The sequence below is a fragment of the Serratia sp. NA_112.1 genome (assembly GCF_052691715.1).
In genome coordinates this window covers 1-57,671 of the sequence record NZ_JBQZFO010000015.1, presented here as the reverse complement: position 1 = coordinate 57,671, position 57,671 = coordinate 1, and the positions used below count along the sequence as shown (strand labels likewise).

The following is a 57,671-nucleotide window of genomic DNA, read 5'->3' as shown; positions in this document are numbered from 1 at the left end:
ACGAAGATTTGATCCCACAGGCAGACCTGGTGGTTAACCTGACGCCGGACAAGCAGCATACCTCGGTCGTTCGCGCCGTACAGCCGCTGATGAAAGACGGTGCTGCGCTGGGCTACTCCCACGGTTTCAACATCGTAGAAGTGGGCGAGCAAGTACGTAAAGACATCACCGTAGTGATGGTTGCGCCAAAATGTCCGGGCACCGAAGTGCGTGAAGAATACAAACGTGGTTTCGGCGTACCGACTCTGATTGCGGTTCACCCGGAAAACGATCCGAAAGGCGAAGGCATGGCGATTGCCAAGGCCTGGGCAGCAGCGACCGGCGGCCACCGTGCGGGCGTACTGGAATCTTCCTTCGTTGCCGAAGTGAAATCTGACCTGATGGGCGAGCAAACCATTCTGTGTGGCATGTTGCAGGCGGGTTCGCTGCTGTGCTTTGACAAGCTGGTTGCTGAAGGCACTGACCCGGCTTATGCAGAAAAACTGATCCAGTTCGGCTGGGAAACCATCACCGAAGCGCTGAAGCAGGGCGGCATCACCCTGATGATGGATCGCCTGTCCAATCCGGCCAAACTGCGTGCTTATGCACTGTCTGAGCAGTTGAAAGAGATCATGGCACCGCTGTTCCAGAAACATATGGATGACATCATCTCCGGCGCTTTCTCCGGCGGCATGATGGCTGACTGGGCAGAAGACGACGTGAAATTGCTGAACTGGCGTGAAGAGACCGGCAAATCGGCGTTCGAGAATGCGCCACAGTTCGAAGGTAAAATCAGCGAGCAGGAATACTTTGACCATGGCGTGTTGATGGTTGCCATGGTGAAAGCCGGTGTTGAGCTGGCATTCGAAACCATGGTTGATGCGGGCATCATCGAAGAATCCGCTTACTACGAATCACTGCACGAGTTGCCGCTGATCGCCAATACCATTGCGCGTAAGCGTCTGTACGAAATGAACGTGGTTATCTCTGATACCGCAGAATACGGCAACTACCTGTTTGCCAACGCGGCAGTGCCGCTGCTGAAAGAGTTCATGACCACACTGCAGGCGGGTGACCTGGGCAAATCTGTAGCCGGTACCTCGGTAGACAACGCGCAACTGCGTGACGTGAACGAAGCGGTACGTAATCACCCGATCGAATCCGTTGGCCGTAAGCTGCGCGGGTATATGACCGATATGAAACGTATCGCGGTGGCAGGTTAAATACCCGTCATACTTGAAGCTGCATCTGTGTTGGCTGCACCCGCGCACCCCAGTCACTTAGTTGACTAAACTCCTGGGGATTTACGGGCTTGCCGTCTTGATGCAACTCCAATTATTTAGGGTATAAAATTGTAGCTTTTAACATTAAGCCAAATAAAAAGGCCAACGTTGTTGCTGGCCTTTCGCATTTCTACGAAGCCGGAATCATTGCGGCATAGCCGCGAGTGGGATAATGGCGCCACGATGCTGGATTACCGTGCTGGCGGTCAGATGACCGCGCTGCGCCGCCTGCACGGCATCACCGCCGGTTAAGCGCACTGCCAAGTAACCGGCGCTGAAGGAGTCGCCCGCGGCGGTGGTATCCACCACCTTTTCTTTTGGCAGGCGCACTGCCGGGATCTCAAATTCGCTGCCTTCGGCGCTGAACACCAGGCAGCTATCTGCGCCGCGTTTAATCACTATCTCCGTCACGCCCAGCAGTTGGGTGCGCTGTACCACCTGTTCCAGCGGCAGTTTGCCCCACAGCAGGTCTTCATCATCCAGGGTCAGGAAGGCAATGTCGGTGCAGGCCAGCACTTCGCGGTAAACCTGCTGCGTTTCTTCCTTGCTTTGCCACAGGCGTGGCCGATAGTTGTTATCGAAAATCACCTTGCCGCCGTTGGCGCGACACTGCCTTAGCAATGCCAGCAGCTTGCTGCGGCTGGCCGTATCGAGGATCGCCACGCTGATGCCGCTGAGGTACAGATAATCGAATTGGGCCAGTTGCTCGCACAGGCTCTCCGCCTGCGGGCCAGCCAGCCAGTAGCGAGCGGCAGCGTCGTTGCGCCAGTAATAGAAGGTGCGTTCGCCGGTGGCATCGGTTTCAATCACGTATAGCCCAGGTAGCTTGTTCTCCAGCCGTTGTATCAGACTGGTGTTGACCTTTTCCTGCTGCCACGCCTGCAGCATTTCCTGGCTGAAACTGTCGGTGCCGAGTGCGGTCACGTAATGCACCTGCAGCGCGCTTTCTGCCACCTGGCGGGCAATGTAGACGGCGGTGTTTAACGTATCGCCGCCAAAACCGCGGCTCAGATCCGCGTCTTTCTGCGACAGTTCAATCATGCACTCGCCAATCACGGCAAGATTTTGGGTGGTCATAGTCAACGAGCCCTGGCTGAAAGAAGAAGATGAATTGATGCGAAATACAACCAGTCTCAATGCAAGGGGTGGGGGAGTCAATCAAAATAAAACAACGTTTTAATTTATTTATGACCGCGATCGGGAAACTAAAAAGTTTCCCGATGCGTAGCCAACATCCGGCCGTTATTTGGCGGCGGTGCGCAGATCGGTGACGCTTTGGCCACTGATCCCCCAGTTGTCGGTTTCTACTTCGTCAATGACCACCACGGTAGTGGCTGGGTTCTTGCCCAGCGTATCCACCAGCAGCTGGGTCACCCCGGCGATCAACTGTTTCTTTTGCTCCGGCGTCGCGCCTTCGCGGGTAATTTTAATATTCACGTAGGGCATGTTTTTTCCTTGGATTTTGATACCGCTATTCAATGTAGAAGGCTTTCGCCGCCGCTTAAAGTTTTATTGTCTGCTGCCGATAAACCCTGGGAGCCAATAGCGCAGCCAGAGCGTTTTCATTTCCCTTCAATGGCGACAGTACCAATGATAACCAAGATGAGCACGGGCCTGCTGGCGCCACTCCTCGCCGTATGCACGCAGATCAAGGCACAGCATTATTGGCGGCAATGCCGACGGCAATACACCTTCCAGCCGATCTATCGCACCTGTGGCACTTTAATGGCGCTCGAACTGCTGACGGCGGTCTATCACCCGGCCGCACCGGAAAAACCCCTGTCGCCGGAGCATTATTTCGCTGCTCTCGACGTCCGCAAACGTCTACAGATCATTCAGGAACAGCTTGAACTGCTGCAGTACTGGCAACCGCTGCTGATCCGCCAAGGGTTGATGGTATCGGTCAATATCGACGGTATTGCCCTGCAGGCGTTACAGCAGCATGGCGCGTTGCAACGTCAGATTGCCGCCATGCCCTATCTGCGTTTTGAGCTGGTGGAGCACGCCGGGATGGCATTAAACAGCCCGTTGCAGCAGATTGCCGGTGCAGAACGGCTGTGGCTGGATGACTTCGGTAGCGGTCTGGCAAATTTCTCTGCCGTCAGTATCTGGCGATATCAATATATCAAGGTTGCGCGAGAGTTATTCACCTTGCTCAAGCAAACGGAAGATGGCGTCCAGTTACTTGTCACTCTGATCAAAATGATGAACCAGCACAGCGAAGGGGTGATCGTCGAAGGGGTGGAAACCGAGCAGGAATGGTTGCTGGTACAGCGCTCTGGCGCCCTGGCTGCCCAGGGTTATTTTCTTTCTCGCCCGGCTCATTTCGACACTCTGCAAACCCTGCCTACGCGATTTTCCCTGCCTGCCGCCTGAACCCCATCGCCCTCTAAAGCGTGAACTCTTGCCTATCCTCGGCTAGGCTTGGTAGAGCCATATGGGTAAGTTATCGCGTTCAGGGAGCCGTTATGACAAGAACAGGAAAAGCGTTCACTTGGGTTGGCGGCATTGTGCTGCTGATCATCGCCGCGCTGGTGGTCTTTGTGCTGACCTTCGACTGGAACCGCCTCAAACCGACCATCAATGATAAGGTGTCGGCCGAGTTGCATCGTCCGTTCGCCATCCGTGGCGATTTGGGAGTGGACTGGTCACGCGATGATAAAGATATAGGTGGTTGGCGCGCCTGGGTGCCGTGGCCGCGAATTCATGCTGAAGATGTGGTACTGGGCAACCCGAAAAATATCCCTGGCGACAGCATGGTGCAGTTGCAGCGCGTCGAAGCCAGCATTTCGCCGCTGGCACTGTTGGGCAAGCAACTGTTGATCCCGCGTATCTGGCTGAAACAGCCAAACGCCAGCTTGCGGCGGCTGGCCAACGGTGAGAATAACTGGACGTTCAACCTGGCCGGTGACCCTAACCAGCCGCCGTCTGCCTGGTCTGTGAACATTCATGACATCGTCTTCGATCGCGGCCAGATTGCTTTTAAGGATGCCACGCTGAAGGCCGATTTTCGCGCAGAGATTGATCCACTCGGCAAGCCTTTGCCATTTAGTGAAGTAACCGGCAAAAAAGACGCCGGTACGGCGATTGCGCAAGACTATATCTTCGGCTGGAAGGTGAAAGGCAAATACAACGGCGAGCCGTTATCGGGCAGTGGCAAGATTGGCGGCATGCTGTCGTTGCAGAATGCCGAGGTGCCATTCCCGCTGCAGGCCGACGTACGCTCCGGTTCCACACGGGTGGTGGTGGCGGGGACGTTGTCCGACCCGATGAACCTTGGCGGGTTGGATCTGCGGCTTAAATTTTCCGGCGACAGCCTGGGTAACCTGTATGCCCTCACCGGCGTGTTGTTGCCCAATACCCCGCCATACTCCACCGATGGTCACCTGACTGCCCGGCTGCACGAGAAAGGCGGCGCGGTGTTCCAGTACCAGAAATTTGACGGCAAAATTGGTGACAGTGATATCCACGGCGATTTGAAATATGTCGCCGGTAAACCCCGGCCAACACTGAGCGGCGAAGTGTTGTCGAAACAGCTGCGTTTTGCCGATCTGGCGCCGCTGATTGGTGCCGACTCCAACACGGAAAAAGCCGGTCGCGGTGAGAAGAGTCGCCAGCCTGCGGGCAAAGTGCTGCCGGTAGAGAAATTTGATACCAAAAGCTGGAAGGTGATGAATGCGGACGTCAAATTCACCGCCAAACGCATTGAACACGGCAGTTCGTTGCCGTTGAGCGATCTCTATACCCATCTGAAATTGGATAACGGCGTCATTGTGATGGAGCCGCTGCGGTTCGGCGTGGCGGGCGGTAACCTCAATTCGATCGTTCGTCTCGATGGCAGCAAAAATCCGATGCAGGGGCGGGCTGATTTGCATGCGCGTAAATTCCAGCTCAAGCAGTTGCTGCCGGACGTAGGAGCGATGAAACGCAGCCTGGGGCAATTGAACGGCGATGCTAAACTGACCGGCAGCGGCAATTCGGTGGCCGATTTGCTGGCGACCAGCAGCGGCGATTTGCGCATGGTGATTAACAACGGGGTGATTAGCCGTGGCCTGATGGAAATTCTCGGGTTGAACGTCGGCAACTATCTGGTGGCACAGCTATTTGGTGATGACGTCGTGGGGATAAACTGCGCGGCGGCAGACGTCGGTATCCGTGACGGCCTGGCGACACCACGGCTGTTTGTGTTCGACACCGAGAATGCGATTATCAACATCAGCGGCAATACCAACTTTGCCACCGAGCGGCTGGATCTGTCCATCGATCCGGAAAGCAAAGGCATGCGGGTGCTGACATTGCGTTCGCCACTGTACGTGAAAGGCACTTTCGCGCACCCCGATGCCGGTGTGAAGGCCGGTCCGCTGATTGCACGCGGTGCGGCGGCGGTGGCACTGGGCGTGGTGCTGACGCCGGCAGCGGCCCTGTTGGCACTGGTTTCCCCCAGCGAAGGCGGTGAAGAAAACCAGTGCGGTGCCATCCTTCAGCAGATGAAGCAGAAGAAATAATCGTAAGGGCCCGCGGATTCTCCTGCGGGCTGTTTTACTTCAATACCCGGCAGTCATGATCCTGGATCTCTTCTGACGAAGCCAGAGTAAACGGCAGCAGGCTACGCTCGGTGGCCAGCAACAGAAAATCGCCGCCCGGCAATGCCGTCATCGCCAGGCCAAAGCTCCCCATGCGGCCCTTTGAGCGTGCTACCTCATCTGCCAGCAGGCGGAAAGCGCCCTGTTTGTGCAACTCTTCAGGCGTCACCCGGCGCACCAGATAATCATGGCCCAGCAGGCCGCCAGGCATCGGCTCCCACCGCTCGCTGTAATCTGCTGCATACTGCGCCAGCTGCGTTTTTACCGAAGGCAGCAGGCAGGAGATATGAATGTGCAGCTGGTTCTGAGTGCGGCCATAGGCTGAATTAATCGCCAGCGAAACATCGGCGTCGTCGATCGCCTTGCCATACTTATCGGCCATAAAGTGCCGTGCCTGCCAGGCCTGCTCAAAGAAGTTCGGGGTGGAGGCTGCCAGCACCGCAGGGCTTTCAATGCCGGTGATTTTAACGCTTGGCATCAACAGATATTGCAACGGGCCGTTACGGTCTTTGAACACCACAAAACCGGCCTGTGGGTCCACCTGCGCGCAGGGAGCCGGATTGTCATGCGTCTGCTGGTTGGGCAGACACTGTTGGCTGACTATACGCCACAGCGCGCTTGATTGGGGTGGCTTCACCCATATCCAGAGCGTACCAGCAATGACAATGGCGGCCATTAGCAACGGCGCAACGTACAAAAACAGTCTGCGGCGCAAAGACATGATTGATTTCCATTTCCGTAAAAGGAGAAGCGTTGAGCATAGTCTGATTTTATGACAGGAGACAGCGCGGGAAGTGCGGCCCGCAGGCAGGGGCCGCATAAACAGGGTTACAGCGACTGGTCGCGAGTTTCTTTCATCAGCAGCAGGGCGATCAGCGTGAGACAGGCCATGGATGCCAGGTACAGCCCGACGTAGAACAGGCCGTAGTGAGTTGCCAGCCAGGTAGCGATATAAGGTGCCACTGCCGCCCCGAGGATCGACGCCACGTTGTACGAAAACGAAGCCCCGGTATAACGCACCTCGGTTGGGAACAGCTCTGGCAGCAGCGCGCCCATCGGGCCGAAGGTCAGGCCCATGATGCTCAGACCACACAGCAGGAAGCCCATCACCAGCGCCTGGTTACCGGAGCCCAGCATGCTTGGGAACAGGAAGGCGAAAGCTATCATCAGCAGAGTGATGACGATCATGGTCTTGCGGCGACCAAAAGCATCGGCCAGCAGGCCGGCAATCGGCACCATCACGCCAAAACCAATCACCGCCACCATCAGCATCCACAGGAAGCTGTTGCGTGAGTAGCCCAGCCCCAGCGGCTGCGCCGTGGTGCCGTAGGTCATTGAGTAAACCGTCATCAGGTAGAACAGGGTATAGGTCGCCAGCATGATAAAGGTGCCGAGGATGGTCGCCTTCAGATGCTTGCTCAGCAGCGTGCCGAGCGGGATTTTCACCTGTTTGCCGGCTTTGGCCACCTTGGCGAACACCGGGGTTTCATGCAGCGATACGCGCACGTAAAGGCCGATCAGCACCAGAGCGGCGGACAGGATAAACGGCACGCGCCAGCCCCATTCCATAAACTGTTGGTCAGTCAGCAGCCAGGAGAGCAGCAGGAAGGTCCCGTTAGCGAAGAAGAAACCGATAGGCGCGCCCAGCTGTGGGAACGAGCCGTACAGCGCCCGCTTTTTGGCTGGGGCGTTCTCGGTCGCCAGCAAGGCGGCTCCGCCCCATTCACCACCCAGCCCCAGGCCCTGACCGAATCGCGCCAGCGCCAGCAGGATAGGGGCGAAGATACCGATGGTTTCGTAGCTTGGCAGCAAGCCGATCAGCACGGTGGAAATCCCCATGGTGAGCAGTGAGGCGACCAGCGTCACCTTGCGCCCCACGCGATCGCCAAAGTGGCCGAACAGGGCTGAGCCAATCGGACGTGCCACAAAGGCGACGGCAAAGGTGGCCAGCGACTGTAGCGTCGCGGTAGTGGGATCGCCCTGCGGGAAGAAGATATGCGGGAATACGATCACCGCCGCGGTGGCATAAATATAGAAATCGAAAAACTCGATGGCGGTCCCGACCAGCGAGGCGACAATCACTTTTCCGCGTGAGTTGACTGGTGTTGGCGCGTCGTCGGCGTCCAGAGTTGGTGCGATGGAGGCTTGCATAATTTTTCTTATATTTTGGATTGGTAAAAATCCATCTTAGTCATAGCAAAATGCCTTTTCAATGGTGAAACTTTGTACAATGCCGCGATTAACCGGTTAAAAAGCTTAATATTTCATTGCTGTGTTTCTGCGTGGTTTTTAACGTCGCCAAATGAATGATTTGCAGACTGAACATCTGTAAAAGCCGCAAAGAAAAGTTATCGGGTAGTTTGTTATGCTGGATTTGGCCGGTGAGGTAGTTATTTTTTGGTTTAATATACTGGGTTATGGGCTTAAGGTTGGAATAAAACACCAGCCACCAGATGGTGGCCGGTATGATTGCATTGCTTTAGGGGGCGGATTGCTCGGAGGCTGGCAGGGTTTTGTCTTCTTTATACTGCGCAGTGGCGATCCAGGCGGCGCAGAAAAGCGTCAATCGGGCAAAGAAATAGAAAAACGCCATCAGCCCGATGACCGAACCAAAGGCGGCACCGGAAGGGGATTTAGCCACCTGTGGCAGCGTCATGGTCATCACAAACTTAATCACTTCGAAACCGATGGCGGCAAGCAGCGTGCCGCGCAGCAGCGCTTTTTTCTTCGGCTTATGTCGCGGCAGCATCCAGAAGATCCACAGGAACAGCAGATAGTTGGCGAAGATGGAGATCGACAGCGCAATCAGCGTCATCGCCGGCCGCAGCCACTCGATACCCTCCAGGCCCAGCGCACGGACAATTGCCGCCTGTGCCGAACCGGCGATGGAGGTCAGCGTCAGGGTGATAATCAGCGCTACCACCAAGCCACTCAGCGAAATAAAGTCGCGGGTGTATTTGAAGTAGATTTTTTCCTGATCCTGCGGGTTACGTTCCCATACGTCACGCGACTGCGCACGGATCGCCTCACGCAGGTTGCCCATCCAGCTAATCCCCGAATACAGCGCCAGTGCCAGACCGGTCAGCCCCACGGTGGTGCGCTGTTGAATCGCCGTATTGACGGTATTTTTCAGCGTGCTGGCCAGTGTAGGGTCACTGATGCTACCAACAATCTTATTAATTATCCCGGTTAACAGGTCAGGGTTGGATGCCAGCACAAAGCCGACGGCGGCAAATGACACCATCAAAATCGGGATCAGCGAAAGAAACGAGAAATAGGTGATAGCGGCACCGAACTGGCTGCCCAGACGATCGTTAAAGCGCTCGGCGGCGCGCAGCAGGTGAGCGATGCTTGGCCAGGCCTTGATGCGTTCGATCAGGCGTGAAAAACCGGAGATGCGCCGGTCAATAGTCTGGTGGCCGGTTTTGATGGCGAGCAGCGGCTTTTGCGGCGCTTCACTGTTGGGCTGTCGGGGGTCTTTATCTGATCCTGTAGGCATTACGTCACGATTTCCTTAACGATAAATAGGCTCTCTCAGCCTTGATTATAGCCAAAAGGCGTGCCGATTTGGCCGCCGGGTGGGGCAACCGACTAATTTGTGAGCTTAACGCGTTCGTTCACCGGGTGAAATGCTACTGCCTGCCGATAGGTAAAATTCTTATTCCGGCCCCGTGCCAGTGCGGTTTTTTTCGTTCACCGACCTCCAATTTTTATCTGTTTCATCACCAAGAAAGCGTTTACTCATGATGTGGCGCTGCGGTTTACCAGCCGCCGCGTGACTGCAGCCGTAGGGGCTGGAACGGTTTCACCTGTTATCACTGGATAAAATGGAAGGCCATATGAAATTACTTAATCACCCCACCTGTCGTCCGTTTACCGAAGCGGGCAATTTGACACAGATTTCCGCCTACTATGAAGAAGAGCGGCACATCATGTGGATGCTGTTGCGCGCTGAGCCTCGCCCTTGTTTTAATCAGGCGTTAATAGAAGACATCATGACGCTGGCACAGGCCGCAAAAGAGTCATCATTGCAGTTTGATTTTTGGGTCACTGGCTCGCTGGTGCCCAATATGTTCAACGTGGGAGGCGATTTGCAGTTCTTCGCCGAAGCGATTAAAAATCGCAAGCGTGAGGCGATGATGGCTTACGCACGGGCCTGCATTGATTGCGTGCATGCGGCAGCTCGCGGATTTGATACCGGAGCGGTTAGCATCGCGATGGTGGAGGGCAGTGCGCTGGGGGGCGGCTTTGAGGCGGCGCTGGCGCACCATTTCGTTCTGGCGCAGAACAATGCGCGCATGGGCTTCCCGGAAATTGCGTTTAATCTGTTCCCCGGCATGGGCGGCTATTCGCTGGTGGCGCGTAAAGCAAACATGCGCCTGGCGGAAGAGCTGATTTGGGGAGGCGAGTCGCATACCGCAGAATGGTTTGAAAGCCGCGGCCTGGTCGATCAGTTATTTCAGCCCGGCGACGCTTATATAGCTACCCGTACCTTTATCGATACCATTCGGCCCAAACTGAACGGCATGCGTGCCATGCTACGCGCTCGTCAGCGGGTGCTGCAGCTGACGCGTTCGGAACTGATGGACATTACCGAAGACTGGGTGCATTCGGCCTTCACCATTGAGGGGAAAGATCGCGCCTATATCGAACGTCTGGTGATGTTGCAGGATCGTCACACCCTGAACCTGCGTCGTGCCGGCTAATGATGCCCTGCCCGCCTCACGCTGAGGAGGATGGCGGGCGATAAGACTGCAGCCAATGCTCCAGCTGTTCCGGGAGCATTGGCCGCGCAAACAGGAACCCCTGTTTTTCATCCACGCCGATTTCATCGAGGAACCGGTTTTCGCTTTCTGTTTCCACGCCTTCGGCGATCACCCGGAATTTAAGCGCTTCGGCCGCCGCGACGATGGCACGCACCAGCGATTGTGAAACCGGATTATCATTCACCCCACGCACAAAGCTTTTATCCAGTTTTATCGCATCCAGCGGAATACGTGCCAGCTGTGCCAGCGAAGAGTAACCGGTGCCAAAATCATCAAGATGGACCTGTGCACCCATTTGGCATAACCGGGTGATCACTTCGCGCGCGCGTTTTTCATCCTCAATCAGGCTGCTTTCCGTAAGTTCGAAATCCAGCAGGCAGGGGGTCAACTGATTGTGCTGCAACACCTGCGCCAGATCTTCAACGATAGAGTCATCCACCAACTGGCGGGCGGAAAGATTGACCGCAACCCGCAGTGGTAATCCTTGCCGTTGCCACTGAGCGGCCTGTTTGGCGGCGGTTTGTAGCACCCAACGGCCAAGCGGACCGATCAGACCTGACTCTTCCGCGTAGGAGATAAACTGCAGCGGTGGGATCAGGCCGCGCTCGGGGGAATCCCAGCGCACCAGCGCTTCCACGCTACATACCCTGCCGCTGAGGGTCTCTATTTTGGGCTGGTAATACACCACCAATTGATTTTGTTCCAATCCCTTACGCAGGTTGGTGTCCAGCCACATGTATTCCGCGACGCGTTTATTCATTTCCGGCGAGAACACGGTATAGGTCCGTTTGCCGTGCTCTTTGGCGACATACATGGCGGTATCGGCACTGCGGATCAGGCTGTCGAGGTCGTTGCCGTGTTCGGGACACAGGGCGATGCCAATTGAACAGCCGGTATAAACTTCGATAAGCCCTATGCGGAACGGCGTTTTCAGCCGGTCGATAATGTGCTGGGCCAGGCGTTGCAGCATTTCGCGGTCGGCCTGCTGGGCCAGCACCAAGAATTCATCGCCGCCCAACCGGGCCAGAGTTTGGTCGTTATCCAGACAGCCGAGCACCGCCAGCGACACCTCTACCAATAAACGGTCGCCGAACATATGGCCGTAGGCGTCGTTAACCTTTTTAAAGTTGTCGAGATCGAGATACACCAGCCCAACACTGTGGCCATCGCGAGTGGCGATCGACTGGGTGATTTTGTCCTGAATGGCGTTGCGATTGGGCAGGCCGGTAATGATGTCGGTATTGGCCAGCACCCGCAGACGTTCCTGGGCACGGCGTTCTTCGGTGATATCGGTACCGGAGCAAATCAAGAAAACTTCATTCTTGCCGCTGCCGCTGTGGACGAACTTGTTGCGGAACAAAAACAGCCGCTCGCCTTTAACCGTTTTAATCCAGCGTTCCACCTCATAGGAGGAACCATTACGGAAAAAACCGGCGATGTTGCGCCGTGATGCCGAGGCTTCCTCCGGGCTCATAAATAATTGAAAGACGTTTTTACCAATAACATCATGTTCGTGCAGGCCGGTGTACTCTTCGCTCAGGCGGTTGAAGCGCTGAATGCGGCCGTGTTGATCGACAATCACAATCACGGAGTTGGCTTCGGACACTACCTGCTCGGCAAAGGAAAGGCCGTGTACCAAATCACGGGCGACCGATTGGGTATCGCTAAAGGCGGAGGCGGTGCCTGCCCATTCCAGATTGTTGACTCGCCGCCCAACCAGATGCAGATGTATTGGTTCGCCGCCGAGCGTGATGGTGATATCAAGGCTGGCGGTAATGCCGCTCAGGCGACGAATTTTAGCTGCCTGCATGGCGCTGAGCGCCACGGCCACATGAGTTTTGCCTTTGACTGCCGACAACGCCAACGCATTGCTGTCAAACGTCAACCGCCAATAAGGGCTGTTGGTGCCGAAGTGGGCGTTAAGAAGCATAGGGCCTTGGTCTGCGAACATGATGATTCCTCAAAAGGGCACGACAGCCAGGCCTGTGCGATGAGCGCAGCCGCAGGTTTCTGGCCCGGGGAGTGGCCGTAGTGCGCGTATCTCCATCATATAACACGTTTTTCACCGGCGGGGGATGAAACTATTATATAAGCAATAATTAGTTTTGCCCTGTAATCGTCAGATTGCCGCACGCTTTAAAGTGTAAGTGAGAACCTGAGATTTCGAGAGGTTGGGGCGATTTTAGCGTGTCGGCACCGCGATCATTTTGTTGCAGGGCGGTTGTAGCAGAAGGGGCTTAATTATAATAAAGTGGGCCGCCGGCAGGAATAATCCTATAGAAACAGACGCCATGTTGTGGTGATTTTTCTCGCTGAGAAACCAAAATTTCCAAATAATACGCATTATCTTCATAATTCATTCACTATTGATGAATAAAAGTGTTTCGGGCTTTAATAAATTTACATTCCATCGCATTACTATATATTTATCGGCCTATTATTATCTCCGACGAAAGATGAGCCTGTTCACGTACAGCTCTCCTGATGAAGAATAATTTTTAAGGAAATGATTATGCGTAAACTGACCGCTTTATTTGTCGCCTCTACTCTGGCACTGGGTTCTGCTTCCATAGCGTTTGCTGCAGATACCACGGCAGCACCGACCACGACTGAAGCCACCCCGATGAACATGAAAATGATGCATCACAAAGGTGAAGGCAAAGGTGGGCCGTTTGCCGGCCTGAACCTGACCGAGCAGCAGCGCCAGCAAATGCGCGATATTATGAAAGAATCGCACCAGAAACGCGGCGAAGGGACCAAAGAGGAACGCCAAGCATTGCATAGCATAGTCGCTTCCGACAGCTTCGATGAGGCCAAAGCGAAAACCCAAATTGATGCCATCAGCAAAGCACAGTCCGAACATATGCTGGAGCGCGCCAAAGCTGAAAATAAAATGTATAACCTGCTGACCCCTGAGCAGAAAAAACAATACAATGAGAATTATCAGAAACGCGAACAGAAAATGATGGAACACATGAATAATATGAAGTCGAAAATGACGACTGCACAGTAATAATTCCATGCGGTAAATAAAAAGGGCCAGAATAATTTCTGGCCCTTTTGCTTATCTCACTGCTACTTCACTTCCCGTTAAACAACGGGTTTCCCCTGGTGTTGTGCGCGAGTAAGCTATTTTCCAATCAATCTCTGTTAATTTTTTTAAATTGGCGCGTGGTTTCAGTTAACGCCAGTTCCGTAGGTAAGCGTTCCATCGAACTGGCGCCGTAGAAACCATCGACTAACGGACAGTGCTGCATGATATACGCAGCATCCTCAGGCGTGGCTATGGGGCCACCGTGACACAAGACGATCACGTCTTCGCGAACCTGTTTGGCGGCCTGGGCCCATTCGTTAATCAGAGGGATGCAATCTGCCAGTGTCAGCGAAGTTTCTGCGCCAATGCTGCCGCCGGTTGTCAGCCCCATGTGTGGGACGATGATATCTGCCCCTGCTTCGGTCATCGCGATTGCGTCTTGCGCATTAAAAACGTAAGGGGTGGTCAGCAGATCTTTCTCATGAGCCAGCCGAATCATATCCACCTCTAACGCATAACCCATCCCGGTTTCTTCTAGGTTGGCGCGGAAATTGCCATCAATCAGGCCGACCGTTGGGAAGTTTTGTACGCCAGCGAAACCCGTGTTCTTAATCTCATCGAGAAATTTATCAAAGTGGCAAAAAGGATCCGTACCGTTGACCCCAGCCAGAACCGGGGTCTGCTTGACCACCGGCAGGACTTCTTTGGCCATGTCCATCACGATTTCGTTGGCGTTGCCATACGCCAGCAGGCCGGCCAGGGAACCTCGGCCCGCCATGCGGTAGCGACCCGAGTTGTAAATGACGATCAGATCGATACCGCCGGCCTCTTCACACTTGGCCGAGAGCCCGGTGCCGGCACCGCCACCGATGATAGGTTCGCGGCGAGCAATCATTTCCCTAAATTTGGTCAGTAATGCCTGTCGAGTGTGTTTGGCCATGTGTAACTCCAATCAATAAGAATGAGAGATCTCCCGGAACTGTTGCACGGCAGCGTCGGCAAAGCGGGGATCATTGATGTTGTAAGGGATCTTGATCAGGCGCTGTTTTCCTTTGGGTTGCCACGTCGCTTCCAGCGCATTGACGAAAGCGGCCAACGCCTCAGGATCCCAAAATGCCTGCCCGGGTGAATCAAGTGCTGAAACACCTCCTTCAGGGATCAGGAAGCGAATTTCCCCTGCGCATGCGTTCAACTTTTTACCGATCCAGTGACCCATTTGGGTATTTTCTTCTGGTGTAGTCCGCATCAGCGTCACTTGGGCATTATGGTTATAAAACTGGCGTTCGGCGTAGCGAGCAGGGATGGTACCGGGATGACCAAAGTTGATCATATCCAGCGCACCGCAGGACATGATGCAGGGAATGCCGGTACGGGCTATCGCGTCGAAGCGATCTTCAGTACAGGCCAACACGCCACCAAACAGATGGTCACAGACTTCGGTGGTGGTTAAATCGAATACCCCGTTCAGCAGATGGTTGTCGACCAGTTTTTCCATTGCCTGACCACCGCTGCCTGTCGCATGAAATACCAGGCAATCCCACCCATTCTCAATTGCTGCAGTTACTGCCTGAATGCAGGGAGTCGTGACGCCGAACATGGTAAGCCCAACGGCAGGTTTACTGTCTGTATCAATCGGTGTGGCAAAGCGAACGGCGCCGGCAATTTGGTGTGCGGCATTGCCCAAAACGAGGCGGGAAATACGATTCAGCCCGGCGACGTCGGTAACCGAGTACAACATGCCAATATCGCTGGCACCGACATAACCGGAAGTGTCACCGGAAGCCATGGTCGACACCATCAGCTTTGGCAGGCCAATGGGTAATTGTTGCATAGCAGGTGTAATCAATGCGGTGCCGCCGGAACCGCCCAGGCCAAGCAGGGCTGCAACATCCTGGCGTGAGAGCATGAATCGCTCGAAAGCAATGGCCATGGCGGCAATGGCTTTACCACGGTCGTCACAAAATACGGCCTTCTCGCCTTCAGGATGATAGCTGGCGACGGTGGCGGCGGAAACATCGGCAGGGTAGCTGGCCGGGATATGATGAGTAGATAAATCGACGGTGAGCGTGGGTAATCCGGTTTCGGCGATCAGGCTGCGAACATAAGCCAGTTCTCGTCCTTTAGTATCCGCCGTTGTCGCAATATAGATGATTGCCTGATTATTGTTCATTAGCCTGTTCCTGAATTGTAGGTTCGGATGGCCGCCACGCTGTTTTATAATTTTATTATAATTTAATTGGTTAACTAAATTGAATCCCTGGTGCTGACTAAGGTTGCTGAGCGTAGTCGGTGAATTCATCATCATAATGAGACTGTAGTATCATTTAAGCAAGTGGGTTTGATGGGAAAATGAGATTAATGTCTCATTAGATGAGTGAAAGGGCGGAATAGCCTCTTCTCTTGGATAGCGCAGAGTCAGGCAAGTTTGTTACAGTGGCCCATATTTGCCTGAGCTCTTGTTCTGGCCTGCGTTAGATTGGTGAGAAAGGGGTCGTCGTGCCATTAAATCTACCCGAAAATTTGACTCATACACGAGCCAGAACCCGCAAGCTGTTGCTCGCCAGCGCGATGGTATTGTTCGATGGTGGGGCCTTTCCCTCCATTACTGAATTGGCCCAGCACGCGCAGGTTTCCCGCGCGACGGCCTATCGTTACTTTCCTACTCAGAGTGCATTGATCACGGCGGTGGTTGCAGAGAGTTTGGGACCTATTCTTGAATGGCAGCCGATAGACAATGATGCTGGGGCGCGGATCCAACAATTACTGAGTTTTGCTTATCCACAAATGGAGCAACATGAGGGCGCTTTGCGCGCGGCATTGCTATTGTCCCTCCAGCAATGGGCCGAGGCACAATCCAGCACCGTTAAACCTGTGGAAAAGTTCGTCCGTGGCAACCGCAAACGCCTGCTGAACCTGGCGGTAGAGCCACTGCAGGATAAACTGCCGCCGGAGGCATTACAGCGGGTGATTCATTCTTTTTCGCTGATCTATGGCTCAGAAGTTTTCCTGGTACTGAAAGATATTTGGGGTCTGGATCTCGGTGGCATTCAGGATGTGACGCAATGGATGGCGAAAGCCATTATTCGCCAGGCCGAAGAAGATGCGATGAACAGCAGAAAACCGCTAGCATGATAGTTCAATTTTTATGGTTATTCTCGGCGAAAACCAGCACATTTCACTGAGTGAGTCTTGGCAATAGTTATAATTAAAACTGATAAAAAGAGCGTCTTAAGCATTTTTTAACCGGTCGCCTGGAGATGTCTATGTGGCTTTTTTTTTATATTATCCATATTTTTCATTGAATTAAATTTCATCCACAGCGCGATAAATTCACGTTTCTCGCTGATGATATTCATCGAAGATCCTTATGTCTTTCCCCCTTTTTACTCGATCCTCAGGTTTGCCGTTTAGATCATCCAGCGCCTTGACCCATTAGGCGCGCTTGAGATTGTTGTGCTTTATTTATTTGGTGTTACGAAACTGTTACACAAAAAATCAATAAGACATTTGCAAACAATAGCGGACGGTATCTGGGATGGAAAATAGACGTAGAGGAGTCAAGCCTGTTCAGGCGGCCTTCGGCTGGCCTGAAATTGGTGTTAATCGCGCACGGCGGAGTGCTGTGCTTTTTTGTCTGGCGGCGATCGGTGGAGCGCAGGCTGCACCTTATGTAGAGAGCGGTAAGCCGGGCGATCCTGCCAGTTGGCGCAGTAATGAATTCAACGCCGAATGGGGCCTGGGGGCGATCCACGCCGATCAGGCTTACGCCGCCGGTTATAGCGGGAAAGGCGTAAAACTCGGTATTTTCGATCAGCCGGTGTATGCCAAACATCCGGAGTTTGCCAGCCAGGGCAAAGTGATCAATCTGGTGACGACCGGCATCCGCGAATACACCGACCCCTACATTCCGGTGAAAAAAGGCGACGTATTCCGCTATGACGGCACGCCGAGCGTGGATTCCGACGGCACACTGGGTTCACACGGCACTCATGTGGGCGGCATCGCTGCCGGCAATCGCGATGGTGGTGAGATGCACGGCGTGGCGTTCAACGCGCAAATCATTAGCGCGGAAAACGGCGATCCCGGCCCGGAAGACGGCATTATTCTCGGTAACGATGGGGTGGTGTACCAGGCCGGCTGGGATGTATTGATTGCCAGCGGCGCGCGCATTATCAACAACAGTTGGGGCATTGGCATCACTGAGAAGTTTGATCAGGGTGGCAAGGATCCGGCCTATCCTCACTTCACGCTCGCCGACGCGCAAAAGCAATTCGATCAAATCAAACAGATCCTCGGCACAAAAGCCGGTGGCGCTTATCAGGGCGCGATCGATGCGGCACGCAGCGGCATCGTTACCATTTTTGCCGCCGGTAACGACTCCAACCTCAACAATCCGGACGCCATGGCGGGTCTGGCCTATTTTGTGCCGGAGATAGCCCCCAACTGGCTGTCGGTCGCCAGTCTGCAGGATCCGAACAACACCGGCGATTACAGCATCAGCACCTTCTCCTCCCGCTGTGGCTATACCGCCAGCTTCTGCGTTGCCGCGCCGGGTAGCAAGGTATACAGCTCAATCATCGAAGGCAACAGCGTCGATAACCTGACCACCGGTTACGCCAAATACAGCGGGACCTCAATGGCGGCGCCACACGTGGCCGGCAGTATTGCGGTGCTGATGGAGCGTTTCCCGTACATGACCGGCGCGCAGGTTGCCTCGGTGCTGAAGACCACCACCACCGATATGGGGGCGCCGGGTATTGATGCACTGTACGGTTGGGGGATGATCGATCTGGGCAAGGCGATTAACGGCCCAGGCATGTTTGTTACCGAGCAGGATATTCCTGAAGAGTTTCGGGTTAGCGGCGCTTACGGCCCGGAACAGTTCGTGGTGAATTTGCCGGGCGTTGGTGGGGTGCTGGACAAGGGCAAACCGACCGAACGTGTGTGTGACGATACTCATTGCGGGTTGGATGTCTGGAGCAACAACATTTTCGGTCACGGTGGCCTGACCAAACAGGGTATCGGCACCCTGGTGCTGACCGGCAACAACAGCTACGCGGGGCCGACGCTGATCAATCAGGGCCTGCTGGCGGTTAACGGTTCGGTGACGTCGGACGTCACAGTGCAAAACGCTGGCGTGCTGGGCGGCTCCGGCACTGTGGGGTCACTGACCGCCCGCAGCGGCGGTACCGTGGCGCCGGGCAACTCGATCGGTACGCTGAACGTGGCGCGCAACGTCAGCTTCGAGCCGGGTTCCCGCTATGCGGTGGAAGTGGCGCCCAATGGCCAGAGCGATCGGATCCAAAGCAGTGGATCGGCAACGATCGGCGGCGGTGAAGTGGCCGTCTCGCTGGAGAACAGCACCAATCTGCTGTCGCAAAGCGAAGTTCGCAGCCTGCTGGGCCAGCAGTACAACATTCTGACCGCCCAGCAGGGCATCAGCGGGCGGTTTGATTCGGTAGCACTGAACTACCTGTTCCTCGATACCGGGCTGACCTATCAACCCAATCAGGTGACGCTGAACGTGGGCCGTAACGACACCTCCTTTGCCAGCGTGGCAGTCACCCAAAACGAACGTGCGGTGGCGGCAGCGGCGGATGCCCTGGCGGCGGGAAACCCGGTGTACGAGAGCATCCTCAACGCCGGTTCGGCAGGAGAAGCGCGTCAGGCGTTCCGTCAGCTGTCCGGGCAGATCCACGCGGATATCGCCTCGGCACAGGTTAACGACAGCCGTTACCTGCGTGATGCGTTGAACGGTCGCCTGCGGCAGGCGGAAGGGTTGGCGACCTCGCCGGATATCAAGGCTGACGACGAGGGCGGTGCCTGGGCGCAGTTACTGGGGGCCTGGGACCATGCGTCGGGCGATGCTAATGCCACCGGCTATCAGGCCTCGACCTACGGCGTGCTGGTGGGGATGGACTCGGCGTTGGCGGATGACTGGCGCTTGGGCGTGGCGACCGGTTACACCCGGACCTCGCTGGACGGTGGCTACGGCTCGAATGCTGACAGCGACAACTACCACCTGGCGGTGTACGGCGGCAAACAGTTCGGTGAACTGGCGCTGCGTGCCGGCGGTGGCTACACCTGGCACCGCTTCGATACCTCGCGCTCGGTTAATTACGGCATGCAGTCAGATCGCGAAACCGCGAAGTACAGCGCCCGTACCGAGCAGGTGTTTGCCGAGGCGGGTTACAGCGTGAAGGCCGACTGGGTGAACCTGGAGCCGTTCGCCAACCTGGCGTACATCAACTTCCAAAACAATGGTATCTCGGAGGACGGCGGGGCGGCGGCGTTGCACGGCGACAAACAGCACACCGATGCTACGGTATCGACGCTGGGTCTGCGTGCGGATACCGAGTGGCAGGCGAGCAAAACCACCAGCGTGGCGCTGCGCAGCGAACTGGGTTGGCAGCATCAGTACGGCGATTTGGATCGCGCTACCGGGCTGCGCTTCAACGGCGGCAACTCGCCGTTCGTGGTGAACAGCGTGTCGGCCTCACGTGATGGTGCGGTGCTGAAAGCCAGTGCGGAAGTGGCGGTGAACAACAACGCCACGCTGTCGTTGGGCTACGGCGGGCTGCTGTCGCAAAACTACCAGGACAACAGCGTCAACGCTGGCTTCACCTGGAAGTTCTGAGCTACCCATCTTAATCCTGTTACCGAAACACTGGGGCCAGCTTGCTGGCCCTATTTTTTGCGTTTTTAACGGCAGGGATCACCTATGATGCAGCACGCGGTGGGGGTTAAAGCGGCAATAAAAAAACCGGGACCCTTGCGGCTCCCGGTTCAAAGTGGGGTAAAACATATTAGCGCTACGGCCCAAATTACGACGAGGATCTAGTGCATACATTCTCTTACGTCGTAACTGAAACGAGCTTTCCCTGGTGTCATTATGATTATTGGTGATGCGATCTTACTATTGTTATATTTTTATTGTGGTGTTGCTGTGTGTCTCTTCTGATACCATGTTTGACTATATGATGTGGTATGTCAAGCAATGTTTAGGTTATACATTGTACCATATACCAGTTTTGGAGCGCTTTTTTGCACGGCAAGTATGAAAACGACTGAAAAAACAGCAAAAAAAATCGAAGGAAAAAATGGATAACAATCACCAGAAATTCGATTCACAGTCGATAGCAAACCGGGTCAGGGAACTGTTTGTACAATATGGGATTGGTAAGCGTCAGCATGCCAAAGAGCTCAGCCGCATTCTGGATCTGAGTTTTTCGCATGCGCATCGTAAGCTAAAGGGGCAAAGTCCCTGGACTCTGGAGCAAATTAACAACGTTGCTGCGGCATTGGGGGAAACGCCTGCCGCGATCGTGGACACCGGCACTGAAAATGACATATCTGCGCAAACTATGGTGCGAGATGCCATCTTTTACGTGGGTGGCGTGGAGCTGGCCTGTGTGGCTTATATCGGTCATGAGCTGGTTGGCGGACGTTCGTCGGAATATGTCGCGTTGCAGCAGGCGGGGCAATGGTGTGTTTATCGCGCGGATGATGCGCCGCAGGGGCAGCGTTTTTGCGTGGAGTTGATAGAGCTTCGCTCAGCTGCCGTCGAGGATGAGCGCCTGAGCATTGCGGTACTCGATGATTCACACCAGGCGGCCGATGAGCTGACCAAATACCTGAACAGCCGCGGTTTTCATGCGGTGGCATTTTATGATGTCAGCAGTTTTAACCTGGCGTTGCAGCAGAGCCTGTTCGATGGTTATGTGGTCGACTGGTTGATTGGTCAGGAAACGGCAGACCAATGTATTGCAGCCATCCGTGCCTCGGATAACCCGGATGCGCCGGTTTTGGTTCTCACCGGCCAGTTAGGGACCGATCAGCGCGAATCTGAAATCGCCAGAGCGATGCGTGACTATGACGTACTGGGCCCTTATGAAAAGCCAGTGCGGCTCCATGTGATTGAAGCCGCACTGTTGCGCTGTTTTAATCTCTAGCGGCCAGCAGTGAAGCCAGAGCGGAAGACAACGCGTCCAGCCTGACCGGCTTCATCAAGTAATTGTCGAACAGCGCCCGCTGTTCGGCAGACAGTTGTTCCGGGGTATAAGCGCTGATGCCCACGATAGGAATACCGCGATTGGGACCACGTTGGCTGCGTAATTGTTTAGCCAGCGCGGCACCATCAATGCCGGGCATTTGCAGATCCAGCAGTAACGCGTCATAAGGCCGCCTGAGCAGCTTTTGCAGCGCCCGTTCTGACGAATTGCACAGTTCATGTTGATAGCCGAGCTTGTCCAGCAGCGCCGCAAAGGCATCACTTACCGATTTGTTGTCATCAACTACCAAAATATGTTGCTGTTTTTGCAGCAGGCTCTGGTGGTGGTGAGGTCTTTCGTCCCGCTGTTCTTGATTGCTGACTTCAACCGGAATACTGACGATAAAGGTGCTGCCTTTTTTGGGCTCACTGTAGACGGTAATGCTGCCGTCGAGCAGCGTGACCAGCCCGTGGACAATCGCCAGTCCCATACCGACGCCGCCATACTGCCGGGTATGCGACTGATCAAGCTGGGTGAAGGGCTGGAATATCTGGTCGATCATTTCCTTTTCGATGCCAATGCCGGTATCAGTGACCTCAATAATCAGTGAATTGCCGCTAGGCTGGTGCCGTAGGCTGCTATACAGCGTGATGGTACCGCTTTCGGTATATTTGAATGCGTTGGTCAGCAGGTTGACGATAATCTGTCTGATGCGCAGTGGGTCGGAATGTATCTGCAGATGGCCGCACTCCACTTCGCACAACAGCGTCACCTGTTCTTTCTGACTCAGCGTATTGATTTCATTCGCCGTTTCCTCGATCAGTCGCTGAACCTCGAAGGGAGCGATGCGCAGCTCCATCATTCCGCTGTCCAGATGGGCATAATCGGTCAGATCTTTCATCTGGCTTTCAATTTGCTGCGCGGCGATTTCCAGTCGTTGGAAGGTGTCCGCATGTTCGGCCGACACCTTGGTATTCACCAGCACATCAATGGCAGACATAATGCTCTGCAGCGAGGTGCGCAGTTCGTGACCAATGGCCCCCAGGAAGGCATTTTTGGTGCGAGTGGCTTTCTCTGCCTCAATCGCTTTGGCTTGCTGCCGGATGGTCAGGCGCTGCTGGCGCAGCACAATCAGGGTGATGGCGATCAGCGCGATCACCGAGAACATCACGATCACCAGACCATAAAAAATGATGTGTCGTTTTTCGATATAGTCTTCGTAGGCAGCGGTGCGCTGCTTCACTTCTGCGTGATCGGTCAGGTTGGCCATCTCAATCGCATAGGGCTTGATTTGCCTCATGGCCTGCGAAATAAGCGAGAAATCAATCTTTGGGCTGCTGAGCAAATGATCTATCTGATCCATTTTCTCGCGCATGTGCGTCACCACCTCGGGATAACCCGGTTCGGCGTACAGTGGCTGGGTGGATTCGGACACCGTTTCCAGCACATAAAAGCGAGAATAAAGGATTTCAAATTTAAGCCGCAGATCTTCGCTATCCACCTTCGGTGCGTTTTTCTGCTGTTCGACCAGCGTCTCAAACTCAGCCAGCTTGATGGAGAACTTGGCGATCGACCAGGAGTAATTCTCTTGGGTACCGGCGATAGCATACAGCCCCTTCTTTGACAGGGTTGCGCTGTAGTAATACAGCGTCACCGCAGAGGCAACCAAAAACAGTGCGGCAAAAATAGCCGGGATCGCCAGCCTGCTGTTGCTTTTAAACCCTGTGAGCTTCATTTGATCACTATCCTGTCCACTTGCCAGATAAAGCGTGAGTTGTAGAGCGGGGAATTCAACTCAGGCCCTGCGGCATCCCTGGGATAAACCAAAAACAGCGGGCCGAAGTTTCGGATCTTCAGCATTTCGCCATCCATCTTGTAGGCCAAAATCATATTGTATTTCTTGACGTCGGACAGCGGCACGTCGATGTAGTAATCATTCAGTGCATAAAATGTAAGCGTGCTGCCTTTGGCTCCGACACGCGCCAGAATGTCCGCCACGGCAACCCCTTCGAACTTTCTTTGCGGCGTCCAGGAGGTCGAGGTGGTGATGCTGCTCACCGGTATCGCCAGCAGTTGTTTATCGGTAAACAGATAGCTTTTCTTTACTGGGTCGGTGGTGTTTTGGATGTTGCCCGAAACTTCCAGAGTAAAACTCAGCGCGCTGGATTGGACGACCATCAAAGCAAAAAATGCCAACGTGATGTTTTTAAATAGCTTGAACAGCATCGGGGTTCTCCAGTGTCGCGGATGCTTACATGAGCTCCGCCTATTGATCAGGCAAAATAATGGCAGAAAATAACAGTTTGTGTTGAAGGGAATGGTAAAGAGCACGAAAAGAAAAGGCTAGGGGTACCCTGGCCTTAGACTGATGACAAACTTCATTCCTGCCCAGAGCGAGTAGAGGCCGATAAATAAAAATCAGGAAAATCAATTTATTGATTTTCGGCTGCTCACCACAAAGCAGGAAAACCACAATTTTTCCTGCTTTGTCAGCAACTTAAGGCCAGGGTTACCCTGGCCTTGGTTTGTTCTGATTTTTGCGCTTAGCGCATGGTGACAAATTCTTCCGCGGCGGTCGGGTGGATCGCGACGGTGTTGTCGAAGTCTTTCTTGGTGGCGCCCATCTTAATTGCCACAGCGAAGCCCTGTAGGATTTCGTCCATGCCGAAGCCGATACCGTGCAGGCCAACAATCTTCTCTTCCTGACCCACGCACACTAGCTTCATGCGGCACGGCTGACGGTGCTGCGTCACGGCGCTGTACATGGCGGTGAAGGAAGATTTATACACTTTCACGCTGTCCGCACCGAATTTCTCGATAGCTTCCGGCTCGGTCAGGCCGATAGTGCCGATTGGCGGGTGGCTGAATACCACGGTAGCGATGTTGCTGTAATCCAGGTGTTCTTCCGGCTTGTTGTTGAACAGGCGTTCGGACAGGCGGCGACCGGCAGCCACGGCAACCGGGGTCAGTTCAACGGCACCGGTGTTGTCACCTACGGCATAAATGCCCGCTACGTTGGTGTTCTGGTATTTATCGACGTCGATATAGCCATTTTCGTTGGTTTTCACCCCGGTAACGGCCAGGTTCAGGTTATCGGTCGCCGGTTCACGGCCGATCGCCCACACTAGGCTGTCGACGGTGAATTCCTTGCCGTTTTCCAACTGCAGTGTCAGGCTGCCGTCGGCGTTTTTAACGATGGCCTTTGGCACCGACTCGGTGTGCAGGCTTGGCCCTTCGGTGTTCATCACTTCGACCAGGGTTTCGACAATCATCGGATCGAAGCTGCGCAGCGGCGCGTGTTTACGCACGAACAGGTGCGTTTCGGCACCCAGCGCGTTCAGCACACCGGCGATTTCCACCGCGATATAACCCGCGCCCACAATGGCAACGCGTTTTGGCATCGCGTCCAAATCGAAAAAGCCGTCTGAGTCGATGCCATATTCTGCGCCCGGAATGTCCGGATGGCTTGGGCGCCCGCCGGTGGCGATCAGAATATGGTCGGCGGTGATTTTCTCACCGTTTACTTCAACCGTGTGGGCGTCGATAAAGCGCGCAAAGCCTTTGATCACGTCAACTTTGTTTTTGCCCAGCACGTTGTCGTAGGAATTATGGATGCGGTCGATATAAGCGGTGCGGTTAGCCACCAGCTTTTTCCAGTCAAAGGCGTTAACGGTGGTATCGAAACCGTAATCCGGGCCATACATGTGAATAGCCTCGGCGATTTGCGCCGCATGCCACATCACTTTTTTCGGTACACAACCCACGTTAACGCAGGTGCCGCCCAGTTCCTTGGCTTCAATCAGCGCGCATTTCTGGCCGTACATGGCTGCCCGGTTGACTGATGCGATGCCGCCGCTGCCGCCGCCAATTGCTAGATAATCGTAATGTTTGGTCATCTGGGATTTCCATGAATTGTGTGAATCGAAGAACGTAAGAGTTTAACGCCTGATGCAGGTTTGTCGCAAAGATTGCGCCGATAGTTGTGATAGATAACGGGTATAAAGGCGCGGCAGGCCGCGCCCCGGAAGCTTATTCCGGCACCACCCAGTTCACCAAATGGTGACCATGGCCCGACGGCACCAATATTTTGTGCAGCCATGGCAGCACGTTTTTCATCTGTTGTTCCAGCTTCCACGGCGGATTAATCACGATCATGCCGGAGGCCGTCATGCCGCGTTGGTCGCTGTCGGGTTTTACCGCCAGTTCGATCTGCAGAATATTGCGGATGCCGGTGGCTTCCAGCTCTTTCAGCATACGTTTGATCTGCTGGCGCATGACCACCGGATACCACAGCGCGTAAGTGCCGGTGGCAAAGCGCTTGTAGCCTTCTTGCAGGCCTTTGATCACGTCCTGGTAATCGGTTTTCATCTCGTACGGCGGGTCCATCAGGATCAGCCCACGGCGTGACAGTGGTGGCAACTGGGATTTCAACTGCTGGTAGCCATCGGCGCGTTGCACTTTGGCGCGATCGTCCTTCTGGAACTCGCTGCGCAGCAGTGGGAAGTCGCTCGGGTGCAGTTCGGTCAGGTGGATTTTATCCTGCGGGCGCAGCAGCTGGCGGGCAATCAGCGGTGAGCCGGGGTAGTAGCGCAGCTTTTCGGTGCGGTTAAAGTGGTGCACTACATTCATGTAGGCCGCCAGTTCTTCTGGCAGATCGTCACGTTGCCACAGCAGGCCTATGCCTTCCAGGTACTCCCCGGTGCGTTCGGCGTGTTCACCGCTCAGCTGATAGCGCCCTGCGCCGGAGTGGGTATCCAGGTACAGGAACGGCTTGTCTTTTTCTTTCAGCGACTCAATGATCAGGCTTTGAACGGTGTGCTTGAGCACGTCGGCGTGGTTGCCGGCGTGGAAACTGTGGCGGTAACTTAACATGGCTTGTGGTAATTCCTTGTGCTCCCGACGGAGCGGGCTGAACAGAATAAAGGCTTATATTCTGCACAGTATAAACTGTCTGGGCGGGAAAAACCGGAATGCGTTACCACAGGTCCTCTATCAAGGAGCAGGACAATGACCGAGTCGGCTATTCTGGCTAACTATCCCGGCGCGTCGCGCTGGCAATTCGGCGACAGCCCGGCGCTGGCGGATGAGCTGCTGCAACGGGTGCTCGACGGCGACAAAACCGCAACCTGTGGTTCCTATGTCGCCTATCAACAAGAGAAATCACCGCTGGTTGGGGATTATAACGTGATCCTTAATGGCCGAGGTGAGCCCGCCTGTGTCATCAGAACGCTGTCACTGAAGCTGGTTCGTTTCTGTGATGTTACCGCCGAGATGGCTGCCAACGAGGGGGAAGGAGATAAAAGCCTGGCATTCTGGCGGCAGGAGCATCAGGCGTTTTTCGTCCGTGAAGGCAGCTTTGCGCCGGACATGTGGCTGGTGTTTGAAGAGTTTGAGCTGGTTGAAACGCTTTGAATCACAAGGAGAGAAAATGAGCTGCCTATTTCGCGATATGGCGTCGATCCCGTGCATGCCAAGCTGATCCCGATGTACGGCACCGCCGGGCTGGAGCACTGGCAGCCGATAGAGTCCAAATCGAGCAAATTTTTCGATCGTTACGAGGGGGATCTTTCTTCTCACGATGCCGCGCGCGCCGACTATGGGCATCTGGCCGCGCTGGCGGCGTAAATCCGCCAGCGCACAGCTTAAGGCACTATCTATCAACGCCCGGCCATTGATGTAAGAAGGTGAGCCGGTTCCCCTTTCAGTCACGTTTTACTCTGACATTACCGGCGCTAAATCGGTGAGAGAACCGTTTTAATACCTTCGTCTGTGGCCAGACTAACTCAGGTTGACACTCCACCAACGAACCCGGATGGAGCTTTAAATCCTCTCTTAAAATTCACGCATAACGACAATATATCCGTTAAAGCCAACGGAACATTCATTGTTGTTAACTATAGCGGAACCAATAAAAGTATTATGTTTCCCTGCTGTGTTTTCGTAAGTGTACTTAATGATGAGATTCCGTGGGTTATCGTTTTGGTAAATGGAAATAAGCTCTTTATATTTAACGAAGGTGGTTTCTTGTGCGTCTTTTTTAGCTAGCTGCATAGCCAGTAATATATTGACTGGTTTGTTGTCGAGAAGTTCTAACTTGGTTTTTTTGGCAACTATTGATTCCTGTTTAACCCCCATTTCATCAATCATTGCATCGTAAACAGGGCGTTCTACTGCTGAGCCAACAACGACGCATGGGTGTTTCTCCATGGCCGCTGATGAGAGAGAAAGTAAAAGGAGTGAAGAGGTTAATAAATTTTTCATTTTACAATCAACTCTCTGTCGCCACTATTCCATATTTCACTTCTGTATTTTGGATTGGCGACGATACATCCTTGTGAGGCTTTGCCTGGGTTTTTCAGGCTATCACCGTGGATTTTAAAGGCATCGCGATTGCACATATTGCTGGTGCTGGTTGGGGTTAAGGGAAGCGTATATTTCCCAGTGTTTATTGAAGTGTAAGGTGCTCCAATTTTATACCGCCCTCTCGGCAACGGGCCTTTGTTTTTCAAACATTCAAATTCAGGGTTGTTTTGATAACCCACAGCACCAGCATATTGTGCATAAAATTTTAATTCTCCATTTAAAGAAAATTTTCTTGTCCTAACCTCATAAATCCATGCCATGTTAATTCCTTTTTGTTTTTCAAATTTATATCATTAAATTTAATTTAACTTATTGAATAAATCAGTTTCATTTTTTTTAGCACAGTACATCACCAGGTTTATTGTGTTACGTCACATTTTTACTTTTTTTGAGAGAGCTTGAGCAGGTTATTCTTCGGGGAAAGTGGTAACAAATAAGGGGTAATGTCCACAGTCAGCTGTCATCAAGCGGTTAAATGTGGGTTCTCACCCATTGATTTTCCTGCTGCTTGGCTCCATGTTAGATATTCATACGTATTTTAAGGCCTGCCCGCTGCGGCGGGCCCCAACGCTAATCAGGACTGCCCTATGACAAATCCGTTGCTGACCCCGTTTTCCCTGCCACCGTTTTCCGCCATTCGCCCAGAAGATATCGTGCCTGCGGTGCAATCCGCGTTGGCCGATTGCCGCGCTGCGGTAGAGCGCGTTATCGCGCAGCCGGGACCGTTCACCTGGGATAACCTGTGTCAGCCGCTGGCGGAGTCTGACGATCGCCTGTCGCGCATCTGGTCGCCGGTGGGGCATTTGAACTCGGTAAAAAACAGCCCGGAACTGCGCGCCGCCTATGAGCAGGCGCTGCCGTTGCTGTCTGAATACGGCACCTGGGTAGGGCAACATGAAGGCTTGTACCAGGCTTATCGCAGCCTGAAAGAAGGGGCCGGGTTCGAAAAGCTGACTGCACCACAGCGCAAATCGGTAGAAAATGCGCTGCGTGATTTTGAGCTGTCAGGTATCGGCCTGTCGCCGGAAAAACAGCGTCGCTACGGCGAAATCGTCGCGCGTCTGTCCGAACTGGGTTCTACTTACAGCAACAACGTGCTCGATGCCACCATGGGCTGGAGCAAGCTGATTACCGATCAAGCCGAGCTGAACGGCCTGCCGGAAAGCGCGCTGGCCCAGGCGCAGGCGATGGCGCAGGCCAAAGAGCAGGACGGTTGGCTGCTGACGCTGGATATGCCGAGCTATTTGCCGGTACTGACCTACGGCGACAACCGTGCCCTGCGTGAAGAGATGTATCGCGCCTTCGCTACCCGCGCCTCCGATCAGGGGCCGAATGCCGGCGAGTGGGATAACAGCGAAGTGATGGCAGAAACGCTGGCACTGCGCCACGAATTGGCCCAACTGCTGGGCTTTGACAGCTATGCCGACAAATCGCTGGCGACCAAAATGGCGGAAAACCCGGAGCAGGTGCTCGGTTTCCTCAGCGATCTGGCCAAGCGTGCCCGTCCGCAGGCCGAGCAGGAGCTGGCACAGCTGCGCGCCTTCGCCAAACAGCATTACGGTGTGGATGAGCTGGAAGCCTGGGACATTACCTATTACGGCGAAAAACAGAAACAACACCTGTTTTCGATCAGCGATGAGCAACTGCGCCCGTACTTCCCGGAACAGCGGGTGGTGGAAGGCTTGTTCGAAGTGGTCAAACGCATTTACGGCATCACCGCCAAAGAGCGCAAGGATGTTGATACCTGGCATCCAGAGGTGCGCTTCTTTGACCTGTTCGACGCCAACGGCGAACTGCGCGGCAGTTTCTACCTCGATCTGTATGCACGTGAAAACAAGCGCGGCGGGGCGTGGATGGACGACTGCGTCGGCAGCCTGCGCAAGGCCAACGGCGAGTTGCAAAAGCCGGTCGCTTACCTGACCTGTAACTTCAACCGTCCGCTGGGCGACAAACCGGCACTGTTCACCCATAACGAAGTGACCACGCTGTTCCACGAATTTGGCCATGGTCTGCACCATATGCTGACCCAGATCGACACCGCCGGCGTTTCCGGCATCAGCGGTGTGCCATGGGATGCGGTCGAACTGCCAAGCCAGTTTATGGAAAACTGGTGCTGGGAGCCGGAAGCACTGGCGTTTATTTCCGGCCACTATCAAAGTGGCGAGCCATTGCCGAAAGAGATGCTCGACAAGCTGCTGGCAGCCAAAAACTACCAGGCGGCGCTGTTCATTCTGCGTCAGTTGGAATTCGGCCTGTTCGACTTCCGCATGCATGCCGAATACAGCCCGGAAAAAGGTGCACAGGTCCTGCCAACGCTGGCGGAAGTGAAAAAAATGGTGGCGGTAGTGCCTTCACCAAGCTGGGGTCGTTTCCCGCATGCTTTCAGCCATATCTTTGCCGGGGGCTACGCGGCTGGTTATTACAGCTATCTGTGGGCGGAAGTGCTGTCGGCCGATGCCTATTCACGCTTTGAGGAAGAGGGGATTTTCAACGCTGAAACCGGTAAATCCTTCCTCGACAACATCCTGTCGCGCGGCGGTTCGGAAGAGCCGATGGAACTGTTCAAACGCTTCCGTGGCCGTGAGCCGCAACTGGATGCTATGCTGCGCCATTACGGTATTAAAGGATAACCCCACCGGTGAGCGTGTGTTTATTGTGTGAAGAAGGCGCCGACCCCGGCGCCTTGTCTATTCTGGCGCAGCGCTGGCAGTTAACTTCGGACGACGAGGCGCTGATGGCGCTGGTGTTGACGCCCGAACGGCTGGAGCTGCGCAAGCGTGACGAACCCAAACTCGGGGCGATCTACGTCGATTTCGTTTCCGGCACTATGGCCCATCGGCGCAAATTTGGCGGTGGGCGCGGTGAAGCGGTGGCGAAGGCGGTCGGCATCAAGGGCAGTTACCGCCCTGACGTGGTGGATGCTACTGCCGGTCTGGGGCGCGATGCTTTTGTTCTGGCGTCTCTGGGCTGCCGGGTGCGGATGCTGGAGCGGAATCCGGTGGTGGCGGCATTGCTGGATGACGGCCTGCAGCGCGGCTATCTGGACGCGGAAATCGGCCCATGGTTGCGCGAACGTATGACGATGTTGCATGCCTCCAGCCTGACGGCGTTGGGTGATATTGAGCCCCGGCCGGAGGTGGTGTACCTCGATCCGATGTACCCACATAAGCAGAAAAGTGCGTTGGTGAAAAAGGAGATGCGGGTGTTCCAGTCGCTGGTGGGCAGCGACGATGACGCCGATGGCCTGCTGGAGCCAGCACGCCGCCTGGCGACCAAGCGCGTGGTGGTGAAACGCCCGGATTATGCCCCGCCGTTGGCTAACGTACAGGCGCATGCGGCATCGACGACCAAGAGTCACCGTTTCGATATATACATGCCCTATCCCCTTCATACTTGACGCTATATCTGTGTTGGCTGCATTACTCGGCCCGTCCATGGGCCTCTCCCCTTAACGGGGCCAACGCAAGCGTTGTTCAAATCTGTTCCTGACAGATTTGTTGCGCGCCCCATTCACTTACTTGAGTAAGCTCCTGGGGACTTACAAACTTGCCGCCTTGATACAACGCCAATTATTTAGGGCATAGAGGGCTAAATAGGGAGGTATTCATTGATCTACCTCCCAATTTTATTTTTTACCTTGCAAAGGTACTGGCAAGCTTGTGTTCCAGATCGCATGATTCCTGTTCGTTTCCCTTCCTATAAATAAATAATGAAAAAGACACTCCTTGCTGTTTTGCTTTGCCTGGGTACCTCTGCGATGGCCTCTGAACCTGTCAATATCACCATTCTTGGCACCTCTGATCTGCACGGCACCTTTGTGCCCTGGGATTATTCTACCGACACCGCCAATCTGGCCGGTAGCCTTAGCCAAATTGCCACTCAGGTGCATCAGGTGCGCGCCCAGCAGCCGAACGTGATCCTGGTCGATGCCGGTGACACCATTCAGGGCAACTTTGTCGAGACCTTTAAAAATGACAAAACCAGCCCGATGATCCTCGGTTTTAACGCGCTGGACTATGACGTCTGGGTGATGGGCAATCACGAATTCGACTTCGGCCTCAAACCCCTTTCCACTTCACTTAACCAGTTCAAGGGCACGGCACTGGCCGGTAATATTCTGTGGGACAGCGGCAAGCCCTACCTGCCGGCGTATAAAATTATTGAACGCCAGGGGGTGAAAATCGGCATTATCGGCATGGATACGCCGATGACCGCTGAATTCGCCAAAGGCACTGATCGGGTGAAAGGGCTGAACTTTACCGATCCGGTTCAGGCGGTGAAGCAGGCTGTCCAGCAGATCCAGGGGCAGGTGGACGCTATCGTGCTGGTGGCACACATGGGGATCGACAACGAGAACCAGCGGCCGGGGACCGGCGTGGGCGATATTGCCAGGGCCAACCCGGAACTGGCGGCGATCGTCGCCGGGCATATGCACGTAAAAGTCGATAAAGAAGTGATCAACGGCGTAATCGTCACCGAACCGGACAAATATGGTCGCGCGCTGTCACGCATCGATCTTCAGTTTGAGCAGCACAACGGTAAGTACGTGCTGATCAACAAAGACAGTTACACCTACCCGATCAAAGGCATCGCCTCGGATAAAAAACTCGAAGAGATTTACCAGCCGTACCACAAGATCCTACGGGCCAATGCCAATCGGCCGATTGCCCAGCTCAGCGGCCAGGATCTGGTGCCGCCGGATGCGGTGAAGGGTATTCCGCAGGTGCATGTTCAGGATACCGGCATCAGCAAGCTGTATCAGGAAGCCGGGCATTACTATGCGCCGCAGGCGCAGGTGATCGCGTTGCAGATTGATAACGACCGGCCGAAACTGAACGTCGGTACCATCACCGCCAAGGACATTGCCTTCAACTACCAATATGCCGGTGGTGAAATCACCGTTTATCAGCTCAGCGGCAAAGAACTGAAGAAGTACATGGAATGGTCGGCGGGCTACTTCAATCAGCTGCATGACGGCGACGTGACCTACAGCTTTAACCCGCAGCGCCGCGCATCGAAATACTCGACCAATGATTTCTTCGATGGCGTGACCTACAAAATCGACCTGCGCCAACCGGCCGGGCAGCGCATCCGTGACCTGCAGATGGCCGACGGCACGCCGGTGACCGACAGCACGCCAATCCGCCTGGGGATGAACAGCTATCGTATGGGGCACCTGACGCAAAAAGGCGGCGCGCTGGAAGGCATGCAGTTCCCGGTGCTGTCTGACAGCAAGGTGGAATATGGTGAAGAGGCCGGTACCATCCGCAATCTGACCATTCGTTATCTGACCGAAGTGAAAAAAGGCCAGTATCAGGGGCAGGCGGTGCAGCGCTGGCAGTTGGTCGGTTTGGAGGGTTATGATCGTGAGCGCAAAATCGTCGAAAAACTGCTGAACGACGGCAAAATCAGCGTGCCCACCAGCGAAGATGGGCGTTACGGCAACGTGGCGTCATTCAACGTGAAAGGGTTGCTGCTCAGCGAGCCGAAGGCACGTCAGAAGCAACAGGCCGCGCTGCAGGCGCAGTTGAGTGCCGCCAGCGATCCGCTGGTGAAAAAGCGTTTGAGTGATCAGTTGGTGATTATTGAGGCGATTAACAAGGCTTGATAATGATTACGGGCTCGGCATGTGAATGCTGAGCCCTTACTACACCGATTAACGTTAATGCCCCTGCAGTAAACGCTTGCCGACATCACCGCCCGGGTGAACCGCCAGCAGCGTTTCCTTGTTGTAGCCACTGCGCTCCATCAGGCAGGCACAGGCCGCGTCGAAAATTGCCAGAACCAGCACGATAGACGTAGTTGCCAGCATGTTCAGCGGGTCTATCTCATTTTCTACACCTGTTCTTATCACCAATTGCGATGCTTGAGCGATCGCCGAGCCCGGATTCTCCGTCACGCCAATCAGTGGCACGCCCTTGGCCTGCAACGTCGGCAGTAGTCGGGTCAATTCGTCGGAATTGCCGCCGCGCGAAATCAAAATCATCAGATCATCAGCGCGCAAAAAGCCCAGATCGCCGTGCGCCGCGTCGGTGGCATTCAGGTAAATAGCCGGTCGTTCCACGCAGGCCAGCATATGGGCAACCTTGCGTGCCGCGATGCCGGAAGTGCCAACGCCGGTGACCACAATTTTACCCCGACACTCCGCCAGCAGGGTCAGCAGCCGTTGCCAGGTCTGTGGGTCGATGCGTTGCCCCAATTGTGCCAGCTCCCGGCTGTAGATTTCCCAGGCCTGCGTTGCCCGTTGCCAGTCCTGCTGCATCAGGCGTCCTCCTGCATCAGTTGGCGGTATTTCATATGGTCGTTATACAGCTCATGGAACACGCGGTATTTACGATCGTAATAGCGTTTGATCTTGTTGGTCTGCGGCGTCACGGTTTTACCGATACGACTCATGGCACTCATCGCTTCCGGCAGGCTGTCGAACACCCCGGCCGCCACGGTGCCCATCATCGCGCCGCCCAACAGCATCGCCTCACTCTCTTCCGGCAGCAGCATGGCACAGCCGGTGGCATTGGCATGTTCCTGCACGAAAATCGGGTTCTTGGTGCCACCGCCGCTGGCCATGATGGTATCGATGCTGTAACCGCTTTGATTCATGGTTTCGATAATATGGCGGGTACCGAGCGCGATGGCCTGGATGGTGGCCAGATAGTGCAGCGCCATGTCTTCCGGGGTGCGTGACAGCTTCAGCCCGGTCAGGGCGCCGGTCAGCGTCGGATTGGCACGCGGCGAGCGGTTGCCGTGGAAATACGGCAGCATATGAATGTCTTTGGTCAGGTAGGCAATATCCTCCGGCTCGCCGGCCATACGGCGCAGCAGAGCGTTCAGCACCTCATAGATGGTCAGCCCCTGGGTTTTTGCCTGCGCCAGCAGCTCTTGATAACAAGGATGTGACTGGATGATGTGGTCAATCAGCGCGCCGGTGGCGGACTGGCCGCCTTCGTTCAGCCAGTATTCCGGCAGAATGGCCGAGTAATACGGCCCCCACACGCCGGGGATAAAGCGTGCGGTGCGCGACATCGCCATATGACCGGTCGAGGTGCCGCCGATCAGGGCAACGCGGCGATTAAAGTCTGCCACTTCACCGGAAGCCCCGGTAGCCCCCAGCGTGCCGAGAGTACCGGCGTGGGCATCAATGATCGACACGCTAACCGCGGTGCCGGCAATCAACCCCATCTCACTGGCGGCGCGCTGGGTCAGGCCGTGACCCAGCGGCTCACCCATCATTTTGACGTCGCTGCCAATTTTGGCGGCATCGTGTTCCAGTACGTCTTCCAGCCCAATCTGTTTGAAATAGCTTTTGTCCCAGCGCTGTTCATGGCCGAGATAAGTCCATTTGCACACCGTTGAACACAACGAACGGGTGGCGTCCTGAGTGGCGCGCCAGGTGAGGAAGTCCGGCAGGTCAAACAGGTAACCGGCGTTGGCCCAGGTGGTCGGCATATGCTGCTTCAGCCACAGCATTTTGGGGGTCTGCATTTCAGGTGAGATGATGCCGCCGACGAAATCCAGCACCCGATGTTTGGTGGCGTTAATGCGCTCGGCCTGGGTGATGGCCCGGTGATCCATCCACACGATAATGTTCTGTTCGGTACGGCCGGAAGGGCTGATGGTCAGCGGCTTCCCCTCTTTGTCCAGCACCACCAGCGAACAGGTAGCGTCGAAGCCCAGCCCTTTGACCTGAATAGGGTTGATGTCGGCCTGATTAACCGCATCGCGTACCGCGTTGCACACTGCCTGCCAAATATTGTCCGAGGACTGTTCAACAAAGTCGGCCTTCGGCCGATATAGGTCGATAGACCGGCTGGCCTGCCCAACCATATGGCCGTTGAGATCGAATACCCCGGCGCGCGCACTTCCGGTGCCGACATCTACGCCAATAAAATAGCTCGCCATTATTTTCTCCTAAAGGTTGTGTCCCGCAATTGTTCGTGAGCGCTGCTGGCGGTCATTTAAGCGCGAAGCAAGGCGTGAACCGTGAAGTTTGGTGGACCCAAATAAACGGTGAATAACGATGCAGCGCGCTTAAACGGCCCCAGCCCGAAGGGACGCGCCCCAAAAAACCGCCCCCTACGTTGTCAGGCTTGGACATAGGCCCGCTATGCCCTGCACCTTCCGCCTTGATTGCGGGATTTTGGGTCTGCGTCGGCACCACGTTCAATTCCGGGGCGCAACCTACACTTTTCGATTCTGTAACGCGATAAACAAGATCAACACCGCGCCCCACAGGGCCATGGTCAGATAGCTGCTGACGCCCAGCAGGTTGAGGCCGCTCTCCAGCATTTGCAGCACAATCAGTGCCAACACCAGACCCAGTACCCGCCCAAATCCGCCGTCCGGGTTAATCCCACCCAGCACCGAGGCCAGAATGGTCACCAGCAAATAGGATTCGCCATAGCCGGCCTTGGCCGAGTTGAATTTGGCCATCATCAGCAATGCCGCACCCCAGCCGAGCAGGGCGGATAGTACATACACCGCGATTTGCACCCGGGCGGTGTTTACCCCGCTGAAACGGGTAGCCTGCTCGTTGGAGCCGATTAAATACAGGCTGCGCCCCAGCGTGGTGTGTTCCAGCAATAGCCACAGCCCCACCGCGACCAACAGGAACAGCAGCAGCGCCACCGGAATGCCGAGTAGGCTGCCGTTGCCGAGATACTGAATCGCTGCCGGGAAGCCGGAGATCACCGCGCCGTTGGACAACAGAATGTTCAGGCCGGTGATCAGCGTCATGGTACCGAGTGAGGCGAGGATCGGCGAAACCCCGACCCAGGCGACCAGCGCCCCATTAAGTGCGCCAATGGCGACGGCGACCAGCAACCCGGCTAGTAGCGCCAGCACCAGAAACAGCGGTTGAGCCGGATGGCTGACGATAATTGCCGCCATCACCAGCGAGCAGGCGTTGGCCCCGGCGATAATCGACAGGTTGATGCCGCCGGTGAGCATGGTAATGCCCATGCCGAGTGCCAGCATACCGAGGATCGGTAACTGCGAGGCGATCGACTGGAAATTACCGAGGCTAAAGAAGCGCGATCCAAGCAGTCCGGCGAACAGCAGTGCCACGACGATAATGATCGCGCTTTGCAGACGGATGATCCGATCGCTTGGGATCAGACGGGTTAACTGGGTCATGTCATAGCTCCTTGGCCAGCTTGCGTTTTTCATTCCAGGCGGTGCTGCTGATGCTGATTAAAATGATCGCGCCGCTGAACACCTGGTGCCAATAGGCCGATACGCTAAGCAGCGTCAGACCGTTCTGCAGGAAGGCCAGCAGCACCACGCCCAGCAGCGTACCGGTCAGTGAGCCGCGGCCGCCGGTCATGCTGGTGCCACCGAGTACCACCGCCGCCAGCACCGTCAGTTCGAAGCCGAGCAGGGAGTTGGGCGCTACCGACTGAGTGATCTGCGCCTGCACCACGGCGGCAATGCCCGCCAGAATGCCCATGTAGCCGTAAACGTAGAAGTGCAGTCGCAGCAGATTCAACCCCAGGCGCGATGCCGCATCGCGGTTGCCGCCCATGGCGAAAATCTGGCGGCCAAGACGGGTGAAGTTCATCAGTACGCCGGTGACGATAATCACCGCCAGCAAGCACAATAGCGGCAGCGTCAGGCCATAGTCATAGCCGTCGGCACCCTGGAACGAGAACCAACTGATGCCATCCATAAACCAGTCGGGGAAACCGTACAACCAAGTGCCGTTGGTGGCGTATACCAGCAGGCCGTAGAACAGGTTCAGCGTGGCGATGGTGATGATGATTGCCGGCACCTTCAGCCAGTAGACCAGAAAACCGTTCACCAGCCCGAGCAGCAGGCCGACGCCTATCGCCAGAACGAACGCCAGCGGGAAACCGCCGCCGTGCTGGATCACCCAACTGGCCATCACGTACTGGGCGATAGCGGTGATCGCCGGGAACGAAATGTCGATGCCACCGGCAATCAGTACCACGAACAGACCACAGGCGAGAATGCCGAGAATGGCATAGCTGGTGGCGACGTCGGTCAGGTTGCCCAACGTCAGAAACTCGCTGGTACCAACGCTCAGGCCGATGGCCAGCAGCAACACCAGCAGGCCAAGATAAAACTCGTGCCGCCCAGCCAGGCGGGCCAGTAAAGACTTATCCATTCACCACCTCGGCGATCTGTTGTTCGGTACTCTGGTGCGGCGAAAACTCGGCGATCAGCTCGCCCGTGCGCATCACCAACACCCGATGGCTGTTGTAATAGGCTTCCGGGATCTCGTCGCAGATCATCAATACCGCCATGCCGAGCGCCGCCAGATCTTTGGCGATCTGGTAGATCCCCTCTTTGTTGGCGATATCTACCCCGACGGTCGGAGAGTCGAGGATCAGGATCTTCGGCTGCGTGGCGACCCACTTGGCGATAGCGATGCGCTGGGCGTTGCCGCCGGACAGGGTTTTGACCGGTAGCGCGCTGTCGGAAACCTTAATGTTCAGATCGCGGATTAGCCGGTTAACCAGTTCGCTGGCTTTGGCATGATCCAACAGTCCGAGCGGGGTATGCAGCTGATCAAACACGGTGACAATGGTGTTGTCGTAGATCGACTGCTCCATGATCAACCCCTGCGTCAGACGATCTTCCGACACATAGCCGATGCCCTGGCGTACCGCTTCACGGTTGTTATGCAGCCGCACTGGCTGGCCGTCGATCCTGATTTCACCGCTGTCAGGGCGGGTCATGCCGAACAGGCTGAGGCACAGCTCGGTGCGGCCTGAACCCAGCAAGCCGACGATCGAGACGATCTCGCCGCCGTGCAGTGACAGATTGATATTCTGATATTTTCCGCGTCGGTTGAGATTACGCACTTCGAGCAGCGGCGCACTCTCGGTAGCGGGTCGTGGGGGTAACTGGCTGTAGTGGAAGCGTTGGCCGGTCATCAGGAACGCCAGTTCATGGCTATCGAGTTCACTGGCCGGGAAAGTGCCGACCAGCTTGCCGTCGCGCATTACACTGATACGGTCAGCGACCTCCATCACCTCGTCCAGCCGGTGGCTGACAAACACCACGCAGATACCCGCCGCTTTCAGCTCGTTGACTACCCGCAGCAGGCCGTCGACCTCCTGACGCGTCAATGAGGCGGTAGGTTCATCCATAACCACTAGCCGCGCTTCGGCAGCGATGGCGCGGCAAATCGCCACCAGTTGGCGGTCGGCAATCGACAGCTTTTCAACTTTCTTGTCGGGATCGATATGCACGCCGACGCGCGCCATGGCATCCAGCGCGGTCTGGCGCATCACCCGTTTGCGTACCCAGAAATGGCCGCCGGGCAGGTAGCGGTGAATGGCAATATTTTCCGCCACCGTCAGATTGGGGAATAACGACAGATCCTGATAAATCACCTGAATGCCGTAATAACCCGATAGCTGCGGCGTCAGGGAATGAAAGAGTTTGCCTTCCAGCGAAATATTGGCACCTTTTTCCGGCTGATAAACACCGGAAATAATTTTAATTATGGTGCTTTTGCCACAGCCATTTTGTCCGGCCAGGCAGTGCACTTCGCCAATATTCAGCGTCAGGTTGATCTGGTCCAGTGCCAGCACGCCTGGAAATTTTTTACTGATATTTTCCAGACTGATAAATGCGGTGGATGTGGTCATAGCGGTAACCTGTGCAGGTTTTTATTATCGTCGGGCGCGGTGGGCTGCGCGCCGACGTTATTTAATTAATTTCCCGGTGTGGCGTAATCAATCCTACCCTATGAATTTCAAGCTGCAGCTGGCGCCTAGCTCACTCATCCCCAGGCGCTTACTTTAGTAAGTCACTGGGGTGATTGAGTGTAGGTAACAACGCTGTAGCTTGAAAGGCGACGGGTAAGGTTAGAAGCCCAGTGATTTGGCATTATCTTTGGTGACTTCAAGAATTTTATTAAACCGAATCACTTTCTTATCCATATCGACGTCGGCTTTACCCAAACCCTCAATCGACAAGTCTTTGGTCACTTCCTTGCCCTGTAGCAGTTGGTCGGCGACTGTCACCAGCGCGTAGCCAGCGTCTTTCGGATCCCACAGCAGCGCTTTCTTGATGTCGCCGCGCATCAGATAAGGGGCGGCCTGCGCCGGCATGGCGATGCCGACCACGGCAATCTTGTCCTTGGCGCGTTTCTTGGCGACCGCCTGACCGGCACCAATCGGGCCGAGGGAGCCAAAACCGATAATGCCTTTCATCTGCGGGTAAGTTTTCATCAAATCCAGCGTGGTGGCGTAGGATTTATCGATGCTTTCCGCTACCGGCAGACGTGACGTCACTTCGAACATGTCCGGATATTTGGCTTTCTGGTATTTGATGGCGGAATCCGCCCAGGCGTTGTGCAACGGTACGGTCAGCGAGCCAACGTAAATGGCGTAGCCACCTTTGCCGCCCATGTCTTTTGCCAGTTCATCGACGTTGGCCTGCGCGTACTTCTCGCTGTCGATGGTTTCGATATCCCACTGGCCAATCTGCTGGTCCGGCGATTCATGGGTCAGCACCACGATGCCTTTCTCACGTGCCTTCTTCAGCACCGGCTCCAGCACCTTGGCGTCGTTCGGCACCACGATGATGGCGTTAACGTTCTTGGCGATCAGGTCTTCAATCACTTTGACCTGTGCGGCGGGATCTGGGGTCGCAGGTCCGGTCTGATAGGCATTCACGTCGAGCTTTTTCGCTGCGTCGTTAACACCGATTTCCATACGGTTGAACCAGGGAATGCCGGTCACTTTAGCGACCACGGCAATCTCGAACTTTTCAGCAGCCAAGGCAGGTGTTGTCGATAACATGCACGCAGAAACCACACATGCATTTAATAATGCGAGGTTAAATTTCATTTCGCTGTACCTTTTTATCTGTAGGGGTGGTTGATTTTCCACCTGGGCAGATTACAAAGGAAAGGAAGAGGGGGCGTAACCCGAATTGGAAAACTGTGATCTGTGCACATTGAGGTAAAATTATGACGGTTTTAATGTTAATTAAATGTTTTTTAATTTTTTGGTAGTAATTTTACCACCTAAAAACACCAATAAATTAACAATATAAATCAAATATGTTTACATAAGTTAAACAACTCAATTGGGGGTACGCAGATCTCTGGGGGTAAAAATGCCGACTTGAGCGCCGGCATGGAAGCATTTTAATGATGTGTGAACAAGATCACCCTATACGGCGCTTACAACACGCCCTGTGCCAGCATGGCGTCGGCAACCTTGACGAATCCAGCGATATTGGCACCCTGCACGTAGTGAGTTTGCTTGCCCTCACCGCCATATTCCACGCAGGCTTGATGAATATCCGCCATGATATGTTGTAAACGTACATCCACTTTTTCCGCTCGCCAGCCGATGCGCGCAGCATTCTGCGCCATCTCCAGCCCGGAGGTGGCCACTCCACCGGCGTTGGCGGCTTTGCCCGGCGCGAACAGAACGCCGGCATCCAGGAACGCATCAGTCGCCTGAATGGTGGTCGGCATATTGGCGCCCTCGGCTACGGCTTTGACCCCGTTGCGGATCAGCGTTTGTGCCGCTTCCAGATCCAGCTCGTTTTGAGTAGCGCACGGCAGGGCGATATCTACCGGGACGCTCCAGGGCTGCTGGCCGGCCAGATAGGTCAGGCCGCGTTCACGGGCATAGTCCTCTACCCGGCCATAATGCTGGTTCTTGATCTCTGCCAAATGGGCCAGTTTCTCGGTAGTGAAACCGGCCTCATCGACCAGCGTACCGCCTGAGTCAGAGACGGTGATCACCCGTGCATCGAGTTCCAGCGCCTTTTCAATGGTGTACTGCGCTACGTTGCCGGATCCGGAAACCGCCACCCGCATGCCTTCAAAACCCAACCCGTGACGTTGCAGCATGGCATCGGTGAAGTACACCAGGCCATAGCCGGTGGCTTCAGGGCGGATCAGACTGCCGCCGAATGACAGGCCCTTGCCGGTAAATACACAGGCTGTGTTGTTGGACAGCTTCTTCATCATGCCGCTCATAAAGCCGACCTCACGGCCGCCGACGCCGATATCCCCGGCGGGTACGTCGGTGTCTGGCCCCAGATGGCGGTACAGCTCGGTCATCAGCGACTGGCAGAAACGCATGATCTCCGCCTGGCTTTTGCCCTTCGGATCAAAGTCTGAACCGCCTTTGCCGCCGCCCATTGGCAGCGTAGTCAGTGCATTCTTGAAGGTCTGCTCGAAGCCGAGGAATTTAAGAATCGACAAATTGACCGACGGATGAAAACGCATGCCGCCTTTATAAGGCCCAATCGCGGAGTTGAATTGCACACGCCAGGCGCGGTTGACCTGCACCTGGCCGCGATCGTCTACCCAACTGACGCGGAATTGGATGGTTCGCTCCGGTTCCACCAGACGTTCCAGCAGGGCATATTCGCGGTAGCGCGGATTACGTTCAATAAACGGCCACAGCGAGGAGAAAACTTCTCTTACCGCCTGCAAGAACTCAGGTTGATGAGGATTTTGCTGTTGTAATGAGGACAAAAATGATTCTACCGATTCCATGGTTAACTCCTTGTAGCATTGAATTTCCCCCACCATTTTTATAGCTATAGGTTTAGGTAAAGCGTGGGGAATGATGTTGTGTCTTTAGCGACTATATCACCGGAGGGCGGTTGATTATCAAGCGATTAATGATGGCGGCAGAATGAAAAACGCCCGCAGCAGCGGGCGTTGGGGAATTTAGTTGGTGGGTGCTTACTTATTTTTCGGCTTTTTCATCTTCGTCGCGCAGTGGCACAATCAGCATGTCGATGTGCACGGTGTTGATCAACTGACGCGCGGAGGACATCAACTTGCTCCAGAAATCTTGATGGTGGCCACACAGAACCAGGTCCATATCGTATTTCTTGATAGCGTCGACCAGTACCTGCGCCAAATCGCCACTGCCACTCAGGGTTTCGGTAATCGGATAGCCGGCATTTTGTGACAGCTCGGTCAGGGCATGGTGGGTTTCTTCCGAGATACGTTTTTGCATATCGCCGAGATTAACGTCGATCAGGCCGGTATACAGGTCGGAATAGTTAACATCTACGTGGATCAGGGAAACTTTGGCGTTATACGGACGCGCCATAGATACGGCTTTCTCCACCAGGATTTTACTTTCCGGGGACAGGTCTACCGCGATCAGAATGTGTTTATAAGCCATGAGAATACTCCTTCCATATAATGCCGATTAAAAGCTTAGCAGGCATTCAGCGTACCAGCCTGGGGCTTTAGGTTTCATTTTATCATTCAGTTAACGCTATGATATGTTGAGGCGATCACACTGCATCGCATCAAAAAATCTCTTTATTTCAACCCGGTCAGTTTTACACCAGCCAGCTGGAAAACCCTATCGCTCGTGGTGCTATTGGCGTGTTGACCGCTTGAAATATAAGCATTCTTAAACAGAGTATAGTCCCAAATGCCCCATAGGGCTGGAGAAAAGGCTCGGTGGGCCATTGAGCTCGGTAATCAGTTATAACTAATGAGTAGCTGACAAATCGGTGGGGTGCGGTAAATTTTATCTACTGCTCAGGCCAGTTTGCGTTTCATTAACCTACAATAATGAATATGGGCCTTATCATTACTCCACTGAGTGAAACCCTGCGTTGAGTTTCTGCGTGGCGAGGGTTGGCTTTCAGTGGCGGTGGGTTATGCGCGGCCTGTGCGGTGCCAAGGGGATCGGAGCGGTAGGCTCCCGCAGTAATGGGTATAGAGGTAGGGCAGTTGGACCCGGCGGAGCGCCGTGGATTACAATGCCTTGAGGAGGCAATCATGATCAGTACCGTCGCGCTGTTTTGGGCTCTTTGTGTGGTGTGTGTGTTAAACATGGTGCGGTATTACTCTTCTCTGCGCGCGCTGTTAGTGGTTTTGCGCGGCTGTGACCCGCTGCTGTACCAGTATGTTGACGGTGGGGGCTTCTTTACCGCCCACGGCCAGCCGAGCAAGCAGATACGACTGGTGCGCTATATCTTCTCGCAGCGCTATATCGAGCATCACGATCCGGAGTTTATCCGCCGCTGCGAACGGGTGCGCGGGCAGTTTATGCTGACTTCCGCCCTATGCGGGCTGGTGGTTATCAGCCTGCTGGCGTTGATGATCTGGTATTAATGCCGGCCTGTTTGCCCTGCAACAGATAAAGAAAAGGCGGCCACTTGGGCCGCCTCAGACTGATGACAAATCTCATTCCTGCCCAGAGCGAGTAGAGGCCGATAAATAAAAATCAGGAAAATCAATTTAATGATTTTCGGCTGCTCACCACAAAGCAGGAAAAACCACGCTTTTTCCTGCTTTGTCAGCAACCTAAGGCGGCCACCTGGGCCGCCTTTCACATGGAGCAAACTGCTTAGATCACCTTAAGCGCCAACCAGTACAGCGAACCGGAAAGCAGAATCGATATTGGCAGGGTCAACAACCAGGCCAACAGGATATTCTTCACGGTTTTGCTTTGTACGCCGCCGCCGTCCACGATCATGGTCCCGGCTACTGCCGAAGAAAGCACATGGGTGGTGGAAACCGGCATACCGGTATAACTGGCGACACCAATCGATAAGGCTGCGGTCATCTGAGCCGACACGCCCTGAGCGTAGGTCATGCCCTTCTTACCGATTTTCTCGCCAATGGTGGTGGCAACACGCTGCCAGCCGACCATGGTACCGAGTGACAACGCCAGAGCAACCGCGACGATAATCCAGATCGGTGCATACTCAACGGTTTGCAGCAGATCCTGACGCAGGTTTTTCAGGAAACGTTGGTCCTGGCTCGAGGTTTCCGGCAGCTTGGCAATCTTGTCTGCGGTGTCTGTTACGCACATCAGCAGGCGACGCAGGTGGCTGCGCTGTTCTACCGAGAGTTGATCGTAACTTTGCAGATTGTTCAGCAACCCGGAGGTAAGCTGAATGGCCGGCATGGCGCGGGCACTGTCACAGTGGAACTCGACGGGTTTATCCGGCGATACGTCCTCGTCCGGGCTTGGCACCAGCGGAGTGAGGGCGACCACGTGCGATAGGGCATCGCTGTGCTGCTCGTAATATTGCTGTAGGTGGGCCACGGCATCACGCGTACGGGTGATGTCATAACCGGTTGCATTCATATTGAGCACGAAGCCGGCCGGCGCAACGCCGATCAGCACCAGCATAATCAAGCCGATACCTTTCTGGCCGTCGTTGGCGCCGTGCGAGAAACTAACGCCGATAGCCGACAGGATCAGAGCGATACGGGTCCAGAACGGCGGCTTGCGTTTGCCGTCGACCTTTTCACGTTCCGCAGGGGTCATGTGGATACGCTGGCGTTTCTTGGTGCCACTCCAATAGCGGCGCAAGGCAAACACCATCAACCCGGCGACCATCATGCCAACCAGCGGCGAGATGAGCAATGACAGGAAAATACCGATCATTTTCGGGACGTTAAGCGCATCCACCACCGAAGTGTGGGTCATCAGTGCGTTGGTCAAACCCACACCAATAATTGCGCCAATCAGCGTATGAGAGCTGGAGGCCGGCAGACCGAAATACCAGGTGCCGAGGTTCCAGATGATAGCCGCCAGCAGCATGGAAAAGACCATGGCTAATCCGTGTGCTGAACTGACGTTCAACAACAGATCTGTTGGCAACAGGTGAACAATGGCGTAAGCAACACTCAAACCACCGAGCATTACGCCAAGAAAGTTGAACAAACCAGCCATCACGACCGCAAGTTGCGAGCGCATGGCACGGGTATAAATTACTGTAGCAACCGCATTGGCCGTATCATGAAAACCGTTAATGGCTTCATAAAACAACACGAACAACAATGCGAGAATTAACATCAGGCCGGTATGGAAATCCAGGCCAGCGAACAAATGCAGCATAAGCGTTACGCCAGTTTGTGGACATGAACGCCGCGCATTATCCGTGACAACCGGGGCTGGGGAAAAGGAAAATATGACGTTTTTTTGATTTAGATATGACGAAATGATGGCGTTGCCATGACAAAGATATGAAATATCAGCGCGTTATGCTGTTTGGCCCGCTGTAATATTTTCTTACTATGGCGTTGTCGGCGCCATGGCTTTACAATCTGCCGCCGTAAAGTTGCCGGTTACCGGTGGCGATTCGGCGTAATATGGCGGCCTTTTGTCGCGATTGTGGTTTTTATAGAGAGGCGCAGGTGGAACAGTTTGATGTCGTGGTGATAGGTGCGGGCGCAGCGGGTATGTTTTGCGCGGCGCAGGCAGGGCAACTCGGTCGCCGGGTACTGCTGCTAGACAACGGCAAAAAACCGGGCCGCAAAATCCTGATGTCCGGCGGCGGACGCTGTAACTTTACCAATATGTACACCGAACCGGCCGCTTACCTGTCCAATAACCCGCATTTTTGTAAATCGGCACTGGCGCGTTACACCCAGTGGGATTTTATCGATCTGATTAACCGCCACGGCATTGCCTACCACGAGAAAACGCTCGGGCAGCTTTTCTGCGACGACTCGGCACAGCAGGTGGTCGAACTGTTGGTCAAAGAGTGTGAACTCGGCCAGGTGACGACGCGCCTGCGCAGCGAAGTACTGGCGGTGGAAAAAACGCAGGAAGGATTCGAACTGGCGCTGAATGGCGAGAAGGTGAGTGCTCGCTCACTTGTAGTGGCCAGCGGCGGTCTGTCGATGCCGGGACTGGGTGCGACGCCGTTTGGCTATAAGCTGGCGGAGCAGTTTGGCCTGAAAGTGCTGCCGACGCGCGCCGCTCTGGTGCCTTTCACGCTGCATAAACCGCTACTGGAACACCTGCAAACCCTGTCTGGCGTCTCTGTGCCGGCGGTGATCACTGCCGAAAACGGCGTCAGCTTCCGCGAGAGCCTGCTTTTCACCCACCGCGGCCTGTCCGGCCCGGTGGTATTGCAGCTTTCCAGCTACTGGCAACCTGGTGAGTTTGTAAGTGTTAACTTACTCCCTGCGCTTGATTTGGCGGGATTCCTCAACGAACAACGCCAGGCACACCCGAATCAAAGCCTGAAAAATACCCTGGCATTGCACTTGCCGAAACGTTTGGTGGAGTGCCTGCAGACGTTAGGGCAATTACCGGAAGTCACGCTGAAACAGTTGAACCCGACGCAGCAGGCTGCGCTGGTAGAAACCTTGCAGAATTGGCGCGTGCAACCCAACGGCACCGAAGGCTACCGCACGGCGGAAGTGACGCTAGGGGGTGTGGATACCAAAGAGCTGTCTTCCAAGACGATGGAGGCCACCAAGGTACCGGGTCTGTACTTTATCGGCGAAGTGGTGGATGTGACAGGGTGGTTGGGGGGCTATAACTTCCAGTGGGCCTGGAGCTCGGCCTGGGCCTGCGCTCAGGCGCTGGCAGTACAGGGGCAGTAAAGCCTGGCGAGTGGCAATATAGATTGCGCTTCTGCCAGTTGATGGGAGGCGCTTTTATCTAAATCCGATTAATTCAACAAAGCCGTAATGGGAACCATTTTCATTAAATACGCGCAGGTCTATCAGTGCGATAAACTTCATCTTATTACATTAATAGTGATATGCATTTCCTAGTTTTTCTTTGCTAAAGCAATCAGGGCCATTCCCCTGGGCATTGCTTATGCGCTATGGGAAGGCATTGGCATTGTGCTGATCGTTTCTTTGAGTTATCTGCTGTTTAATGAGTCGGTATCGCCCCCCAAGCTGTTGGGTTTTTTATTCATTATCTGCGGTATTGCCTGTTTAAAATTTGGGATAGTCAAACCTGCCGTGAACCGTTAAGCCTTATGCGTCGACAGCAGGATGCTGGTCTCGGTGCCGGCAATGCCGGCAATGCGCCGGATGCGGCCCAAAATTTTATCGAAGCTCTCCAGGCTGTCGGTGCGGATCTCCACCAGAATATCCCACTTGCCGTTGGTGGTGTGCAGGGTGAAGACCGAAGGTTCACCGCGCAGTTGCTGCAACACGCTGGGTGCCTTGGTGCCTTCTACCGCCACGCACATCCAGGCGCGGATGCGGTTATGCTCCACGCCCGGTTTAATGCGGATGGTATAGCCGGTAATGATCCCCTGTGCCTCCAGTGCCTCAATTCTTTTTTGCACCGTAGCGCGGGAAACCCGCACCTTGTTGGCGATCTCGGTGATGGAGGCACGGGCGTTTTCGCGCAGCAGCGCGAGGATTTGGCGATCGGTATCATTCATGTTGGCAATGTGTCAATGAGTTGTGGCAATTTGTAAAAATATAGAGCAATTTAATCGTTTTTCACACTGACTGGTTTCAAATTGATTATCCATAATGGTGTCACGCCAGCCCCTGGCTAATCCTGAACCCGGTGATAAATAACATGCAAACCACCCAATCCGTTTTTATGATCAGGCCGTCTGGCTTTACCGCTAATCCGGAAACCCGGCACAGCAATTTTTTCCAGAAAATCACCGAGGAACATGAGGATCATGCTGCTGGGGCCGTCATTGCCTTTAACGGCTACGTTGATGCATTACGGCAGGCCGGTGTCGACGTCAGGGTGATGGATGAGATTGAAGGACAGGAAACCCCGGACGCATTATTTCCCAATAACTGGATTGCCCTGATGGCGGATGGCACCTTGTTCACCTTTCCGATGGAAGCCGTCAACCGACGACGAGAGCGTCGCCAGGACATTATTGCGCAGCTCGCCAATGACTTTGTGGTTGAACGGCGTGTCGATCTTTCTGCCCACGAGCTAGCCGGGCGCTTTCTGGAAGGCACCGGCTCGCTGATCTTGGATCGTCAACACCGGCTGGCTTACTGCTGCCAGTCGTCCCGCAGCTCGCCGGAGGTTGGCCACGAATTTGAGCGCCACTCGGGTTATCAGATTGTCTGGTTTGACGCCGTGGATGCTAATAATCAGCCGATCTATCACACCAATGTGATGATGAGTGTCGGAGTGCAATACGCCATAATTTGCCTTGAAAGTATTCGCAGCGAGGCGCAAAAAAACGCGCTGGTCGCAACGCTGGAACGCAGCGGGAAAACCATTATTGACGTCAGTTTCACTCAGATGGAAGCCTTCGCCTGCAACGTACTGGAACTGCGAGCCGGGGACGATAGCCCGGTCTATGCCATGTCGACCCGCGCCTGGGCCAGTTTCACCCCGCAACAGCAGGCGCTGATAGGCGACTATGCCCGGCTGGCGCTGGGGCCAATTGACATTATTGAAGATCTTGGCGGTGGTGGCGCACGCTGCATGCTGGCGGAGATCTTCCTGCAAAAGAAACCGCTGTCAGTTTAATCCCATCTGATTTAACAGCATTTTGTTCAGCTCGGTGTTTTTGCGCACATTCAGTTTGCGCATCGCCGAGCGCTTATGGGCGCTGATGGTCTTCTGGCTGCGGTGCAGCATACCGGCGATGGTGCAGGCGGACATGCCGGTGCTCATCAGTCTCAACACTTTCTTCTCGCAACTGCTTAGGGCGGCGATGCGACACTGCCGACATTTCCAGATACCGCTTGCATGCAATGCCACCCAGGGTTGTTGGCAAAACTGTTCCAGCGCCATCTGCAATTTGTTGCGGATCGTCGCGGTAGTGTCACGACGGTTAATGCTGAACAGCGCCGGATGGGCGTGTGAATAACGGGTGTCGCGATCATCAAGGATCAGCACAGTCATTTGCCGGTGACGAGGTGTCTGGTGCGGGCTTTGATAGCAACGTGCGCAGCCGCAAGCCTCTTCCAGAGTACGAAACACGATTTCTATCGGTTCCAGATTTTGCAGATCGACCGAATATCTACGGCTGCTGGTGTTCAGGTCATACAGATATCCTTCCAGCAATAGCCGTAAGCCGAATTGATAAAAGTTATCGCTGCCCAGTAGGGTGAACTGAATATTAAGCATGATTACTCCTCAAAACGCATATCGTGCGGGAACAGTCGACGAGCCTGATGTTGCAGTTCGGCGGCCCGCTGGGGTTGTTGCAGTAGGCGGCTGACCGTCACCAGATTGATGTAGATATTGGCGTCTGGCCGCACGCGGATTTCGTTTTCTGCCCATTGCCGGTAATTCAGCAACGTGGCGGCATCGCGGGTTTGCGGATATTGCAGCAGCCGCTGTAACTGGACGTCGTAGTCATAACGTACCTGCCAGGGCGTCGGCGTTATCACCCGGCTCATGGGGCCAAACTGCCGCAGGCCGGTTTTCTCTACCGCAGTAATGATCAGCGCACTGTGCAGACCGTTGAGCAGATAGGGCAGGATCAATAAGGCCGCGGCACCGGTGAGCAGACGCACTGTCTGTTGTGGCCGAAGAGGCAACCGCCAACGGCGGCGTATGTCACCCGCGCGCAAGATTGCCAGTAGCAGCACGGCGTGGGCAGCGGAAAGATAAAGCGGGTACTCCACCATCATATGCAACAGGATCGGCAGTGCCGCCATCCAGGGGGCTGGGCGCAGTGGCAATACTCGGGTGCGTTGCAGTAAGTGCCATAATCCCCAGCCAACCATGGCAATGCCGCTCAGGCTTAGCAGGCCACCTTCGATGCCCCACAGTAAAATTTCGTTGTGCGGGTGGCTGATGGCGACGCTTTCCATTCCGCTATTGCGGGTGGTGTAGAAATGATGCAGGAAATCGTGCTGAAAATGGCCGTAACCCCAGCCAAACAACGGGCGTTCGGCGATCATGCGCAGGGCTTCTTGCCAATAAGCCAACCGGTAGAAAATCGGCTCTGTCACTGTGACCGCCCGCGTCGCCCCGTTGAGCTGCACCAGCAGTAATCCGGCGGCTACCCCGGTCAGCAGCAGCAACAGGGAGAGGGTGGCGCGGCGGCGATTAAGGCGATATAGCATCCACAGTTGTAGCGGTGACAGCAGCAGGGCAGCCAGTAGGCCGACGCGTGAGGCAATAACGACCAACAACAGCGGTGCCAGCAGCAGCATGGCGGCGGCCAGCCATTGAAGACTGCGCGACAAAGTGCGGCGGGTGCTCAGCAGATACAGTGCCAGCGCCAGGCCGGTAGCCATAAAGCTGGCCATCAGGTTCCACTGCTGGAAGATACCGTAAGGGCGGTTTTTCAGGCTGTTATAGCCGATCCAGTTGCCCGGCTGCAGCAGGCTGTATTGCACCAGGCCGAACAGGGCCTCGATCACCGTTGCCGCCAGTAACAGAGTCAGCAGCCTGCGCCGCCCTTGGCGATCGAGCGGGATCTGCAACAGTGCGAAGTAGGCCATGATACCCAGCGCCAAACCCATCAGGCGCGGTAGGACTTCGCTTAGCCAGGGTTGTTGCGCCCACAGCAGCGGCAAAAATAAAATCAGTCCCCCCAGCGCCAGCCGGTTAAAAAAGCCGGAGACCGCCAGCGGCGGTCGGCAAAACAGCATGGTGCCGAGGCTAGTCAGGGCGATAAATATCCCCCCGACCAGATTCCACGGCAGATAAAAACCGCTGCCGCCGCGATTGGGCCAGTAAATATGCATGGCAATCAGGCAATAAAACGCCGCCAGCCCGAATAACCAGGCTGTTTTGGGTTTGGATATCATCACTATTCCTGCAGACGCCGGGCCTATTGGTAGGCCAGAACGAAATTGGCCACCGAGCTGAACTCGCCCTCGGTAATAGTTTTATTCTGTATCGCGCTGGGGTGGCCCTGCACATAGGCGGTGAAATTCAGAATATTGGCGCCGTCCTGCAATGCCATCGCGCTGGTGGCCTGGTTCAAATCAATATCGGCCCCTTTGCTGTCAAACAGGGCGATGGCGGCACCGTTGGTGCCGTTATTAATCGCCAGCTTGCCAGGTAGCTCGCTGTCTTCGGTACCGCTGAAGGTGACATTGACGGATTTGAATACCGACGTTTTACAGTCGGTCAGCTTGATGTTGAACGGCACCGGGGTGCTATGGCCGTAGCGGTATAGCGTTTTGACGATAATCGTGTCCATCTTCACCAACTGATCGGCCGATTGCGGCTCAATATTGCACGGCCGGCTCACCACGGTGCCGTGGAACTGCAGCGGAGAACCGACCAACTCGGTATCTGCCAGAGCCGGCAATGTTGTAAACCAAAAGGGCGTGCAACTGAGCATCGCTAAAGCGCGTAAACGCATCGTCTGTTTCTCCCTGAATTACTCGAAGGCTGCCACAATGGTGGCTGAGGCGTTAAATTCCCCTTCCGCGATTTCCTTGCCGCCGTTGGCCAACGGTGCGGCAACTAAATTCCAGCTACCGCCGTTACCGATATTGGGCACCGGGTAAAACTCATTCGGGATCACCAAGCTACCGTTATGTTTGATCTCGATGCCGAGATCGGTTTTATCGGTTTTAAACGCGTTGTTGCTGAAAGGCGCTGGGGTACCGGAGACCGCCAGCTTGATATTCAACGTGCCGTCCTCAAAACTGCCGCCTTCACACTGGAAGCGCACCGGAATGTTTTGTGGATAACTGGTGCCGTTCAGGTTACTGCCGCTGATTTCACCAAATTCGACGCTGATCAGCTGGCCTTCATTCACCACGCACTTATCTGGTACATACAAAATGGCGGACTGAATAAATACCTGCGCCATCGGGTTAGGGCCAAAGCCTGCGTCGGTTGACCCTAACCGGCCATACATCTCGATGATTTGCCGGTCGTTAATCTGCACGCCATTGATGATTTTTTTGCGTACCCGGAAGGTGATTTTTCCTTTGGAGCCACTGCCATAGTTATTGACCTGCAAATAAGGCGGTTTGCAGGAGTGCTGGTTGAGCAGATTGGACTCGTTATAAAACGGTACGGTGATATAGGCGTTTTTATTGCCGGCGATCCAAACTTCGGCTTTCAAGTCCAGGAAGTCATTCAGTTTTAAATAGCCATTGCCGTATTCGGACGCAGGCAATGCCGAATCCGACTTATAAAAGTGTGGGCTAACGGGGATCGGGGTGTCGCAATAGACCTTGCCGGTATAAGTGCCGCCTAACGAATAGGGAAACTCTTTGGTAAAACCGACCTTGTTGGTGATATTGCTTTCATTCAGGTCGATATAAAACTGTTTCGCTCCGCCGTCCGGCGTGACATAGCCGTTGGCCCACACGGCTGGAGCCGTCAGCGCCAGTGCCAGCGGCAGGCAGGAGTTAAGGTAGGTTTTTTTCATCACGTTTGTGAACCTCACAGGTAAATCACCTGAATGTGCGCTACGCCGGAAAAACCGGCCGCCATCACCGCCCGCTGCGTGGATTCCACGCTGGCGCTGAACCACAGCGTATTGCTGCCGGGCTGCAGAATGTAAGGCCGGCTCTGCTGGTTGAGCGATAGCGCATGGCCCTGCTGATCTTTCAAACGCAGGCCGATGCCCTGTACGCCGCCGTTCAGTTTCAGCAGGTCAGGGTTGTTGATATCGCTTTCGCCGAGAAACACCAGCGTGGCGGCCTGTTCACCCTGCAAATAGAGCTGCCCGGCATCGCCGTTGCGCTGTCCTGCCGGGTTATCTGCCAAGGCTTTGGCCCCCAGCAGGCAGTTGCGGAAAGAGAGGCGAAAACGCACCGGCGTGCTCTGATCGCCGGCGTTTTGAAAATCGCGCGCGTTAACATCACCCAAATCAATCGACTGATCCTGGCTGTCCGGCGTCAGGCTGCACGGGGAACTGAGCAGGCCGCCATGAAAGCTGACGGTGCCGGTGGTGCCTTGGATCACGCCCAGTGGCGTTGCCGCCGTCGCGCTGCCGCTAACCAGCAGCGCGGCGATCAGCAGGGGCCGCAGGCGGCCGCCGGTGAATTCAGCCATGCGGAATCTCCTTATTTTTTGGTCTCGGGCACGGCGTTGCATACGCTGCCGTTACAGGCGAAGCGCAGCTCCGGGTGACCGCCGTAGTCATTGATATAGGTGACGACAAAGCTGTTGAGGCCGTTGTCACTCAGCTTGAGGGTTTCGCTGGATTTCGGTTTCAGCATCACTGGCTGGAAGCCACCCAGTGCGCCGCCGCCCTGTTTCTGCGTCTGACGGGTCATCCCGGTCAGGGTGATATAAAACGGTGTTGGGTTTTCAACGGTGAAACCACCGACACTTTTGTGAAACACCAGCTTCTCCTGCCACACTTCTCCTTTTGGTGCGACGATAGCCTTCGGGCGATAAAACAGTTTGATCTGGGTTTGCAGCGCCAACTGCATCACATTGGTTTTGCTGCTTTTTGGCGGGATCTCCCGCAGGTTGAAATAGAACACCGACTCGCGATCTTGCGGCAGATTATCGGCCTCCGGCGTCTTGGTGATGCGCACCACGCTGCGTTCGTTGGCCTCTACCCGTTGCAACGGCGGCAACACCACCAGCGGCGAGGTGATTTTCTGGTGCTGCTCGTTTTCCAGCCAGGACTGCGCCAGGAAAGGCAGTTCTTTGTTTTCATTGACGATATTCAGGCTGATCGATTTCGCGTCGCTGAGGTAAACGGCACGGGTGCGATCCAGCGATATCGCCGCGTTGGCGGCGGGGATTGCAGCGGCTAATGCCAGGCCCAGCGTGGCCATTTTTGCTAACGGAACGTTGTTCATAATCATCAATTCTCTGCGTTACGGATTACAGTTTGGCGCACGGCAGCAGTAGCTGATCCAGCGGCTTGGCGGCGCCCGGTATGACAATGCGGCACTGACGCTGGCCTTCCCAGGCGACGTCCAGTTGCTCTTGCGGCTGCACGCCAGTCAGGTAGACCGAGCCACCGTCGTTCACCACGGCCACTTCACGGCCACGCTCGCTCAGTACCGTGGCACCGAATGGTGGCTCACTGCCGTCGGCAAGTTTGATGGTGGCCAGCAGCTTGCTGCCTTTTACCACCTCAAAGTGGCGATAGCCGATGGCGCCTTCGGTCAGCGTGCCCTGGACGACGGCTCGGGTGGCTTCCACGTCGTCCGCCAACGTATTGACGTCGATGCGGGTGTCGGTGTTGTAGTAGCTGGTGATGTCGGAGATCACCGCCAGGCCGAAGCGGTTGCTGTAGGCGCGGCCGTTGTTGATCGGCACCCCGGCGATGCCGTCGGTATCGAGCATCATTCGGCTACCGCCGTTACTGGAGTTCTGGTGTGCGGCTACGCCATGTCGGGTAGCAGTAATGCCGCTGCGGAAGGTGCCGCCGAGCGACGAATAGCCGTCCTGTTGATAAGAGGCGCTGGCGTTGAGCGAGCCAAACGAAGCGTTATGGCTGTAGTAACCCCGGGCCAGCGATTTGCCGGCCTGGTTAAAGCCACCGCTCACCTGCCAGGTGTTGTTCGGATCGGTGTAGTCGTTGTAAGACGCCATCTGCGTCACGTCACTGTTGCTGGTTTGCAGCGAGTAGCCGATACGGCGGCGATCGCCAATTGGTACGCTGAAGTTCAGCATCACGCTGTCGTCGTTGCGGCCGTGATAAGTCGTGCGATAGGCCGACAGCGATGCGGTGATGTTGCTGATATCGCCGACGCTGAACAATTTGCTGGTGGATAACCCGTAACGATCCTGCGCCCTGGCATCCCAATAGGTTTGGTGCGAATAGGTCAGGTAAACGGTGATCGCCTTGGCGCTGTCTTCCGCCATAAAGGTTTTACTGGCGGTAATGGTGTATAGCTCTTTTTGCCGTCCGTCGTAGCGCTCGTCGTCATCGTTGTAGCGTTCCTGCAGATACTGCGACATTTTCATGAATTTGCGCTGTGAGAAACGGTAGCCGGCAAAGGTGATCTGGCTGTTCATCTCATCAAAGCGCTTGGCGTAGTTGACCTTGAACGATAGCCCACTGGCAGTCGGCTCATTGGGCAAGCGAGCGATAGACTGCGTCACGTCCGCCGACATGGTGCCAAACACGTTCAGGTCACGGCCCAGGCCGAGTGCCCAGGCGTTGTAATCGCCGCCAAGCAACGCGCCGCCGTACAGCGACCAGGCGCTGGTTAACCCCCAGGAGAAATCACTGGCGGAGAACAGCGGCCCTTGGGTACGGTGATCGTAAGTCGAGGGCTTGCCCACGGCGACGTTGTAGCGGACATAACCGGGGCGCGTCAGGTAAGGAATAGTGGCGGTGTCGACCTGGAAGGTCGATACGCTGCCATCCTGTTCTTCTACCTTCACATCCAGCCGACCGCGTACCGAACTGTTGAGATCCTGAATGGCAAAGGGGCCCGCAGGCACGGTGGTTTCATACAGCGTGCGGCCTTCTTGCGACACGGTTATCTTGGCGTTGCTTTTGGCAATGCCGCGCACTTCCGGCGCATAGCCCTGCAGGTTTGGCGGCAGCATGCGCTCGTCGCTGGCCAGATTAATGCCGGTGAAGCGGTAGGAGTCGAACACGTCCGAATCGAGGAAGATTTCGCCGAGGGTCAGCTTGGCGGCCCGCATCGGCAGTGCGCGATAGGCGTAAATCTGGTTCCAGTCGAAATTGCTGTCACGCTGACCGGCCTGCTGATTGTAATTGGCTTGATAATCGGCGCGCAGACGCCAGGCACCCAGGTTGGCGCCGACCGTCCCGTAGCTGCTGAGGTTTTCTGCGGTGTTGTTATTGTGGCTCTGCTTACCGACCTGGCCGCTGATGCTGTAGTCCAGCAACAAACCAGGGATGCCGTCATCCCACTGTTCCGGTGGTGTCCAGTCCGGATCGGAATATTTCATCCAGGCCTGTGGAATAGTGATCGCCAGCACGCCCCCGCCAATGCGGTCGGAAATGGTCGCTCCTTTGATGCCACTGATATCGGCGCAGCCGTTGTCGTGCCACAGAGTGATTTTTTTGAGGACTTCTTCTTTCAGCGCCATTTTCTCGACCAGATCCGGCGGTAAACAGACGCGAGAACGATCCTTTTTGTCTGGCGACGGGTAATACTGGATGCTGCGCTGCGGCAGAGTTTTCTGGTTGATCTTGATATCCAGCAGATAGGCACCCGGCATGACGTAATCGGCGTCGGAAAAACGCGATAAATCCACTTTGCTGCGATCGCCAATATCTAATACGTCGGTATTAAATTCCGTGGCGGAAAAAGCCGAATGCGCCCAGAGGAAAGATAGGATGACGGTGAGGGGTATTTTTTTCCGTGTCAGTAATGACGTCATAGAATAATCACTCATGGCAAATCCGCGCTCAATAGCAGGTCATCCTGTACGACCTGAATACGTAATACGTGATGTCATTCAGTGCCCTGTGAAAGGCACCCACCTAACGAGGCGCTACAGATAAGACAGGGTGAATTTCGCCAGAGAGCTGAATCCACCGGCTCTGGCCCTGTCAGGGTTAATACGTAGCTGAGCGCTAAAGCGCAGCGTATTGTCGCCGGCGACAATCTGATAATCCGCCGTGGTGCTACCCAGCGGGATCGGGGTACCGGCAGCGGTCAGCAGCTCAATGGCCACGCCTTTCGCTTCGCCGTAAACGGCCAATAACTCGGGATCCCGGCTGTCAGCCGTGCCGTCGAAGGTGACGGTGGCGGCGCGGTAGATAAAGTCGGGTTTTACCTGGCTGGCCAATTCACAATTCACCAGCTTGATCTCAAAGTTGCGGCGGCTTCCAATCAGTACCGGCTGCGTATCCAATGCGGCGTCGGTCATGGATATCAGCCCGAAATCAACGGTCTGGTCCAGGCTTTCGCCGGCAATTCCACAGGGAGTTTCGACGATCTCGCCGCCCAGGTTTAGCGTGCCGTGGCCCTGATTTTTTGCCTTCGCTTCGGCGCTGCAAACGCTGAGCGCGATAAGCACTACGCCCCAAATCCGCTTGGTCATGCTGGCTCTCCCTGTTGCCGTTGGTACCGTTACCCAATTTCCGTGCAGGTAAAGCGGGGATACCGCAGTGGTATCCCCAGCGAGGGA

General features: G+C 55.1%; 48 protein-coding genes and 2 pseudogenes (1 of these 50 running past the window's edge). 17 read left to right on the top strand and 33 right to left on the bottom strand.

Features of this window, described 5'->3' with window-relative positions; genetic code table 11:
- Nucleotides 1–1,202 carry the 3' portion of a ketol-acid reductoisomerase gene (gene ilvC / locus ACUTQ5_RS20640; protein WP_017894390.1) on the top strand. It extends 274 nt beyond the left edge of the window, so only the last 1,202 of its 1,476 coding nucleotides appear in the window; the start codon falls outside the window, past its left edge; it ends in the stop codon at nt 1,200–1,202.
- A 204-nt stretch (nt 1,203–1,406) separates the two neighbouring features.
- Here ilvC and ACUTQ5_RS20635 read toward each other — a convergent pair whose 3' ends face one another.
- Nucleotides 1,407–2,339 carry a sugar kinase gene (locus ACUTQ5_RS20635; RefSeq protein WP_445652757.1) on the bottom strand — a complete coding sequence of 311 codons (933 nt, stop codon included), beginning with the start codon at nt 2,337–2,339 and terminating at the stop codon, nt 1,407–1,409.
- A 165-nt stretch (nt 2,340–2,504) separates the two neighbouring features.
- On the bottom strand, nt 2,505–2,708 hold the full coding sequence (locus ACUTQ5_RS20630) for a 2-hydroxymuconate tautomerase family protein (RefSeq protein ID WP_445652756.1): 204 nt from the start codon (nt 2,706–2,708) through the stop codon (nt 2,505–2,507).
- 144 nt (nt 2,709–2,852) lie between these two features.
- Here ACUTQ5_RS20630 and pdeH point away from each other — a divergent pair, with 144 nt between their 5' ends.
- Nucleotides 2,853–3,638, top strand: coding sequence for a cyclic-guanylate-specific phosphodiesterase (gene pdeH / locus ACUTQ5_RS20625; protein ID WP_445652755.1), 786 nt, complete (start codon nt 2,853–2,855; stop codon nt 3,636–3,638).
- 92 nt (nt 3,639–3,730) lie between these two features.
- Entirely contained in the window at nt 3,731–5,767 is a 2,037-nt protein-coding gene (locus tag ACUTQ5_RS20620; RefSeq protein WP_445652754.1) for an AsmA family protein, read from the top strand.
- A 34-nt stretch (nt 5,768–5,801) separates the two neighbouring features.
- Here ACUTQ5_RS20620 and ACUTQ5_RS20615 read toward each other — a convergent pair whose 3' ends face one another.
- The 3 genes from ACUTQ5_RS20615 to yhjD all read right to left on the bottom strand — a co-directional run bounded on the left by ACUTQ5_RS20615 (nt 5,802) and on the right by yhjD (nt 9,344).
- Nucleotides 5,802–6,614 (bottom strand): CDP-diacylglycerol diphosphatase, encoded by an 813-nt coding sequence (locus tag ACUTQ5_RS20615; protein WP_445652773.1) that lies wholly within the window; start codon nt 6,612–6,614, stop codon nt 5,802–5,804.
- Nucleotides 6,615–6,673: 59 nt separating this feature from the next.
- The gene (locus ACUTQ5_RS20610) at nt 6,674–7,996 is read right to left on the bottom strand and encodes an MFS transporter (protein WP_135318459.1); all 1,323 of its coding nucleotides are present in this window, start codon (nt 7,994–7,996) and stop codon (nt 6,674–6,676) included.
- A 328-nt stretch (nt 7,997–8,324) separates the two neighbouring features.
- On the bottom strand, nt 8,325–9,344 hold the full coding sequence (yhjD, locus tag ACUTQ5_RS20605; RefSeq protein ID WP_445652753.1) for an inner membrane protein YhjD: 1,020 nt from the start codon (nt 9,342–9,344) through the stop codon (nt 8,325–8,327).
- Between the two features lie 340 nt (nt 9,345–9,684).
- On the opposite strand from yhjD, the gene ACUTQ5_RS20600 reads away from it, so the two are divergent.
- The gene (locus ACUTQ5_RS20600; RefSeq protein WP_445652752.1) at nt 9,685–10,551 is read left to right on the top strand and encodes a crotonase/enoyl-CoA hydratase family protein; all 867 of its coding nucleotides are present in this window, start codon (nt 9,685–9,687) and stop codon (nt 10,549–10,551) included.
- Nucleotides 10,552–10,567: 16 nt separating this feature from the next.
- Here ACUTQ5_RS20600 and pdeR read toward each other — a convergent pair whose 3' ends face one another.
- Nucleotides 10,568–12,562 (bottom strand): cyclic di-GMP phosphodiesterase, encoded by a 1,995-nt coding sequence (gene pdeR / locus ACUTQ5_RS20595; protein ID WP_445652751.1) that lies wholly within the window; start codon nt 12,560–12,562, stop codon nt 10,568–10,570.
- A gap of 561 nt (nt 12,563–13,123) precedes the next feature.
- Between pdeR and spy the strand changes: the two genes are divergently transcribed.
- Nucleotides 13,124–13,624 carry an ATP-independent periplasmic protein-refolding chaperone Spy gene (gene spy / locus ACUTQ5_RS20590; RefSeq protein WP_445652750.1) on the top strand — a complete coding sequence of 167 codons (501 nt, stop codon included), beginning with the start codon at nt 13,124–13,126 and terminating at the stop codon, nt 13,622–13,624.
- A gap of 127 nt (nt 13,625–13,751) precedes the next feature.
- Here the strand turns inward: spy and ACUTQ5_RS20585 are convergent, their stop codons facing one another.
- Together ACUTQ5_RS20585 and ACUTQ5_RS20580 are read right to left on the bottom strand one after the other, a co-directional pair.
- Nucleotides 13,752–14,585, bottom strand: coding sequence for a phosphoenolpyruvate hydrolase family protein (locus ACUTQ5_RS20585; protein ID WP_445652749.1), 834 nt, complete (start codon nt 14,583–14,585; stop codon nt 13,752–13,754).
- A gap of 12 nt (nt 14,586–14,597) precedes the next feature.
- Nucleotides 14,598–15,815, bottom strand: coding sequence for a Tm-1-like ATP-binding domain-containing protein (locus tag ACUTQ5_RS20580; protein ID WP_445652748.1), 1,218 nt, complete (start codon nt 15,813–15,815; stop codon nt 14,598–14,600).
- Between the two features lie 326 nt (nt 15,816–16,141).
- Here ACUTQ5_RS20580 and ACUTQ5_RS20575 point away from each other — a divergent pair, with 326 nt between their 5' ends.
- From ACUTQ5_RS20575 to ACUTQ5_RS20565, 3 genes are all read left to right on the top strand, one after another.
- Nucleotides 16,142–16,777, top strand: a complete 636-nt coding sequence (locus ACUTQ5_RS20575; protein ID WP_445652747.1) for a TetR/AcrR family transcriptional regulator — start codon at nt 16,142–16,144, stop codon at nt 16,775–16,777.
- Nucleotides 16,778–17,180: 403 nt separating this feature from the next.
- A complete protein-coding gene (locus ACUTQ5_RS20570; RefSeq protein WP_445652746.1) occupies nt 17,181–20,282 on the top strand; it encodes an autotransporter outer membrane beta-barrel domain-containing protein in 3,102 nt (1,033 codons plus the stop codon).
- A 463-nt stretch (nt 20,283–20,745) separates the two neighbouring features.
- Complete coding sequence (locus tag ACUTQ5_RS20565; protein ID WP_445652745.1) at nt 20,746–21,597, top strand: helix-turn-helix domain-containing protein; 852 nt, start codon at nt 20,746–20,748, stop codon at nt 21,595–21,597.
- On the opposite strand, the gene ACUTQ5_RS20560 is transcribed toward ACUTQ5_RS20565, so the two are convergent.
- From ACUTQ5_RS20560 to ACUTQ5_RS20545, 4 genes are all read right to left on the bottom strand, one after another.
- Nucleotides 21,587–23,371, bottom strand: coding sequence for an ATP-binding response regulator (locus tag ACUTQ5_RS20560; RefSeq protein ID WP_445652744.1), 1,785 nt, complete (start codon nt 23,369–23,371; stop codon nt 21,587–21,589). The genes ACUTQ5_RS20565 and ACUTQ5_RS20560 overlap by 11 nt on opposite strands.
- Nucleotides 23,368–23,862 (bottom strand): molybdopterin-dependent oxidoreductase, encoded by a 495-nt coding sequence (locus ACUTQ5_RS20555; RefSeq protein WP_445652743.1) that lies wholly within the window; start codon nt 23,860–23,862, stop codon nt 23,368–23,370. The genes ACUTQ5_RS20560 and ACUTQ5_RS20555 overlap by 4 nt, the downstream gene beginning before the upstream one ends.
- Nucleotides 23,863–24,179: 317 nt before the next feature.
- Nucleotides 24,180–25,532: a glutathione-disulfide reductase gene (gene gorA / locus ACUTQ5_RS20550; RefSeq protein WP_445652742.1), complete on the bottom strand. Its 1,353-nt coding sequence runs from the start codon at nt 25,530–25,532 to the stop codon at nt 24,180–24,182.
- Between the two features lie 133 nt (nt 25,533–25,665).
- Nucleotides 25,666–26,508: a 23S rRNA (adenine(2030)-N(6))-methyltransferase RlmJ gene (locus ACUTQ5_RS20545; protein WP_445652741.1), complete on the bottom strand. Its 843-nt coding sequence runs from the start codon at nt 26,506–26,508 to the stop codon at nt 25,666–25,668.
- A 135-nt stretch (nt 26,509–26,643) separates the two neighbouring features.
- Here ACUTQ5_RS20545 and ACUTQ5_RS20540 point away from each other — a divergent pair, with 135 nt between their 5' ends.
- Both ACUTQ5_RS20540 and ACUTQ5_RS20535 read left to right on the top strand, forming a co-directional pair.
- Nucleotides 26,644–27,048, top strand: a complete 405-nt coding sequence (locus tag ACUTQ5_RS20540) for an ASCH domain-containing protein (RefSeq protein WP_445652740.1) — start codon at nt 26,644–26,646, stop codon at nt 27,046–27,048.
- Between the two features lie 36 nt (nt 27,049–27,084).
- A pseudogene (locus ACUTQ5_RS20535) lies at nt 27,085–27,261 on the top strand (diadenosine tetraphosphate hydrolase); the annotation flags it as partial.
- 207 nt (nt 27,262–27,468) lie between these two features.
- Here ACUTQ5_RS20535 and ACUTQ5_RS20530 read toward each other — a convergent pair.
- The gene (locus ACUTQ5_RS20530) at nt 27,469–27,897 is read right to left on the bottom strand and encodes a hypothetical protein (RefSeq protein ID WP_445652739.1); all 429 of its coding nucleotides are present in this window, start codon (nt 27,895–27,897) and stop codon (nt 27,469–27,471) included.
- Nucleotides 27,894–28,259: a tlde1 domain-containing protein gene (locus ACUTQ5_RS20525; RefSeq protein WP_445652738.1), complete on the bottom strand. Its 366-nt coding sequence runs from the start codon at nt 28,257–28,259 to the stop codon at nt 27,894–27,896. The genes ACUTQ5_RS20530 and ACUTQ5_RS20525 overlap by 4 nt, the downstream gene beginning before the upstream one ends.
- Before the next feature lie 327 nt (nt 28,260–28,586).
- On the opposite strand from ACUTQ5_RS20525, the gene prlC reads away from it, so the two are divergent.
- From prlC to ACUTQ5_RS20510, 3 genes are all read left to right on the top strand, one after another.
- The gene (gene prlC, locus ACUTQ5_RS20520) at nt 28,587–30,629 is read left to right on the top strand and encodes an oligopeptidase A (RefSeq protein ID WP_445652737.1); all 2,043 of its coding nucleotides are present in this window, start codon (nt 28,587–28,589) and stop codon (nt 30,627–30,629) included.
- An 8-nt stretch (nt 30,630–30,637) separates the two neighbouring features.
- Nucleotides 30,638–31,396 carry a 16S rRNA (guanine(1516)-N(2))-methyltransferase RsmJ gene (rsmJ, locus tag ACUTQ5_RS20515; RefSeq protein ID WP_445652736.1) on the top strand — a complete coding sequence of 253 codons (759 nt, stop codon included), beginning with the start codon at nt 30,638–30,640 and terminating at the stop codon, nt 31,394–31,396.
- 312 nt (nt 31,397–31,708) lie between these two features.
- Nucleotides 31,709–33,607: a bifunctional metallophosphatase/5'-nucleotidase gene (locus ACUTQ5_RS20510; RefSeq protein WP_445652735.1), complete on the top strand. Its 1,899-nt coding sequence runs from the start codon at nt 31,709–31,711 to the stop codon at nt 33,605–33,607.
- A gap of 54 nt (nt 33,608–33,661) precedes the next feature.
- On the opposite strand, the gene ACUTQ5_RS20505 is transcribed toward ACUTQ5_RS20510, so the two are convergent.
- The 8 genes from ACUTQ5_RS20505 to uspA form a co-directional block, all read right to left on the bottom strand.
- Nucleotides 33,662–34,261, bottom strand: a complete 600-nt coding sequence (locus tag ACUTQ5_RS20505) for a KpsF/GutQ family sugar-phosphate isomerase (protein ID WP_445652734.1) — start codon at nt 34,259–34,261, stop codon at nt 33,662–33,664.
- Entirely contained in the window at nt 34,261–35,898 is a 1,638-nt protein-coding gene (locus tag ACUTQ5_RS20500) for an FGGY-family carbohydrate kinase (protein ID WP_445652733.1), read from the bottom strand. Before ACUTQ5_RS20500 ends, ACUTQ5_RS20505 begins: the two co-directional genes overlap by 1 nt.
- A gap of 279 nt (nt 35,899–36,177) precedes the next feature.
- Complete coding sequence (locus ACUTQ5_RS20495; protein ID WP_445652732.1) at nt 36,178–37,131, bottom strand: ABC transporter permease; 954 nt, start codon at nt 37,129–37,131, stop codon at nt 36,178–36,180.
- Between the two features lies 1 nt (nt 37,132).
- Nucleotides 37,133–38,122: an ABC transporter permease gene (locus ACUTQ5_RS20490; protein ID WP_261432505.1), complete on the bottom strand. Its 990-nt coding sequence runs from the start codon at nt 38,120–38,122 to the stop codon at nt 37,133–37,135.
- Nucleotides 38,115–39,614, bottom strand: a complete 1,500-nt coding sequence (locus ACUTQ5_RS20485) for a sugar ABC transporter ATP-binding protein (RefSeq protein ID WP_445652731.1) — start codon at nt 39,612–39,614, stop codon at nt 38,115–38,117. Before ACUTQ5_RS20485 ends, ACUTQ5_RS20490 begins: the two co-directional genes overlap by 8 nt.
- A 219-nt stretch (nt 39,615–39,833) precedes the next feature.
- On the bottom strand, nt 39,834–40,820 hold the full coding sequence (locus ACUTQ5_RS20480; RefSeq protein WP_445652730.1) for an autoinducer 2 ABC transporter substrate-binding protein: 987 nt from the start codon (nt 40,818–40,820) through the stop codon (nt 39,834–39,836).
- A 338-nt stretch (nt 40,821–41,158) separates the two neighbouring features.
- The gene (gene gdhA / locus ACUTQ5_RS20475; protein WP_445652729.1) at nt 41,159–42,493 is read right to left on the bottom strand and encodes an NADP-specific glutamate dehydrogenase; all 1,335 of its coding nucleotides are present in this window, start codon (nt 42,491–42,493) and stop codon (nt 41,159–41,161) included.
- Between the two features lie 196 nt (nt 42,494–42,689).
- Entirely contained in the window at nt 42,690–43,136 is a 447-nt protein-coding gene (gene uspA / locus ACUTQ5_RS20470) for a universal stress protein UspA (protein ID WP_445652728.1), read from the bottom strand.
- 611 nt (nt 43,137–43,747) lie between these two features.
- On the opposite strand from uspA, the gene uspB reads away from it, so the two are divergent.
- Complete coding sequence (gene uspB, locus ACUTQ5_RS20465) at nt 43,748–44,083, top strand: universal stress protein UspB (RefSeq protein WP_026142575.1); 336 nt, start codon at nt 43,748–43,750, stop codon at nt 44,081–44,083.
- Here uspB and ACUTQ5_RS20460 read toward each other — a convergent pair.
- Nucleotides 44,080–44,304, bottom strand: a complete 225-nt coding sequence (locus ACUTQ5_RS20460) for a hypothetical protein (RefSeq protein WP_445652774.1) — start codon at nt 44,302–44,304, stop codon at nt 44,080–44,082. The two genes, uspB and ACUTQ5_RS20460, sit on opposite strands and share 4 nt — an antisense overlap.
- Before the next feature lie 14 nt (nt 44,305–44,318).
- Nucleotides 44,319–45,821: an inorganic phosphate transporter PitA gene (gene pitA / locus ACUTQ5_RS20455; RefSeq protein ID WP_445652727.1), complete on the bottom strand. Its 1,503-nt coding sequence runs from the start codon at nt 45,819–45,821 to the stop codon at nt 44,319–44,321.
- A 299-nt stretch (nt 45,822–46,120) separates the two neighbouring features.
- Between pitA and ACUTQ5_RS20450 the strand changes: the two genes are divergently transcribed.
- The gene (locus tag ACUTQ5_RS20450) at nt 46,121–47,320 is read left to right on the top strand and encodes an NAD(P)/FAD-dependent oxidoreductase (protein ID WP_445652726.1); all 1,200 of its coding nucleotides are present in this window, start codon (nt 46,121–46,123) and stop codon (nt 47,318–47,320) included.
- Nucleotides 47,321–47,509: 189 nt separating this feature from the next.
- Nucleotides 47,510–47,701, top strand: a pseudogene (locus tag ACUTQ5_RS20445) (DMT family transporter); the annotation flags it as partial.
- Here ACUTQ5_RS20445 and ACUTQ5_RS20440 read toward each other — a convergent pair.
- Nucleotides 47,698–48,120: an Lrp/AsnC family transcriptional regulator gene (locus ACUTQ5_RS20440; protein ID WP_174355088.1), complete on the bottom strand. Its 423-nt coding sequence runs from the start codon at nt 48,118–48,120 to the stop codon at nt 47,698–47,700. The pseudogene ACUTQ5_RS20445 and the gene ACUTQ5_RS20440 sit on opposite strands and share 4 nt — an antisense overlap.
- A gap of 143 nt (nt 48,121–48,263) precedes the next feature.
- Here ACUTQ5_RS20440 and ctlX point away from each other — a divergent pair, with 143 nt between their 5' ends.
- Complete coding sequence (gene ctlX, locus ACUTQ5_RS20435) at nt 48,264–49,190, top strand: citrulline utilization hydrolase CtlX (RefSeq protein WP_445652725.1); 927 nt, start codon at nt 48,264–48,266, stop codon at nt 49,188–49,190.
- On the opposite strand, the gene ACUTQ5_RS20430 is transcribed toward ctlX, so the two are convergent.
- From ACUTQ5_RS20430 to ACUTQ5_RS20395, 8 genes are all read right to left on the bottom strand, one after another.
- Nucleotides 49,182–49,793, bottom strand: a complete 612-nt coding sequence (locus tag ACUTQ5_RS20430) for a response regulator transcription factor (protein ID WP_445652724.1) — start codon at nt 49,791–49,793, stop codon at nt 49,182–49,184. The two genes, ctlX and ACUTQ5_RS20430, sit on opposite strands and share 9 nt — an antisense overlap.
- Nucleotides 49,794–49,795: 2 nt before the next feature.
- Nucleotides 49,796–51,430 carry a Wzy polymerase domain-containing protein gene (locus ACUTQ5_RS20425; protein ID WP_445652723.1) on the bottom strand — a complete coding sequence of 545 codons (1,635 nt, stop codon included), beginning with the start codon at nt 51,428–51,430 and terminating at the stop codon, nt 49,796–49,798.
- Between the two features lie 23 nt (nt 51,431–51,453).
- Nucleotides 51,454–51,993 carry a fimbrial protein gene (locus ACUTQ5_RS20420; RefSeq protein ID WP_445652722.1) on the bottom strand — a complete coding sequence of 180 codons (540 nt, stop codon included), beginning with the start codon at nt 51,991–51,993 and terminating at the stop codon, nt 51,454–51,456.
- 18 nt (nt 51,994–52,011) lie between these two features.
- The gene (locus ACUTQ5_RS20415) at nt 52,012–53,016 is read right to left on the bottom strand and encodes a fimbrial protein (RefSeq protein WP_445652772.1); all 1,005 of its coding nucleotides are present in this window, start codon (nt 53,014–53,016) and stop codon (nt 52,012–52,014) included.
- 14 nt (nt 53,017–53,030) lie between these two features.
- Nucleotides 53,031–53,645 carry a fimbrial protein gene (locus ACUTQ5_RS20410; protein WP_044554827.1) on the bottom strand — a complete coding sequence of 205 codons (615 nt, stop codon included), beginning with the start codon at nt 53,643–53,645 and terminating at the stop codon, nt 53,031–53,033.
- Between the two features lie 11 nt (nt 53,646–53,656).
- Nucleotides 53,657–54,382, bottom strand: coding sequence for a fimbrial biogenesis chaperone (locus ACUTQ5_RS20405; protein WP_445652771.1), 726 nt, complete (start codon nt 54,380–54,382; stop codon nt 53,657–53,659).
- Nucleotides 54,383–54,431: 49 nt separating this feature from the next.
- Nucleotides 54,432–56,933, bottom strand: a complete 2,502-nt coding sequence (locus tag ACUTQ5_RS20400) for a fimbria/pilus outer membrane usher protein (RefSeq protein WP_445652721.1) — start codon at nt 56,931–56,933, stop codon at nt 54,432–54,434.
- A gap of 99 nt (nt 56,934–57,032) precedes the next feature.
- Complete coding sequence (locus ACUTQ5_RS20395; protein ID WP_445652720.1) at nt 57,033–57,584, bottom strand: fimbrial protein; 552 nt, start codon at nt 57,582–57,584, stop codon at nt 57,033–57,035.
- Between the last annotated feature and the right edge of the window lie 87 nt (nt 57,585–57,671).

Excerpts from the sequence above, each read along its gene's own strand:
- ACUTQ5_RS20635 (WP_445652757.1), bottom strand. The coding sequence starts at position 2,339 with ATGACCACCCAAAATCTTGCCGTGATTGGCGAGTGCATGATTGAACTG.
- ACUTQ5_RS20630 (WP_445652756.1), bottom strand. The coding sequence starts at position 2,708 with ATGCCCTACGTGAATATTAAAATTACCCGCGAAGGCGCGACGCCGGAG.
- pdeH (WP_445652755.1), top strand. The coding sequence starts at position 2,853 with ATGATAACCAAGATGAGCACGGGCCTGCTGGCGCCACTCCTCGCCGTA.
- ACUTQ5_RS20620 (WP_445652754.1), top strand. The coding sequence starts at position 3,731 with ATGACAAGAACAGGAAAAGCGTTCACTTGGGTTGGCGGCATTGTGCTG.
- ACUTQ5_RS20610 (WP_135318459.1), bottom strand. The coding sequence starts at position 7,996 with ATGCAAGCCTCCATCGCACCAACTCTGGACGCCGACGACGCGCCAACA.
- yhjD (WP_445652753.1), bottom strand. The coding sequence starts at position 9,344 with ATGCCTACAGGATCAGATAAAGACCCCCGACAGCCCAACAGTGAAGCG.
- ACUTQ5_RS20600 (WP_445652752.1), top strand. The coding sequence starts at position 9,685 with ATGAAATTACTTAATCACCCCACCTGTCGTCCGTTTACCGAAGCGGGC.
- pdeR (WP_445652751.1), bottom strand. The coding sequence starts at position 12,562 with ATGTTCGCAGACCAAGGCCCTATGCTTCTTAACGCCCACTTCGGCACC.
- spy (WP_445652750.1), top strand. The coding sequence starts at position 13,124 with ATGCGTAAACTGACCGCTTTATTTGTCGCCTCTACTCTGGCACTGGGT.
- ACUTQ5_RS20585 (WP_445652749.1), bottom strand. The coding sequence starts at position 14,585 with ATGGCCAAACACACTCGACAGGCATTACTGACCAAATTTAGGGAAATG.
- ACUTQ5_RS20580 (WP_445652748.1), bottom strand. The coding sequence starts at position 15,815 with ATGAACAATAATCAGGCAATCATCTATATTGCGACAACGGCGGATACT.
- ACUTQ5_RS20570 (WP_445652746.1), top strand. The coding sequence starts at position 17,181 with ATGGAAAATAGACGTAGAGGAGTCAAGCCTGTTCAGGCGGCCTTCGGC.
- ACUTQ5_RS20565 (WP_445652745.1), top strand. The coding sequence starts at position 20,746 with ATGGATAACAATCACCAGAAATTCGATTCACAGTCGATAGCAAACCGG.
- ACUTQ5_RS20560 (WP_445652744.1), bottom strand. The coding sequence starts at position 23,371 with ATGAAGCTCACAGGGTTTAAAAGCAACAGCAGGCTGGCGATCCCGGCT.
- ACUTQ5_RS20555 (WP_445652743.1), bottom strand. The coding sequence starts at position 23,862 with ATGCTGTTCAAGCTATTTAAAAACATCACGTTGGCATTTTTTGCTTTG.
- gorA (WP_445652742.1), bottom strand. The coding sequence starts at position 25,532 with ATGACCAAACATTACGATTATCTAGCAATTGGCGGCGGCAGCGGCGGC.
- ACUTQ5_RS20545 (WP_445652741.1), bottom strand. The coding sequence starts at position 26,508 with ATGTTAAGTTACCGCCACAGTTTCCACGCCGGCAACCACGCCGACGTG.
- ACUTQ5_RS20540 (WP_445652740.1), top strand. The coding sequence starts at position 26,644 with ATGACCGAGTCGGCTATTCTGGCTAACTATCCCGGCGCGTCGCGCTGG.
- ACUTQ5_RS20530 (WP_445652739.1), bottom strand. The coding sequence starts at position 27,897 with ATGAAAAATTTATTAACCTCTTCACTCCTTTTACTTTCTCTCTCATCA.
- ACUTQ5_RS20525 (WP_445652738.1), bottom strand. The coding sequence starts at position 28,259 with ATGGCATGGATTTATGAGGTTAGGACAAGAAAATTTTCTTTAAATGGA.
- prlC (WP_445652737.1), top strand. The coding sequence starts at position 28,587 with ATGACAAATCCGTTGCTGACCCCGTTTTCCCTGCCACCGTTTTCCGCC.
- ACUTQ5_RS20510 (WP_445652735.1), top strand. The coding sequence starts at position 31,709 with ATGAAAAAGACACTCCTTGCTGTTTTGCTTTGCCTGGGTACCTCTGCG.
- ACUTQ5_RS20505 (WP_445652734.1), bottom strand. The coding sequence starts at position 34,261 with ATGCAGCAGGACTGGCAACGGGCAACGCAGGCCTGGGAAATCTACAGC.
- ACUTQ5_RS20500 (WP_445652733.1), bottom strand. The coding sequence starts at position 35,898 with ATGGCGAGCTATTTTATTGGCGTAGATGTCGGCACCGGAAGTGCGCGC.
- ACUTQ5_RS20495 (WP_445652732.1), bottom strand. The coding sequence starts at position 37,131 with ATGACCCAGTTAACCCGTCTGATCCCAAGCGATCGGATCATCCGTCTG.
- ACUTQ5_RS20490 (WP_261432505.1), bottom strand. The coding sequence starts at position 38,122 with ATGGATAAGTCTTTACTGGCCCGCCTGGCTGGGCGGCACGAGTTTTAT.
- ACUTQ5_RS20485 (WP_445652731.1), bottom strand. The coding sequence starts at position 39,614 with ATGACCACATCCACCGCATTTATCAGTCTGGAAAATATCAGTAAAAAA.
- ACUTQ5_RS20480 (WP_445652730.1), bottom strand. The coding sequence starts at position 40,820 with ATGAAATTTAACCTCGCATTATTAAATGCATGTGTGGTTTCTGCGTGC.
- gdhA (WP_445652729.1), bottom strand. The coding sequence starts at position 42,493 with ATGGAATCGGTAGAATCATTTTTGTCCTCATTACAACAGCAAAATCCT.
- uspA (WP_445652728.1), bottom strand. The coding sequence starts at position 43,136 with ATGGCTTATAAACACATTCTGATCGCGGTAGACCTGTCCCCGGAAAGT.
- uspB (WP_026142575.1), top strand. The coding sequence starts at position 43,748 with ATGATCAGTACCGTCGCGCTGTTTTGGGCTCTTTGTGTGGTGTGTGTG.
- pitA (WP_445652727.1), bottom strand. The coding sequence starts at position 45,821 with ATGCTGCATTTGTTCGCTGGCCTGGATTTCCATACCGGCCTGATGTTA.
- ACUTQ5_RS20440 (WP_174355088.1), bottom strand. The coding sequence starts at position 48,120 with ATGAATGATACCGATCGCCAAATCCTCGCGCTGCTGCGCGAAAACGCC.
- ctlX (WP_445652725.1), top strand. The coding sequence starts at position 48,264 with ATGCAAACCACCCAATCCGTTTTTATGATCAGGCCGTCTGGCTTTACC.
- ACUTQ5_RS20430 (WP_445652724.1), bottom strand. The coding sequence starts at position 49,793 with ATGCTTAATATTCAGTTCACCCTACTGGGCAGCGATAACTTTTATCAA.
- ACUTQ5_RS20425 (WP_445652723.1), bottom strand. The coding sequence starts at position 51,430 with ATGATATCCAAACCCAAAACAGCCTGGTTATTCGGGCTGGCGGCGTTT.
- ACUTQ5_RS20420 (WP_445652722.1), bottom strand. The coding sequence starts at position 51,993 with ATGCGTTTACGCGCTTTAGCGATGCTCAGTTGCACGCCCTTTTGGTTT.
- ACUTQ5_RS20415 (WP_445652772.1), bottom strand. The coding sequence starts at position 53,016 with ATGAAAAAAACCTACCTTAACTCCTGCCTGCCGCTGGCACTGGCGCTG.
- ACUTQ5_RS20410 (WP_044554827.1), bottom strand. The coding sequence starts at position 53,645 with ATGGCTGAATTCACCGGCGGCCGCCTGCGGCCCCTGCTGATCGCCGCG.
- ACUTQ5_RS20405 (WP_445652771.1), bottom strand. The coding sequence starts at position 54,382 with ATGGCCACGCTGGGCCTGGCATTAGCCGCTGCAATCCCCGCCGCCAAC.
- ACUTQ5_RS20400 (WP_445652721.1), bottom strand. The coding sequence starts at position 56,933 with ATGAGTGATTATTCTATGACGTCATTACTGACACGGAAAAAAATACCC.
- ACUTQ5_RS20395 (WP_445652720.1), bottom strand. The coding sequence starts at position 57,584 with ATGACCAAGCGGATTTGGGGCGTAGTGCTTATCGCGCTCAGCGTTTGC.